Source organism: Pseudarthrobacter phenanthrenivorans, from assembly GCF_036455295.1.
In the GTDB taxonomy this organism is placed as follows: domain Bacteria; phylum Actinomycetota; class Actinomycetes; order Actinomycetales; family Micrococcaceae; genus Arthrobacter; species Arthrobacter phenanthrenivorans_C.
Map to the genome: position 1 here is coordinate 1 of NZ_JAYXNX010000018.1, position 57003 is coordinate 57003.

Annotated in this window: 52 protein-coding genes and 1 pseudogene (1 of these 53 only partly in view); 28 read left to right on the forward strand and 25 right to left on the reverse strand. The window is 66.7% G+C overall.

What is annotated here, in order from left to right; genetic code table 11:
- Window positions 1-81 precede the first annotated feature (81 nt).
- From VXJ37_RS18035 to VXJ37_RS18045, 3 genes are all read right to left on the reverse strand, one after another.
- Window positions 82-2427 (reverse strand): glycoside hydrolase family 65 protein, encoded by a 2346-nt coding sequence (locus VXJ37_RS18035; protein ID WP_331324416.1) that lies wholly within the window; start codon window positions 2425-2427, stop codon window positions 82-84.
- A 143-nt stretch (window positions 2428-2570) separates the two neighbouring features.
- Window positions 2571-3308, reverse strand: a complete 738-nt coding sequence (locus VXJ37_RS18040) for an HAD family hydrolase (protein WP_331324417.1) — start codon at window positions 3306-3308, stop codon at window positions 2571-2573.
- Window positions 3309-3487: 179 nt separating this feature from the next.
- Window positions 3488-4123 (reverse strand): alpha/beta hydrolase, encoded by a 636-nt coding sequence (locus VXJ37_RS18045; RefSeq protein ID WP_331324418.1) that lies wholly within the window; start codon window positions 4121-4123, stop codon window positions 3488-3490.
- Between the two features lie 171 nt (window positions 4124-4294).
- Here VXJ37_RS18045 and VXJ37_RS18050 point away from each other — a divergent pair, with 171 nt between their 5' ends.
- The 5 genes from VXJ37_RS18050 (at window position 4295) to VXJ37_RS18070 (ending at window position 9058) form a co-directional block, all read left to right on the forward strand.
- Window positions 4295-4552, forward strand: coding sequence for a DUF6458 family protein (locus VXJ37_RS18050; protein ID WP_331324419.1), 258 nt, complete (start codon window positions 4295-4297; stop codon window positions 4550-4552).
- Window positions 4553-4781: 229 nt separating this feature from the next.
- Entirely contained in the window at window positions 4782-5588 is an 807-nt protein-coding gene (locus VXJ37_RS18055) for a DeoR/GlpR family DNA-binding transcription regulator (RefSeq protein ID WP_331324420.1), read from the forward strand.
- Window positions 5585-6607, forward strand: a complete 1023-nt coding sequence (locus VXJ37_RS18060) for a 1-phosphofructokinase family hexose kinase (RefSeq protein ID WP_331324421.1) — start codon at window positions 5585-5587, stop codon at window positions 6605-6607. Before VXJ37_RS18055 ends, VXJ37_RS18060 begins: the two co-directional genes overlap by 4 nt.
- Window positions 6608-6609: 2 nt before the next feature.
- Complete coding sequence (locus VXJ37_RS18065) at window positions 6610-8712, forward strand: PTS fructose transporter subunit IIABC (protein ID WP_331324422.1); 2103 nt, start codon at window positions 6610-6612, stop codon at window positions 8710-8712.
- Window positions 8713-8779: 67 nt separating this feature from the next.
- Complete coding sequence (locus VXJ37_RS18070) at window positions 8780-9058, forward strand: HPr family phosphocarrier protein (protein ID WP_015935750.1); 279 nt, start codon at window positions 8780-8782, stop codon at window positions 9056-9058.
- An 85-nt stretch (window positions 9059-9143) separates the two neighbouring features.
- Here the strand turns inward: VXJ37_RS18070 and VXJ37_RS18075 are convergent, their stop codons facing one another.
- From VXJ37_RS18075 to ku, 3 genes are all read right to left on the reverse strand, one after another.
- Window positions 9144-9584: an SRPBCC domain-containing protein gene (locus VXJ37_RS18075; protein ID WP_331324423.1), complete on the reverse strand. Its 441-nt coding sequence runs from the start codon at window positions 9582-9584 to the stop codon at window positions 9144-9146.
- 3 nt (window positions 9585-9587) lie between these two features.
- A complete protein-coding gene (locus tag VXJ37_RS18080) occupies window positions 9588-10436 on the reverse strand; it encodes a class I SAM-dependent methyltransferase (protein ID WP_331324424.1) in 849 nt (282 codons plus the stop codon).
- Between the two features lie 143 nt (window positions 10437-10579).
- Window positions 10580-11698, reverse strand: coding sequence for a non-homologous end joining protein Ku (gene ku / locus VXJ37_RS18085; RefSeq protein ID WP_331324425.1), 1119 nt, complete (start codon window positions 11696-11698; stop codon window positions 10580-10582).
- Window positions 11699-11738: 40 nt separating this feature from the next.
- On the opposite strand from ku, the gene VXJ37_RS18090 reads away from it, so the two are divergent.
- Window positions 11739-14282 carry an ATP-dependent DNA ligase gene (locus VXJ37_RS18090; RefSeq protein WP_331324426.1) on the forward strand — a complete coding sequence of 848 codons (2544 nt, stop codon included), beginning with the start codon at window positions 11739-11741 and terminating at the stop codon, window positions 14280-14282.
- 147 nt (window positions 14283-14429) lie between these two features.
- Here the strand turns inward: VXJ37_RS18090 and VXJ37_RS18095 are convergent, their stop codons facing one another.
- Entirely contained in the window at window positions 14430-14687 is a 258-nt protein-coding gene (locus VXJ37_RS18095; protein WP_331324427.1) for a hypothetical protein, read from the reverse strand.
- Window positions 14688-15121: 434 nt separating this feature from the next.
- On the opposite strand from VXJ37_RS18095, the gene VXJ37_RS18100 reads away from it, so the two are divergent.
- Window positions 15122-16711 (forward strand): MFS transporter, encoded by a 1590-nt coding sequence (locus tag VXJ37_RS18100; protein ID WP_331324428.1) that lies wholly within the window; start codon window positions 15122-15124, stop codon window positions 16709-16711.
- A gap of 259 nt (window positions 16712-16970) precedes the next feature.
- Window positions 16971-18095 carry an FUSC family protein gene (locus tag VXJ37_RS18105; RefSeq protein ID WP_331324429.1) on the forward strand — a complete coding sequence of 375 codons (1125 nt, stop codon included), beginning with the start codon at window positions 16971-16973 and terminating at the stop codon, window positions 18093-18095.
- Here the strand turns inward: VXJ37_RS18105 and VXJ37_RS18110 are convergent.
- Entirely contained in the window at window positions 18063-18836 is a 774-nt protein-coding gene (locus VXJ37_RS18110; RefSeq protein ID WP_331324430.1) for an SDR family NAD(P)-dependent oxidoreductase, read from the reverse strand. The genes VXJ37_RS18105 and VXJ37_RS18110 overlap by 33 nt on opposite strands.
- A 247-nt stretch (window positions 18837-19083) precedes the next feature.
- On the opposite strand from VXJ37_RS18110, the gene VXJ37_RS18115 reads away from it, so the two are divergent.
- Window positions 19084-19407 carry a hypothetical protein gene (locus VXJ37_RS18115; protein ID WP_331324431.1) on the forward strand — a complete coding sequence of 108 codons (324 nt, stop codon included), beginning with the start codon at window positions 19084-19086 and terminating at the stop codon, window positions 19405-19407.
- Window positions 19408-19449: 42 nt separating this feature from the next.
- Here the strand turns inward: VXJ37_RS18115 and VXJ37_RS18120 are convergent, their stop codons facing one another.
- The 7 genes from VXJ37_RS18120 to VXJ37_RS18150 form a co-directional block, all read right to left on the reverse strand.
- Window positions 19450-19779: a GNAT family N-acetyltransferase gene (locus VXJ37_RS18120; protein ID WP_331324432.1), complete on the reverse strand. Its 330-nt coding sequence runs from the start codon at window positions 19777-19779 to the stop codon at window positions 19450-19452.
- 15 nt (window positions 19780-19794) lie between these two features.
- Entirely contained in the window at window positions 19795-21153 is a 1359-nt protein-coding gene (locus VXJ37_RS18125) for an acyltransferase family protein (RefSeq protein WP_331324433.1), read from the reverse strand.
- Window positions 21154-21241: 88 nt separating this feature from the next.
- Complete coding sequence (locus VXJ37_RS18130) at window positions 21242-21646, reverse strand: DUF1304 domain-containing protein (protein ID WP_331324434.1); 405 nt, start codon at window positions 21644-21646, stop codon at window positions 21242-21244.
- A gap of 145 nt (window positions 21647-21791) precedes the next feature.
- Window positions 21792-22643 (reverse strand): class II fructose-bisphosphate aldolase, encoded by an 852-nt coding sequence (locus VXJ37_RS18135; RefSeq protein WP_331324435.1) that lies wholly within the window; start codon window positions 22641-22643, stop codon window positions 21792-21794.
- A complete protein-coding gene (locus VXJ37_RS18140) occupies window positions 22643-24109 on the reverse strand; it encodes a GntP family transporter (RefSeq protein WP_331324436.1) in 1467 nt (488 codons plus the stop codon). Before VXJ37_RS18140 ends, VXJ37_RS18135 begins: the two co-directional genes overlap by 1 nt.
- Before the next feature lie 185 nt (window positions 24110-24294).
- Window positions 24295-25194 carry an NAD(P)-dependent oxidoreductase gene (locus VXJ37_RS18145; RefSeq protein WP_331324437.1) on the reverse strand — a complete coding sequence of 300 codons (900 nt, stop codon included), beginning with the start codon at window positions 25192-25194 and terminating at the stop codon, window positions 24295-24297.
- Between the two features lie 47 nt (window positions 25195-25241).
- Window positions 25242-26726 carry a four-carbon acid sugar kinase family protein gene (locus VXJ37_RS18150; RefSeq protein ID WP_331324438.1) on the reverse strand — a complete coding sequence of 495 codons (1485 nt, stop codon included), beginning with the start codon at window positions 26724-26726 and terminating at the stop codon, window positions 25242-25244.
- Window positions 26727-26896: 170 nt separating this feature from the next.
- Between VXJ37_RS18150 and VXJ37_RS18155 the strand changes: the two genes are divergently transcribed.
- Together VXJ37_RS18155 and VXJ37_RS18160 are read left to right on the forward strand one after the other, a co-directional pair.
- Complete coding sequence (locus VXJ37_RS18155; RefSeq protein ID WP_141944223.1) at window positions 26897-27601, forward strand: FadR/GntR family transcriptional regulator; 705 nt, start codon at window positions 26897-26899, stop codon at window positions 27599-27601.
- A 114-nt stretch (window positions 27602-27715) separates the two neighbouring features.
- The gene (locus tag VXJ37_RS18160) at window positions 27716-27928 is read left to right on the forward strand and encodes a dodecin (protein ID WP_141944225.1); all 213 of its coding nucleotides are present in this window, start codon (window positions 27716-27718) and stop codon (window positions 27926-27928) included.
- An 87-nt stretch (window positions 27929-28015) separates the two neighbouring features.
- Here the strand turns inward: VXJ37_RS18160 and VXJ37_RS18165 are convergent, their stop codons facing one another.
- Both VXJ37_RS18165 and VXJ37_RS18170 read right to left on the reverse strand, forming a co-directional pair.
- Window positions 28016-28222, reverse strand: a complete 207-nt coding sequence (locus VXJ37_RS18165) for a hypothetical protein (RefSeq protein ID WP_331324439.1) — start codon at window positions 28220-28222, stop codon at window positions 28016-28018.
- A gap of 151 nt (window positions 28223-28373) precedes the next feature.
- The gene (locus VXJ37_RS18170; protein WP_331324440.1) at window positions 28374-29270 is read right to left on the reverse strand and encodes a helix-turn-helix domain-containing protein; all 897 of its coding nucleotides are present in this window, start codon (window positions 29268-29270) and stop codon (window positions 28374-28376) included.
- Window positions 29271-29474: 204 nt separating this feature from the next.
- On the opposite strand from VXJ37_RS18170, the gene VXJ37_RS18175 reads away from it, so the two are divergent.
- From VXJ37_RS18175 to VXJ37_RS18225, 11 genes are all read left to right on the forward strand, one after another.
- Window positions 29475-30296: an aldo/keto reductase gene (locus tag VXJ37_RS18175; protein ID WP_331324441.1), complete on the forward strand. Its 822-nt coding sequence runs from the start codon at window positions 29475-29477 to the stop codon at window positions 30294-30296.
- Window positions 30297-30336: 40 nt separating this feature from the next.
- Window positions 30337-31308, forward strand: coding sequence for an aldo/keto reductase (locus VXJ37_RS18180; protein WP_141944232.1), 972 nt, complete (start codon window positions 30337-30339; stop codon window positions 31306-31308).
- A complete protein-coding gene (locus tag VXJ37_RS18185) occupies window positions 31302-32324 on the forward strand; it encodes an SDR family oxidoreductase (protein WP_331324442.1) in 1023 nt (340 codons plus the stop codon). Before VXJ37_RS18180 ends, VXJ37_RS18185 begins: the two co-directional genes overlap by 7 nt.
- An 82-nt stretch (window positions 32325-32406) precedes the next feature.
- A complete protein-coding gene (locus tag VXJ37_RS18190) occupies window positions 32407-33132 on the forward strand; it encodes a TetR/AcrR family transcriptional regulator (protein WP_331324443.1) in 726 nt (241 codons plus the stop codon).
- A gap of 128 nt (window positions 33133-33260) precedes the next feature.
- Window positions 33261-34517 (forward strand): acyl-CoA dehydrogenase family protein, encoded by a 1257-nt coding sequence (locus VXJ37_RS18195; protein WP_331324444.1) that lies wholly within the window; start codon window positions 33261-33263, stop codon window positions 34515-34517.
- Window positions 34518-34563: 46 nt separating this feature from the next.
- Entirely contained in the window at window positions 34564-35760 is a 1197-nt protein-coding gene (locus tag VXJ37_RS18200; protein ID WP_331324445.1) for an acetyl-CoA C-acetyltransferase, read from the forward strand.
- A 24-nt stretch (window positions 35761-35784) separates the two neighbouring features.
- Entirely contained in the window at window positions 35785-37341 is a 1557-nt protein-coding gene (locus VXJ37_RS18205) for a long-chain-fatty-acid--CoA ligase (protein ID WP_331324446.1), read from the forward strand.
- A 66-nt stretch (window positions 37342-37407) separates the two neighbouring features.
- Window positions 37408-38325 carry an alpha/beta hydrolase gene (locus tag VXJ37_RS18210; protein ID WP_331324447.1) on the forward strand — a complete coding sequence of 306 codons (918 nt, stop codon included), beginning with the start codon at window positions 37408-37410 and terminating at the stop codon, window positions 38323-38325.
- A 73-nt stretch (window positions 38326-38398) separates the two neighbouring features.
- Window positions 38399-39232: an aldo/keto reductase gene (locus VXJ37_RS18215; protein WP_331324448.1), complete on the forward strand. Its 834-nt coding sequence runs from the start codon at window positions 38399-38401 to the stop codon at window positions 39230-39232.
- Window positions 39233-39364: 132 nt separating this feature from the next.
- On the forward strand, window positions 39365-39631 hold the full coding sequence (locus VXJ37_RS18220) for a GlsB/YeaQ/YmgE family stress response membrane protein (RefSeq protein WP_043451908.1): 267 nt from the start codon (window positions 39365-39367) through the stop codon (window positions 39629-39631).
- Window positions 39632-39757: 126 nt separating this feature from the next.
- Window positions 39758-40165, forward strand: a complete 408-nt coding sequence (locus VXJ37_RS18225) for a YtxH domain-containing protein (protein WP_331324449.1) — start codon at window positions 39758-39760, stop codon at window positions 40163-40165.
- Between the two features lie 144 nt (window positions 40166-40309).
- On the opposite strand, the gene VXJ37_RS18230 is transcribed toward VXJ37_RS18225, so the two are convergent.
- Complete coding sequence (locus tag VXJ37_RS18230; protein WP_331324450.1) at window positions 40310-41080, reverse strand: putative protein N(5)-glutamine methyltransferase; 771 nt, start codon at window positions 41078-41080, stop codon at window positions 40310-40312.
- 265 nt (window positions 41081-41345) lie between these two features.
- On the opposite strand from VXJ37_RS18230, the gene VXJ37_RS18235 reads away from it, so the two are divergent.
- Together VXJ37_RS18235 and VXJ37_RS18240 are read left to right on the forward strand one after the other, a co-directional pair.
- Window positions 41346-42407 carry a lactonase family protein gene (locus VXJ37_RS18235; RefSeq protein WP_331324451.1) on the forward strand — a complete coding sequence of 354 codons (1062 nt, stop codon included), beginning with the start codon at window positions 41346-41348 and terminating at the stop codon, window positions 42405-42407.
- 324 nt (window positions 42408-42731) lie between these two features.
- On the forward strand, window positions 42732-45731 hold the full coding sequence (locus VXJ37_RS18240; RefSeq protein ID WP_440589834.1) for an alpha-amylase family glycosyl hydrolase: 3000 nt from the start codon (window positions 42732-42734) through the stop codon (window positions 45729-45731).
- Window positions 45732-45803: 72 nt separating this feature from the next.
- On the opposite strand, the gene malQ is transcribed toward VXJ37_RS18240, so the two are convergent.
- Both malQ and VXJ37_RS18250 read right to left on the reverse strand, forming a co-directional pair.
- On the reverse strand, window positions 45804-48026 hold the full coding sequence (malQ, locus tag VXJ37_RS18245) for a 4-alpha-glucanotransferase (protein WP_331324453.1): 2223 nt from the start codon (window positions 48024-48026) through the stop codon (window positions 45804-45806).
- Between the two features lie 173 nt (window positions 48027-48199).
- Window positions 48200-48934, reverse strand: a complete 735-nt coding sequence (locus VXJ37_RS18250) for a GAF and ANTAR domain-containing protein (protein ID WP_331324454.1) — start codon at window positions 48932-48934, stop codon at window positions 48200-48202.
- 178 nt (window positions 48935-49112) lie between these two features.
- On the opposite strand from VXJ37_RS18250, the pseudogene VXJ37_RS18255 reads away from it, so the two are divergent.
- The 3 genes and pseudogenes from VXJ37_RS18255 to VXJ37_RS18265 all read left to right on the forward strand — a co-directional run bounded on the left by VXJ37_RS18255 (window position 49113) and on the right by VXJ37_RS18265 (window position 51118).
- A pseudogene (locus VXJ37_RS18255) lies at window positions 49113-50160 on the forward strand (aldo/keto reductase).
- Window positions 50161-50204: 44 nt separating this feature from the next.
- Window positions 50205-50729 (forward strand): DUF488 domain-containing protein, encoded by a 525-nt coding sequence (locus tag VXJ37_RS18260; RefSeq protein ID WP_331324455.1) that lies wholly within the window; start codon window positions 50205-50207, stop codon window positions 50727-50729.
- A 92-nt stretch (window positions 50730-50821) separates the two neighbouring features.
- On the forward strand, window positions 50822-51118 hold the full coding sequence (locus VXJ37_RS18265; protein WP_331324456.1) for a DUF3040 domain-containing protein: 297 nt from the start codon (window positions 50822-50824) through the stop codon (window positions 51116-51118).
- Here the strand turns inward: VXJ37_RS18265 and VXJ37_RS18270 are convergent.
- Both VXJ37_RS18270 and VXJ37_RS18275 read right to left on the reverse strand, forming a co-directional pair.
- Window positions 51029-52084, reverse strand: a complete 1056-nt coding sequence (locus tag VXJ37_RS18270; RefSeq protein WP_331324457.1) for a DMT family transporter — start codon at window positions 52082-52084, stop codon at window positions 51029-51031. The two genes, VXJ37_RS18265 and VXJ37_RS18270, sit on opposite strands and share 90 nt — an antisense overlap.
- Window positions 52081-52677, reverse strand: coding sequence for a TetR/AcrR family transcriptional regulator (locus tag VXJ37_RS18275; protein WP_331324458.1), 597 nt, complete (start codon window positions 52675-52677; stop codon window positions 52081-52083). Before VXJ37_RS18275 ends, VXJ37_RS18270 begins: the two co-directional genes overlap by 4 nt.
- 242 nt (window positions 52678-52919) lie before the next feature.
- Between VXJ37_RS18275 and VXJ37_RS18280 the strand changes: the two genes are divergently transcribed.
- Window positions 52920-53219, forward strand: a complete 300-nt coding sequence (locus tag VXJ37_RS18280; protein ID WP_018772148.1) for a DUF4193 domain-containing protein — start codon at window positions 52920-52922, stop codon at window positions 53217-53219.
- Window positions 53220-53303: 84 nt separating this feature from the next.
- Here the strand turns inward: VXJ37_RS18280 and VXJ37_RS18285 are convergent, their stop codons facing one another.
- The 3 genes from VXJ37_RS18285 to VXJ37_RS18295 all read right to left on the reverse strand — a co-directional run.
- On the reverse strand, window positions 53304-53786 hold the full coding sequence (locus VXJ37_RS18285) for a hypothetical protein (RefSeq protein ID WP_331324459.1): 483 nt from the start codon (window positions 53784-53786) through the stop codon (window positions 53304-53306).
- The gene (locus VXJ37_RS18290; protein WP_331324460.1) at window positions 53783-56248 is read right to left on the reverse strand and encodes a molybdopterin oxidoreductase family protein; all 2466 of its coding nucleotides are present in this window, start codon (window positions 56246-56248) and stop codon (window positions 53783-53785) included. The genes VXJ37_RS18285 and VXJ37_RS18290 overlap by 4 nt, the downstream gene beginning before the upstream one ends.
- A gap of 91 nt (window positions 56249-56339) precedes the next feature.
- A protein-coding gene (locus VXJ37_RS18295; protein ID WP_331324461.1) for a bile acid:sodium symporter family protein crosses the window boundary here: on the reverse strand, window positions 56340-57003 show its 3' portion. 338 nt of this gene lie beyond the right edge of the window; the window shows 664 of its 1002 coding nt (coding positions 339-1002); its start codon lies beyond the right edge, outside the window — the gene reads right to left on this strand; its stop codon occupies window positions 56340-56342.

Sequence of the window (57003 nt, forward strand, 5' to 3'; positions counted from 1 at the left end):
CCAGGACTCCGGCACCACCCGCCAGGAAGCAGCCACCCTCCTGGCGGGGTAATCCGGGACGGGGTTTCGCTCCCCCACCGGTCAGCTGTTGCCGCGCACCACCGGGATGCTTGCCGTTGGCAGGCCGCTGGGGAATACGGTGGGCTCCGGCTGCGGGACCGGCGCCAGCGGCACCTGGACGGGGTCGCCGCCCACCACCAGCCGGTGGCCGCGGACGTCCACTTCCAGCGGCCCGCCCTCCTGCACGGCGAGCGTTATGGAACCGGGGGCAAGGCGGACCAGCAGCAGGCGTCCGCGGATCTTCAGGTGGAAGGCCAGCCCAGTCCATTCGGCAGGGAGGCGCGGGTCGAAGAACGGCACCTCCCCCTGGTCGCGCAGGCCGGCGAACCCGCTGACCAGCGAGCTCCACACTCCCCCGGTCGAGGCAATGTGGACGCCGTCGATGGTGTTGCCGTGGGTGTCATCGAGGTCGATGAAGGCCGCGTTGGTGAAGTGGTCCAGCGCTTCCTTCGAGTAACCCACCTCGGCCGCCATGATTCCCTGCACGCAGGCGGACAGGGTTGAGTCACCGGTGGTCAGCGGATCATAGAAATCGAAGGCACGGTGTTTCTCCTCGGCGGTGAAGTCCTGCCACTGCAGGAACATGGCCAGGACAGTGTCCGCCTGTTTGAGGACCTGGTGGCGGTAGATCACCAGCGGGTGGAAATGCAGGAGCAGCGGGTACTTGGACCGGGGCGTGGTCCAGTCCCAGGGCTCCAGCGTCATGAAATCGTTGTCCTGTGAGTGCACCTGCATGCGGTCATCGAACGGCAGCTGCATCCGGCTGGCGGCGGCTTCCCAGAGTTGGCGCTCCTCCGGCGTGATTTCGGCGTGCTCCAGGGCGGCAGCGGCCCGGAGATTGAAGCGGGCCATCACGTTCGTGTACAGGTTGTCGTTGACCACGGCGGTGTATTCATCGGGACCGGTGACGCCGTGGATGTGGAAGAGCCCGTCCTTGCCGAAGAAGCCCAGGGAAATCCACATCCGGGCAGTTTCGATCAGCAGTTCGGCGCCCATGCCCTCTCCGAAGGCGGCATCGCCGGTAGCCCAGAGGTACCTGTTGGTGGCGAACGCAATGGCGGCGGCAATGTGAAACTGGGCCGTGCCCGCAGCATAGTAGGCGCTGGCCTCGAGTCCGTTAATGGTGCGCCACGGGAACAAGGCTCCATCCACGCTCAGTTCCTTGGCCCGGATCTTGGCCTCGGGGAGCATCCCGTGCCGGAACTCCAGGACCTGCCGGGCGCCGTCAGGATTGGTATAGGTGAGGTACGGCAGCAGGTACACCTCCTGGTCCCAGAAGTAGTGACCCTCATAGCCTGATCCCGTAACGCCCTTGGCGGGGATGCCTGCAACGTCGGCACGGGCGGTGGCCTGGGCCAGCTGGAAGAGGTTCCAGCGGATGGCCTGCTGCAACCCGGGCTGGCCGCCGTCGACCACAATGTCGGAGGTGGCCCAGTAACGGCGGAAGTGCGCATCACTTTCAGCAAAGACCTCATTGACGGGCCGGAGCGCTTCTTCTGCCACTGCGGCTGCGTCGATCTCCGGGTCTTGGATAGCGGGGCCCGCGGCGTAGCTGACGCTTTTCTCCAGGCGGAACGGTTCATCGGCGTCAACCGCAAGGACGTAACGGACGCTGCTGTCGTCCTGGTCCACCAGGGTCTCGAACGGCTGGTACCCGGGGGAGGTCCAGTGGTCAACGGCGATGCCCACCCGCTGCTTGGACTCCGCCGCCTCCCAGGACAGACGCAGGGAGCCGTCGCCGCCGTCGAGCCTCACGGGCAGCAGCACCCGGCCGGCGTGGCGGCCGGCACGGCGGGGATCGTGCACGGAGTGGTCTTCCACCGGCTGGTCCTGGCGGTTGATCACGGATGAGGTGACGTCCAGGGAAACCTGCCGGTCCGTGGCCACTTCCAGCGAAATGCCAAGGCTGCCGCGGGACGCGAAGCCCACGGCCCGCCGCTCGGTGGTGGTTACCGTTGCGCCGGACCGGCACTGCCAGGTGATGCGGCATTCATAGATCCCCGTGCAGAAATCCACGGTCCGCCGGTAGTCCAGGACTTCGGTTTCGGCCAGGCTGAGGCTTTCCCCATCCACCATGATGGTGAAGTTGTTGGCGTCCGGAATGTACAGGATGCGCTGTCCCGTCCGGGCAAATCCGAAGGCGTTTTCGGCGTGCTTGATGTCCCAGATTTCGTGCAGCCCGTTGATGAAGCTGCCCGGCAGTTCTGCGTCCACCGCAGCCCAGTGTGCGCCGCGGATACCCAGGTGTCCGTTGCCAAGGGCGAACAGGGTCTCGAGTGTGCCCGCGTTGTCGGCTTCGTAGCGGGTCTCAACGAGTTGCCAGGGGGTGTCGGGGAACCGTTCGCGGTCCGCGCTGATCAATGCCATGGTCGGGGTCCTTTTGGCCTTGCTGGTGCTGCCGGCTGGCCGGCATGGAGTATTCGGGGGAAGTGCTGTACCCGGATGGGGCGCTGCCGGGGGAAGCAGCAGTGTTGCCGCGGGGAAAGGCAACACCGGTTCCGGGAGTGGGATCAGGGGATGAGTTCCTGAAGGTCGCTGACCACCAGGGTGGCACCGGCATCAAGCAGCGTTTGCCGCCCGGCTCCGCGGTCCACGCCGATGACGGAGTGGAAAGATCCCGCCTGTCCGGCCTGCACACCGGACACGGCGTCCTCCACCACCACGCACTCGGAGCTGGACAGGTCCAGCAGCTTCGCGGCGTACTCGTAGGTGGCCGGGCTTGGCTTGCCGGGCAGGCCCTGCTCCGCAGCCACGACCCCATCCACCACCACGTCGAAGTGCCGGCTGAGCCCGGCTGCCTTCAATACGGCGGGTGCGTTGCGGGAGGAGGAGACGACGGCGACCTTGAGTCCGCGGTCAAGGGCGGCTTGGAGGAAGCGCACCGAGCCTTCGAACGGTTCGACGCCGGCACTCACAATGTCATTGAAGACCGCGTTCTTCCGGTTGCCCAGGCCTTGGACTGTGTCGTGGGCAGGGTCGTCATCCAGCGGGCCTTCGGGCAGGGTGATCCCGCGTGAGGCAAGGAAGTCGCGGACGCCGTCGAAGCGGGGTTTACCGTCGATGTGGTCGAAGTAGTCGCTCTCGCGGTATGGGGACGCGCCGGGCTGTGAGGCCAGGTAGCCGTCGAACAGTTCCTGCCAGGCCCGTTCGTGCACGGTGGCCGTGGGCGTCAGCACTCCATCCAGGTCAAACAGGATTGCTGCGGCGCCGGTCCAGGCGGCGGTATCAGCTGCAGTTTCTTGCGTCATCGGCAGTGCGATGTCCTCTCGGGTTGTGGACAGTAGCCCTGCCGGGCAGCCGAAAGGAAGCTCCACTGCGCCAGAGACGCGCAGTATCACTTCCTTGTCCGCCCACTGCAGGACCGATCATGGCCGTAGACGAGTGTAAGCGCTTGCAAATTTGACTTGCAACTGTTTTTTATCGCTGTCTAGGCAATTTCCGGCCGCGTCCGCAGCACGTAGTGGCGCAGGAAAGCGCTGACGTCCACCATCTCGGTTTTGGACATCGCATGCCCCATCCCCGGGTAGGTCCGCGCCGTCAGGAGCGTGTTCTTTTCCAGCCATTCGGCGGTGTAGGCGACCGCGTCCTCGTTAATGACCAGATCCGCCTTGTCCCGCCCCCAGAAGAAGGGCGGCCTGGCCTCGAAGGTATCCATTACGGAGAGGAGCTCATTGTTGAGCACGAAGCCGGACAGCCCCACCACGGCCTTATAGTCGCCCGGGTGCAGCCGAAGCAGCGTGCTGGCCATGGCCATCCCCTGCGAGTATCCCATCAGGCTCACGCTGCTGTGCTGGTCCTCCACGGATTTGATCCACGCCCGCACGGCATTGGCCGCCGAGATCACGTCCGCAAAGTCGTTGGCCAGGAAGTAATCGAGCAGGAACCAGCCCCAGTGGTCGCCGATGGGCATTGGGGCGCGCAGGGCCGCATAGGTGAACTCCTGCGGCAGGTGCTCAAACAGGCGCACCATCCTCGACTCGTCCGTGCCGTACCCGTGCATCATCACCATCAAGGGAGTGCCCGCGCGTTGGCCTTCCGGCCTGGACCACACAACTGTTTCCACTGGTCAAGACTAGCGACGCAGATGAGCTGCCCGGCCGGGTCATTGAATCCGGAACCCGCGGACGGTAGCGTGACGCCTGACAGACAGCAGGCTTAGCTTTTTGCAGTACGCACCACCCTTCCGTAACGCCATACCAGCGCCGCACATGGAAGCGGCCGTAAGGAGCAGGTCATGAGAATCGGTTCGTCAATCTTCCTTATCGCCCTCGGCGCTATTCTCGCCTGGGCAGTGACTCCCGGACTGATTCCCTTTGTGGACCAGCAGCTGGTGGGCTACATCCTGATGGCCGTCGGCGTGATCGGGCTGATTGCATCACTTATCCTCGCCTCGCCCGGCCGCAGCCGGCGGGTGAGCGAGTCCCGGTCCGTGATCGACCCCAACACCGGTGAGCGCATCACCCGGCAGGAAACCCGCGACGGCGGCATCTGACCTCATGCGGAAACGGGGGCCATTTCCCCGGATAAGTAACGCCAGGCCGAAGAGCCGGGCTGGACCACAGGCGTCCAGCCCGGCTTTTTTGCGCCCCGACAGGGCAAATGACAAGGAATCTTGTTTCATGTTGGTTTCCATTGACAAACCAACAGAAGCAAAGATAAAGTCAAGTAACTCAACACGAGAGTGACGCAGGTCACGAGAGCAGCTACGCAACGGAGGGTAAGTGTTCGCCGAAGAGCGCCAGCAAAAGATTGCCGAGCTTGTCGCCGGCAGCGGCCGGGTCAGCGTGACCCTGCTGGCTGAGCGCTTCAGCATCACCACCGAAACCGTGCGCCGGGACCTGGCAGCCCTGGAAAACGCCGGAACCGTACGGCGCGTCCACGGTGGCGCAGTGGCGGCAGACCGCTTCAGCACCACCGAGGAAAGCGTCACCGAACGGGCCATCCAGCGGCCGGACCAAAAAATCCGGATCGCCGAAGCCGCCCTCGCACTGATTCCCCGCAACTCGACCGCCAGTGTCCTGCTGGACGGCGGCACCACCACCGAAGTGCTGGCAGACATGCTGGCCCGGCGCACCGCCGCCGAACCTTCCGATGGAAACGGGCCGCAGCACGAACTGGTGGTCATCACCCACGCAGTACCCATCGCCAGCAAACTCTCCCATGTTCCCGGTGTAGCCCTGCAGATCCTGGGCGGTCGGGTACGCGGCATCACCCAGGTGGCCGTGGGCCAGGCCACCGTGGACGCCGCCGCCAGGCTGCGCCCGGACATCGCGTTCATCGGCACCAACGGCATCCACGCCACCTTTGGCATCAGCACTCCCGATCCTGAAGAAGCAGCCGTCAAGGCAGCCTTCGTCCAGTCGGCACGCCGCATTGTGGTGCTGGCCGACTCCTCCAAGCTGGACACGGAAACCCTGGTCCAGTTCGCCTCCCTGAAAGATCTGGATACCTTGATCACAGACAGTGAACCCGGACCTGAACTCGCAGCCGCCCTGGAAGATGCCGGCGTAGACGTGGTGGTCGCATGATCGTCACGTTCACGGCCAACCCCAGCCTCGACCGGACGGTGGCCCTCCCCGGCCCGCTGGCCCGCGGTGAGGTGCAGCGCGCCGTCTCCGTCCGCCAGGAGTCCGGCGGCAAGGGTGTCAACGTTTCCCGCGCCCTGGTGGCCTCCGGGCTGGAATCCCTTGCCGTCCTTCCCGGCGCAGACGGTGACCCCGTCCTGGCCGGGCTGCGGGAGAGCGCCGTTCCCTTCGTGTCCCTTCCCATCGATGAGCCGCTGCGCACCAACGTGGCGCTCACCGAGCCCGGCGGCGTGACCACCAAGATCAACGAACCCGGGCCCGTCCTGGCTGCTGACCAGCAGGAAGCCCTCATCAAGCTGCTGCTGGAAAGCTCCCGCGGCGCCAGCTGGGTGGTTCTGGCCGGTTCGCTGCCACCGGGATTCCCGGACAACTTCTACGCCACGGTGGCGCGGCGGATCCGGGAGGCGGGCAACGGCACAGCGCCGCTGATCGCCGTCGACTCCTCCGGGGCGCCCCTCGCCGCTGCCCTCACCGACAGCGGAACGTCCGGGGACAGCACCGTCTCCGGAGGAACAACCACAGGTTCCGGGAAACCGGACCTCCTCAAACCCAACGCCGAGGAACTGGCGGAACTGGCCGCAGCCGCCGGTTTCACCCCGGCCTCCGGTGACGAGCTGGAAGCGGATCCCGCTGCTGCGGCAGCCGCCGCAGCCGCCGTCGTACGTTCCGGTGTGGGTGCTGTGCTGGCAACTCTCGGTTCCAAGGGAGCTGTCCTCGTAACGGCCGACGGCGCGTGGCTGGCCACGCACCCGCCGGTCGCCGCGGTCAGCACGGTGGGTGCGGGCGACTCCGCACTTGCCGGCTACCTGCTCGCCCACGGCCGGGGCGCCGCCCCCGCCGACTGCCTTCGTCAGGCGGTGGCCCACGGTGCCGCCGCTGCCTCGCTGCCGGGCTCCACAGTTCCGGCAGTAAACCAAACCACCCCGGATGCCGTAACCATCACGGCCCTTCGAAAGGATTGACAGTGACCCAGCTCATCACCACGGATCTGGTCGAGCTCGACCAGAACCTGGGCAACGCCCCCGAGACGGTGATCCGGCATCTGGCAAGCAAGGTAGCTGCCACCGGACGCGCATCAGAAGTTGAAGGCCTCTTCGCCGACGCCTTTGCCCGCGAACAGAAGACCGCCACGGGCATCCCGGGTGGCATCGCCATCCCGCACTGCCGCTCCGCAGCAGTCACCGTGCCCACCCTGGCCATGGCACGCCTGAACCCGAAGGTTGACTTCGGCGCCAAGGACGGCCCGGCTGACCTGGTGTTCTTCATTGCCGCTCCGGACGGGGCGGACCAGGAGCACCTGAAGCTGCTCTCCAAGCTGGCGCGGTCCCTGATCAAGAAGGACTTCACCGCAGCCCTCCGCAACGCCTCCTCGCAGGCTGAAATCGTGGAACTCGTTGACGGCGCGCTGGCGGACAAGCCGGCAGCGCACGCTGCAGCCGCCCCGGTGGATGCAGTCCCGGTAGGGGCCAGCGTCGGCGCAGCCGGTGCCGCAGGTGCCAGCGCCGTCGGTGCCCCCGCAGGTGCTTCGGCAGGCAGCGCGGCCCGCGGGCCCAAGCGCCTGGTGGCCGTGACCGCGTGCCCCACCGGCATTGCCCACACGTACATGGCAGCCGATTCCCTCGTGGCAGCCGCCAAGGAGGTGGGCGTTGACCTGCAGGTGGAGACCCAGGGTTCCTCCGGCGCCAAGGCACTGGACCCCGCCGTCATCGCCGCAGCGGACGCCGTGATCTTCGCCGTGGACGTGGACGTGCGCGGCAAGGAGCGCTTTGCCGGCAAGCCCGTCATCAATGCCCCCGTAAAGCGCGGCATCGACGAACCGGAAAAGATGGTCCAGGAAGCACTTGCTGCGGCGGACAACCCCAATGCCCACCGGGTCCCGCACTTCGGCGCGGAGGAACAGGCTGAGCTGGAGGCCGCTGAAAAGGGCGAGCACATCGGACAGAAGCTCAAGAAAGCCCTGCTCACCGGTGTCTCCTACATGATTCCGTTCGTGGCCGGCGGTGGCCTGCTGATCGCCCTTGGCTTCCTCATGGGCGGTTACCTGATCACCAAGTACGCGGACACGATCGTGGTCCAGAACAGCATCTTCAACCTTCCCACCCAGTTCCCGGAGAACGCGTGGGGTCCGCTGGGGGCCTACCTCGGTGCGGTCCTGTTCAAGATCGGCGCCCTCTCGCTCGGATTCCTGGTTCCGGCCCTGGCCGGGTACATCGCCTACGCCATCGCCGACCGTCCGGGCATCGCGCCGGGCTTCGTGGCCGGTGCCGTAGCCGGGTTCATGGGCGCCGGCTTCCTCGGCGGCATCGTAGGCGGCCTGCTGGCCGGTTACATCGCCCACGTTATCGGCGGCCTCCAGGTGGCACGCTGGCTGCGCGGCCTGATGCCTGTGGTCATCATCCCGCTGCTGGCTTCGCTGGTGGCATCTGGCCTCATGTTCCTCATCCTCGGCGCCCCGATCGTGGCCATCACCACCGGCCTGAACAACTGGCTGTCCGGACTCACCGGTGCCGGAGCCATCGCCCTCGGCGTGATCCTCGGACTCATGATGTGCTTCGACCTGGGCGGTCCGGTCAACAAGGTGGCTTACTCCTTCGCCGTCGCCGGCCTGGGAGCCGCAAGCATCGACAACCAGGCCCCGTGGCAGATCATGGCAGCAGTCATGGCTTCGGGCATGGTCCCGCCGCTGGCCATGGCGCTGGCTTCCACCGTCCTGAACAAGAAGCTCTTCAGCCTCGCTGAGCAGGAAAACGGCAAGGCAGCCTGGCTGCTGGGCGCGTCCTTCATCTCCGAAGGCGCCATCCCGTTCGCCGCTGCCGATCCCCTGCGCGTCATCCCCGCCAGCATGCTGGGCGGCGCAGTGACCGGTGCCATTTCCATGGCGGCGGGCGTCGGATCAAAGGCACCCCACGGCGGCCTGTTCGTCTTCTTCGCCATCGACAACTTCCTGATGTTCGTCATCTCGATCATCGTCGGCACGGTAATCACGGCACTTTCCGTCATCGCGCTCAAGCGCTGGGCAGTCAAGAAGAGCGTTGATACGGTTGAACCGGTTCCCGCAACCGTCTGAGCCGGCTTAGCCACAAACTTCACCGGCCGCTGAACCCTCAGCACGCCGAAAGACAAAAGGAGCAAAAATGCCAGAACGCACCGCAACCGTTGCCAGCCGCGTGGGCTTGCACGCCCGCCCGGCCGCTATCTTTGCCGAGGCAGCCGGCGAGTTCGACCTGGACATCACCATCGCCCGTGAAGGCGAGCCGGCCGACGAAGCCATGGATGCAGCCAGCATCCTGTCCTTGATGAGCCTGGGTGCTTCGCACGGCGACGTGGTGGTCCTCCGCGCCGAAGGTGCCGGTGCGGACGATGCGCTGGAGCGCCTGGTGCAGATCCTGGAAACAGATCACGACGCCGAGTAGCAGCTTCGCCGCTTAGCGGCACTGCCCCAGTCGGCCGCCGTCGCGCTTTCCCTTTATGGAGAAGCCCGACGGCGGCCGCTTGGCTTTAAGCGCCTGGCCCGCCTTCCGCAATCCGTTTCACGTCCGCCAGGAGCATGTCCCACATGCCCTTGGAATGCTTCGCGGCTTCTTCGCTGGGATTGTTGTCCTGCGCCAGGGTCAGCCGGGTGGCGCCGTCACGGTCCTCAAGCGACCAGTCAAGCGTGTGGTAATTCTCCGGCTTGTCTTCCTGCCCGGACAGGGGGCTGTAGTGGGTGTGGACCAGTTTCCGCCCCGGTTCGACCGCCAGGATCCGGCCCTTGTCCTGGTAGGCCTTCCCTTCCCACTCACCCCGCCAGGTGATGGGGCTCCCCACCTTCCAGTCCGTCTCCAGCATGGTTCCAAACATGAACTCCTTCACGGCGGCGGGGTCGGTCATCACTTCCCACACGCGCTCCGGCGGGGCGTCGATGGTGGTGACGGAGGTGGCCACGTAGTTTTCCGCCATGGTTCAGGCCTTTTTCGCGGTGAAGAGCAGGTACTCCCATTCCATCTGGAACGGGGTATCGCCGTGCGCGTCGCCAAAGGAATCGGCAAGACCGGTAAGGGCCTCGTCCAGGGCCTTGACCTTGTCATGGTCCTCGCCGAGGGATTTGTACACGGAGATGATGGGGCCGTAGTGGGACTTGAAATAGCGGACGAAGTCCGCGGGCTGGTGGAAGCTCCTCACCGTGAGGTGCTTCTTCCGGCTGTGGACATCGGTGATTTTTTCGCCCATCAGTTCGCGGATGTGGTCCTCGCTCCCCCACAACGTCGCAGGCTGGCTGCCGGGCGGGGGCGGCGGAGCGAAGGGCTTCAGGGCGGCAAACATCTGCCCGGTAAATCCTTCGGGGGTCCAGCACAGCAGCCCGATGGAACCGCCGGGTTTACAGACCCTGAGCAGTTCGTCCGCAGCTGCCTGGTGGTGGGGTGCGAACATCACGCCAATGCAGGACATCACCGTGTCGAACTCCGCCTCTCCGAATGGGAGGGCTTCTGCGTCGCCTTCCTGCCACTCAAGGCTGACGCCCCGGTTCGCGGCTTCCTTGCGCCCCGCTTCGAAGAGCTCGGGGGTGAGGTCGCTGGCCACCACCTTGGCGCCCATCATCGCCGCCGGAATGGCGGCGTTTCCGGTTCCCGCCGCTACGTCCAGGACCCGCTGGCGGGACTTGATGCCACAGGCCTCCACCAGGACGGCACCCAGCTCCAGGAGCATCTCGTCGGCAAGGGCCGGGTAATCCCCTGAGGCCCACATGGCCCGGTGCTTCCTCTTGAGCTCCCGGTCCGCCTCCGCCCCCGCCACGCCTGTCTGATCGCTCATGTCCGCGCCCCTTTACATGTCCGCCGAAGATGGTGACAGCGCCGCTGGCACAGCGGAGGCTGTGATGCGACTCATTGTGGGCGCGTTGCAGCCACCTGTAAAGGGTGGCGCCGGGCAAAGACTGGGCGGCTGCCCGCCGCACGTCAGGCCGGTTTGCGCGCCCTGGTGGTCTTGGCGGCCGGCTTGGCTGCGGTCTTGGAGCCGGTGGATTTGGTTTCTGCCGCTTTGCTTCCCGTGGACTTGGAGGCTGAAGACTTTGCGGACGTGGATTTCGTGGCGGCGGATCTCGTGGCCGATTTGGCGGCAGGCCCGGAATCATCCGTGCCGGTCTTCGCGGCAGCCCTGGTCCCCGAAGACTTGGCCGCCGCGGCCTTGGTGCCTGACGACTTGCGGGCCGGTTTGGCTTCCTCCTCAGCGTCCCCCTTCCCGCCGTCCGCTTCGTCATCAGTTCCGGTGGCCGATGCGGGCTCCCCGCCGCCGCGTTTCCGGTCCAGGCTCCGTTTCAAGGCCTCCATGAGGTCGATGACCTCGCCCTTGCCGCCCTCGCCGGCTTCCACGCCGAAGGTTTCCTCGGTGTCCAGCGATTCACCCTGCTCGAGCTTCGCGTCGATCAGCTGGCGGAGCTGCACCTGGTACTCGTCCGTGAAGGAGTCGGGCTCGAAGTCAGCGGCCATGGACTCCACCAGCGCCGCTGACATGTCGCGTTCCTGCGCGGAAATCCTGATGTCCGCTTCCAGGGACGGGAAATTCGCCTCCCGCACCTCATCCGGCCAGAGCAGGGACTGCAGGACCAGGACGTCGTCCTTGATCCGCAGGGCACCCAGCCGCGTCTTCTCCCGCAGCGCGAACTGGACAATGGCCACCCGGTCCGTATCCTCCAGCGCCCGGCGCAGCAGCACGTAGGCCTTGGGCGACTTGGAATCAGGCTCCAGGTAGTAGCTTTTCTCGAACATCATGGGCTCGAGCTGCTCGGACGGGACGAACTGCACCACTTCGATCTCGTGGCTGTTCTCGGCGGGAATGGACTTGAGCTCATCCTTGGACAGGACCACAGTGCGGCCGTCCTCGTCGAAGGCCTTCTCGATGTCCGAGTAGTCCACCACCTCCCCGCATACCTCGCACCGGCGCTGGTAACGGATCCTGCCGCCGTCGGCGTTGTGAACCTGGTGCAGACTGATGTCATGATCCTCTGTGGCGCTGTAGACCTTCACGGGCACGTTGACCAGGCCGAACGCGATGGCACCTTTCCAGATGGCTCTCATTCATACAGTCAACATCAGAGCAGGCCGGAGGTGAAGCCCCGTGGCAGGTAGCAGGGAACGTGTCCGGGTTGCGGGACGCGAGCTGACACTGACCAACCTGGACAAAATCATCTATCCGGAGACCGGAACCACCAAAGCCGACGTCCTGGCCTACTACGCCGCGGTGGCGCACGTCCTGGTCCCGGCGGCCGCCAACCGTCCGGCGACGCGCAAGCGGTGGGTCAATGGTGTGGGTACGGCGGACAAGCCCGGTGAGGTCTTCTTCCAGAAGGAGTTGGAGGACTCCGCTCCCGGCTGGCTGCCGCGGGCCGCCATCACGCACAAGGACCGGACCATCCACTATCCCTTGGTCAACGACGCCGCGACGCTGACGTGGTTCGGCCAGATCAACTCGCTGGAGATCCACGTGCCGCAGTGGCGGGTGGACCCGCACGGCAACCAGCTGAACCCGGACCGGCTGGTGCTGGACCTGGACCCGGGCGAGGGTGCGGGCCTGCCCGAGTGCCGCGAAGTGGCGCTCCTGGCGCGGGCCATCCTGCAGGACGTGGGCCTGGATCCGGTCCCGGTAACCAGCGGCAGCAAGGGCATCCACCTCTACGCGGCGCTGGACGGGGGCCAGACCTCCGAGCAAATCTCCGCCTTCGCGCGGGAGTTGGCCCGCGCGCTGGAGGCAGACCACCCGGACCTGGCTGTCAGCGACATGAAGAAGTCCCTGCGCCGCGGCAAGGTGCTGGTGGACTGGAGCCAGAACAACGCGGCAAAAACCACGGTGGTCCCCTATTCGCTTCGCGGCCGGCCCACGCCCTTGGTGGCCGCACCCCGGACCTGGCAGGAAATCGAGTCGCCCAGGCTGGCGCATCTTGACTACCAGGAGGTGCTGAAAAGGGTGCGGGACGGCAACGACCCGTTCGCCGCCGTCGTCAACGCCACAGTTGGCGGGTCAAGCGGGGCGGCCGCCCAAGAGGAAGCGCACGACGGCGACGCCCGCCTGGGCAAGTACCGCTCCATGCGTGACCCCAACGCCACGCCCGAGCCGTTCGCAGGCATCCCCTCCGGCGGCAACAGCTTTGTCATCCAGGAGCACCACGCCAGCCGCCTGCACTGGGACCTCCGGCTGGAACACGAAGGGGTCCTGGCATCCTGGGCGCTCCCCAAGGGCGTCCCCGAGTCCGGCGGCAGGAACCACCTCGCCGTCCAGACGGAGGACCACCCCATGGACTACCTCACGTTCCACGGCACCATCCCCAAGGGGCAATACGGGGCCGGTGAAATGACCATCTGGGACACCGGCACCTATGAACTGCATAAGTGGATCAACGGGAGGGAGGTGATCGTCACCCTGGCCGGGTCCGACGACGGAGGGCTGGGCGGCAGCAAAAAGATCGCGCTCATCCACACCGGGCGAGGCCAGGGCAAGGACGCCGAAAGCCAGTGGCTGATCCACCTCATGGACCAGGAGGAGCCGGGCGCACGACGGCGGCAGCCGGCCCGGGCGGGAACAGAGCCTTCGCGGGATGGCGGCGGGATGGACCCTGCCCCGGCTGCTGCGCCGGCCAAGGCTGCCGGCCCCGCCGAGGCCGCGGAGCCGGCCACCACTGCGGACCCCGCCGGCAGTGCTCCCGCCGACGCCCTGGAATACCAGCCCATGATGGCTACGGCGGGGACCAGCGCGGATCTGCAGGGCAGTTCGTGGCAGTACGAGCTCAAGTGGGACGGCGTGAGGGCCATCCTGGTAGCGGACGCGGACAGGGTCAGGATATTTTCGCGCAACGGCAATGACGTCAGCCGGACCTACCCCGAGTTCACCGACCGGGCCTGCTGGCCGGCGCAGCCGTTCGTGGCGGACGGGGAGATCATCGCCGTCGGACCGGGCGGAAAGCCTGACTTTGGCCTGCTGCAGGGCCGGATGAAACTGACCCGGGCCGCGGACGTTGCCCGCGCCCGGACCGCGATCCCAGTACAGCTGATGCTGTTCGACTTGCTCTACGAGAACGGGAAGGACCTCCGGCGCCTGCCGCTGGGTAAACGGCGGCAGCGGCTGGAGGATTTCTTCCGCCCCTCGGAATGCCCGGTGGACCTGTCCGTGGTCCTGCAAGAACCAGTGGAGCTCCTCCTGGAAAGCGCCCAGGAACTGGGACTCGAAGGAATCATGGCCAAGAGGGCGGACAGCCGCTACGTCAGCGGCCAGCGCACCCGGACCTGGATCAAACTCAAGACGGAGCAGACCCAGGAAGTGGTGGTGGGCGGCTGGCGGCCGGGCAAGGGCGGCCGCCAGGACACCGTGGGCTCGCTGCTGGTGGGGATTCCCGACGGCGACAAGCTGCAGTACGTGGGCCGCGTGGGTTCCGGATTCAGCACCCGCGAACTCACCGAACTGCGGCAGACCGTGGAACGGCTGGGACGGAAGACCTCGCCGTTCCACGAAGTTCCCCGTCCTGATGCCGCGGACGCCCACTGGGTGGCGCCGGAGCTTGTGGGTGAAGTGACCTACAGCGAGTGGACCGGGCCCGGCAGGCTGCGGCATCCGCGGTGGCGGGGATGGCGCGTGGACAAGGACCCGTCGGAAGTGGTCCGCGAAAGCTGAGCCACGTTCGGTGGGCGCAGGTTCGACGCGCATTCCGGGAAATGACGCGGACACTACTTGGCGCCCACCGAATTTGGTGGGCGCCAAGTAGCGTGCGAATCGATATTGAAGGTGCGGGTGGCCGTCGAGGGGTCTTCCCCGAAGTGGCTACGAGGAGTGTGGCATCTGCGGCCGGCCGGTGCGGTGAACCGCCGTCACGGCTGCCTCATGGCCCACCCGCCCGTGGACGGCAGCCTCGTCTTTCGGATGCCGGCGCTTCCCGTAGCCGTCGGGCCACCCGCTTTGCTGGGACAGCGGGACGCCGCCGATCGCCGCGGGGCCGGGTGCCACCGGCACATCCATTGCCGCGGCCAGGTGGTCCGCCACCTCAGGCTTGAGGTGGAACTGGTTGGACTGTTCACCCATGTGTTTCTTCCCTTCTTTCTTTCGTTCTTCCTTGAAACGAACCGCTAACGAAAAGCGCCCGGGCGCGCAGGCTACAGCCCGGAAAGAAGTGTGTTCATCGCTCTACCATAGGCACCTCCGCTCCTGCTGGGAAGCCCCTCAAAGGACGGTGGCCGCGGTCACTTTTGCGGCCCGTTTCCCGGAAATCGGCGGGTTGAAACGGGGCAACTTGGAAAATTTTTGGTAACAGTGCGGTTCATCAGCCTGCTTCCCAGTGATGGCGCGGGAAACGGCGGGGCAAAAAGGCCCCGGAACAGCGCGGGAAGGGGCCTAAAAATGCGCACTCTACGCCATAAGACTGCCCGGACGCCAGAGGAATCCAGTAAAATTGAAGGCCTGCCCGGAGCGGGGCAGCTACAAGTCGCAAGCAAATGACCTCCACAGGAGTTGCCCAAATGCCCACAGACCGAAGCACGACCGACTCTTCAGCAGGCGCCAGGAACGCCCGCGGAACCGACCCGTCAGCCGCTGCGGCTGCCAAGAAGCCCAGGCTGCTGCCACGCCGCCGCCTGAAGGAATCCGATGTCAACGTGGTTGACCAGCCGATGCTTAAAAAGGCGCTCGGCGGAACCATCGTGGGGAACACGATGGAATGGTACGACGTAGGTGTCTTCGGGTACCTCATCACCACCATGGGCCCGGTATTCCTTCCCGAGTCCGACCCCACAACGCAGACGCTGTTCCTCCTCGGAACCTTTGCCGCCACCTTCATCGCCCGCCCCCTCGGCGGCGTGATCTTCGGCTGGCTGGGCGACAAGATGGGGCGCCAGAAGATCCTGGCCACCACGCTGATGATCATGGCCGCCAGCACCTTCCTCGTCGGCGTCCTGCCGGGCTATGCCCAGATCGGACTCTGGGCAGCCGCGCTGCTGGTGCTCCTCAAGGTCATCCAGGGCTTCTCCACGGGTGGTGAGTACGCCGGCGCCACCACGTTCGTCAGCGAATATGCCGCTGACAAGCGCCGCGGCTTCTTTGCCAGCTTCCTGGACCTCGGCAGTTACCTGGGCTTCGCCATCGGCGCCGCCCTGGTCTCCGTACTGCAGCTGACCCTCGGGCAGAGCACCATGGAGGACTGGGGATGGCGCATCCCGTTCCTGGTGGCGGGTCCGCTGGGCCTCATCGCTGTTTACTTCCGGAGCAAGATCGAGGAATCGCCGCAGTTCCAGGCCACCCTTGACGCCCAGGAGGAAAACGCCCGGAATGCCTCCGCGGATGACACTTCCGCGGCCAAGGGTCCCGTGGGGATCGTCAAGGCCTACTGGCGGCCCATCATCGTCGCCATGGTTGTGGTGGCCGCTGCGAACACGGCCGGCTACGCGCTGACGTCCTACATGCCGACCTACCTGACCGATTCCAAGGGCTACGACGAAGTGCACGGCACGTTGCTGACGATTCCCGTCCTGGTGGTCATGAGCCTCTGCATCCCGCTGACCGGCAAGCTCTCCGACCGCATCGGCCGCCGTCCCGTGCTCTGGATCGGTGCCATCAGCACGATCGTCCTGGCCATCCCGGCCTTCATGCTGATTGGTATTGGACAGATCTGGTCCACCCTTGCGGGCCTTGCCCTAGTCGCCTTCCCCGTTACCTTCTACGTGGCCAACCTTGCCTCGGCCCTCCCTGCCCAGTTCCCCACGTCCAGCCGGTACGGCGCCATGGGCATCGCGTACAACTTCGCCGTGGCCATCTTCGGCGGCACCACGCCCTTCATCGTGGCCGCGCTGATCAGCGCCACCGGCAACGACATGATGCCTGCCTACTACCTGATGGGCACTTCCCTGGTGGGTGCGATCGCCATCTACTTCCTGAAGGAATCCGCCAATCGCCCCCTCCCGGGATCCATGCCCAGCGTTGACACCCAGGCAGAGGCGAAGGAACTGGTGGCCACCCAGGACGAGAACCCGCTGATCAACCTGGACGAGTTGCCGTTCGAAACGCAGGACGGCACGGACCCGCAGGCACAGCGCGGGGTCCCGGCCGGGGCCTGACTCCGGCCTTCGGGGCACGCTTGTAGCCCACGCTCGCAGGCCCGCCCCGCGTGCTTCCTTGGGGGAAGCACGCGGGGCGGGCCTTTGCGCTGGTGGGAAGAAGTCCCGGCCCCGGATGCCAAACCGGCTGCCGGAGCCGAAGGTCCACGCGAGATGTCCCTGTGTGACTGCAGCTATATGACTCGGTCCGGCGCCCGGTGATAGCTTCCAAGGGGCCGCAGAGGCGGGCCGCAGCAGGCATTGGGGGACAGGTCGGGATATGGAGCGCGTAGTGGAGCAGGTACGTGCGCTCCACCGTTTGGAACCTGCCACTAATGACCACCTCGCGGCGGTCCGGGTAGCCCTCAGCGTCGCAGTCCCCTCCCTGTTCCTGCTCGCCCTTGGCCGCACGGACCTGATCATCTACGCCGTCTTCGGTGCACTGACGGGCATGTATGGCCGTTCCGAGCCGCATCAGCTCCGGCTCCGCCACCAGGGCCAGGGTGCCCTGGTGCTGCTCACTGGCGTGGCGGTGGGGGTGGTGCTGTCCGTCAACCACGTCCACTCGTGGTGGCTGGTTGCCGTGGAGGCAACTCTGGCCGGAGTGGGCTCGATCTACTCCGACCGGGTGCGGCTGAAGCCGAACGGGCCCTTCTTCGGCATCCTTGCGCTGGGCGCGTGCGCTTCCGCGCCTGCCGCTGTCCCCTGGTACGTGGCCGTGGCCATTGCGGCGGCATCATCAGTGTTCTCCATCCTGGTCGGATTCAGCGGCTGGGTGCGGCGGAGGGCATGGGAGCCCGGAGCCACCCGGAAGGTACCCCGCCGGTCGGCGGCCAGGCGGCGTGAACTCATGCTCCATGCAGCCCGGTATGTACTGGCCGTGGGCGCTGCCGGGACGGTGGGCGTGATCAGCGGCAGCGGCCATCCGCACTGGGCAATGGCATCCGCTGCAGTACCGCTGGCAGGCGCAGACCTGCCCAGCAGCGTCCGGCGGGGTGTCCACCGCATCGTGGGCACGCTGATCGGCCTGGCGGTTACCGCCGTCGTACTCCTCCCCGGGCCCTGGAGCCTGCCGGCCCTCTACCCCGCGTGGCAGGAACCGGGGAACCATGCCGTGGTGCTGGCCCTTCTGGTGATCCTCTTCCAGTTCGCAACAGAGCTGTTCATGACCAGGCACTATGGCCTGGCGATGGTCTGGTTCACTCCTGTCATCCTGCTGATGACCCAGCTTGCCGCACCCATCGAGCCGCGGGTCCTGATCCTGGAGCGTGCCGTGGAGACCCTGGTAGGGGCGTTGTTGGGAATCCTGGTGGTGGTGGCTGTCCGCCGGCCCGGTTCGCGGAGGCGTCCGGCCTTCCCGGGCCAGGCGCCGCTACTTCGGCTTCCGCGCCGGCCCCGCCATTAGCCGCGCCGGGGCCACCTTGGCGACCGCGGCCACCGCCTTGTAGCGCTTGGACGGAATGGACACGGCCTTGCCGCGTTCGTTGTCCGCCAGGCCTTCCCGCACCACCCGCTCGGCGCGCAGCCATGTCCAGGACGGCGCCACCGACTTGTCCATCCCCATCCGGTCATGGAACTCGGTATGGGTGAAGCCAGGGCAGACAGCGGTCACCTTGATCCCGCGCTTGCGGTAAGCCATGTTGGCCCACCGGCTGAAGCTCACCAGCCAGGCCTTCGCCGCGGAATAGGTGCCTCGGGGCAGGAACGCGGCCACGCTGGCAACATTGATAATCCGGCCCTCCCCGCGCTCCAGCATTCCCCGGAGCGCCGCATGGGTAAGCATCATGGAGGTCTCGGCGTGCAGCTTCAGGTGCCTCTTCTCGTCGTCCGCGTGGTTGTCCTCAAAGTTGTGCAGCAGCCCGATCCCCGCATTGTTCACCAGGATCCGCACCGGCCGCGTGGCGTCCTCAAGGCGTTCGACGACGGCGGCGACGTCCTCGTCCTGCGTCAGGTCGGAGGGGAGCACCTCAACCGTGATTCCGTACTGCCGCCGAAGCGCCTCCGCCGTTTCCGCGAGCCGCGCCGCGTTGCGCGCCACCAGGACCAGATCGTGCCCCTGCGCGGCGAGCTGCTTGGCGAATTCGCGTCCGAGCCCGGCGCTGGCGCCGGTGACGAGTGCTGTGGTCCGTGAGCTGGAGGGAGTCATGCTGCAAGCCTAGCCACAGGGGCCAGAGTTGGCTCCGGCACGTGCGCCAAGCAAGCTCTCCAGGGTGCCCTGGCGTGACGGCGCCAAGCCTTTGGCAGACCGGGCTTTGGGCAGGTTTCCCCAAGTGCAACTTGTGCAACATTTAGTAAGCATGCTTTGCTTGTGGGGATAGATGAACCTCCGCAAGCAGTTCGCGGCGGGGTTGCCAACGCTGGCGGTCCCGTGAAGAAGCCCAAGGAAGAACATAATGACCACCGCAATGGAACACCAGCCGGCCGCGTTTGGGGAGCGCAATGAGGCAGCTGGACAGCTTTTGGCCACGACAGTACCCGTCGACGCAGGGCTGCTTTTGACCCTCAACTCCCGCATGCATTGCCGCACGCCCATGGAGCGCGTCGACCCCGCGGAGATGCCGCTCCGGCAGCCCGTGTACGTCGACGGAAACTCCGTCGTTGCCCTGCGGCCCGGATCAGTGCCGGAAAGCATCGTCACGTACCGCTGCGCCTGCGGGTTCACCATTGATGACCCTGGAACCGCCATGGCAGTCAGCGACCAGGCGCTGGCCAGCTAAGGGGCCTTCCGCCGCGCGGCGGAAGGCCGCCGCAGCCAACTGTCAGCCCTGGGGCCAGTCGACGAACTGTTCGTAGCCTTCGTGCTTCCGCAGATAGCTGGAAATGAACGGGCAATGCGGGATGATGCGCTTGCCCGTGGCCACCACGTCGTCCAAGGCGAAGTGGGCCAGGACTTTGCCGAGCCCCTGGCCCTCGAAGTCCTGCCCGGTCTCCGTGTGGGTGAAATCGATGTGCCCGGGAAGGTCGCGGAAGAAGGCCTGCACGGCAATCCTGTCATCCACCAGGAGTTCGTACCGGTGCTGTGCATCGTTGCGCCGCAGCGAGACGTTTGCGGTGAATTTGTCCTCCGCGGACGCGGTGTTCTCGGTCATGGTCTGACACTGGCACTACTTCACCCCGCTGGCAATGCCCCTTCTCCCCTTCTTGCCCCGGGTTCTGCCCCGGGCCTTCCCTTTGCGGGGACCGAGGGAAACAGCCGCCCTCCGGTGCCCTGGCGAGAAGCCGCCCAGCAGAAGCACCGCCACGTAAAAGCAAACCGCGCCGGCTGCCAGCAGACCCAGCGACAGTCCACTGAGGGCCGCGTCGGCCACCGGGATAAAGACCACGACGACGGCGGCGCCCGCTGCGGCGGCCCGGCAGCGGAGGGTGTGCATCGCCGTCGTCCGTTCCTCCAGGTGTCCAAAGGCCGCTGCCACCGGCAGGAGCAGCAGGACCAGCGCAAAAACCACCAGGGGCCGCGACCACCACCAGGCGGCGGTGCCGGGTCCAGGCTTGGGGATGGGCGCGAGGAGCAGCAGCCCGGACATGGCCACCAGCAGCGGCAGGTGCCACAGGTATACAGTGAGGGACCTGGACCCGGCCATCGTCAGCAGCCGGCTGACCCAGCGCACACGGGCCAGGGGCGCCAGGACCGGCCGGGCGAGCTCCAGGGCGGCCAATTGCGCAACGCCCAGGATTACGAGGGTCAGGTTGGGCGGATTGAGGTTCACCAGCATGTTCCCCCGGTACAGCCCCAGCCCGGTCACCACGCCCAGCAGCAGGTGCGCCGCAACGGCCATGCCCAGCAGGCCGGAGCGCGAGAGCCGGGAAAAATGGCCGTCCACGGCCAGGAAGCCCAATTGCTGGACGGCGCACCACACAAACACCAGGTTGATATTGGCCAGGTCCGGCAGTGCGCCGCGGAGGCAGTCCACGGCAACCACCAGCGCGGTGAGCAGGCCGATGGTCAGCCAGGGGGCGCGGGCATGCAGCGCGGCCAGCACCGGAATGTTCAGCTGTGCGGCGAGGTAGGCGGCCAGGAACCACAGCGGCATGGCGGCGCCGGTTGCCATGAGCTGGACCACCTCCTGGTCCACGCCGAGTACGCCGGCCACGGCCAGGCCCAACGCCATCGTGGCCAACAGGGCAGTGGCGGGCCGGACCAGCCGCAGGAGCCGGCCGCGGATGAACTGGGCAGCTGTGCCGCCGGCCTCCTTGAGCCGCCGCCAGGACTGCAGCCCCGTCACCCCTCCGGTAACGAAGAACAGCGGCATCACCATGAAGATCCAGATGATGGGCTCGAACCAGTTCTGGATCGCCAGCGTGTTTTCCGTGGTCACGGTACCGTCAGGGTGCAGAACAGGGCTGACCATCATCGAATGCCCCACCAACACCAGCACCAGGCAGACGAAACGGACAAGGTCGATGACCGGATCACGGTTTGCCGTGTCCGGCCCGGTTTCTGTCCCCTGCCTGCCGGTGCGCACTTGGGGCCTACAACGACTCGACGCTGCCCACGGCACTATTGTGCACCCCGTTGCAGGCGGGTTTAAGGACCATAGGCCCTGGGAGTCCCTACTGCAGGACTGCAGGCAGGGCCAGGACGACGGCGAGCAGGGGCGTGCTGCCCTGCGTCACCGCGGCGCGGAGGTACTTGCGCCCGGTGAGGGCGAGGACGGCGGCCGCCAGCAGCATGGAGCCGCAGCAGCTGAAGACGAGGGTCCAGCCTGCCACGGATGGGACTGATCCGCTCCTGCCGTACGCCACGAGCCCGACGCCGACGAAGGCCCCCACAGCCAGGAACAGGTTGTAGAAGCCCTGGTTGTAGGCCAGGGACCGGGTGGTTTCGGCATCGGCCTGGGAGTCGATCCCGAAGCGCTTCCAGGTGGCAGGCCGGGTCCAGGTAAGCGACTCCATGGTGAAGATGAAGACGTGCAGTGCGGCGGCAAGGAAGGCAAAGAGAAGGGAGGCCAGGATCATTGCTCGATCCTAGCCTCCCGGTGGAAGCCTGTATCCGCTGCCGGCACTCTCCATCCGGAGCCGCGAATCACCCGCGGACAGGCACAGAGGAGGCCAGGACCGGCTGCTTGATCCTGGCCTCCCGTCTGTGGCGGGTTCGGTGCCGCTACCGCGCCAGGGTGGCCAGGGTGGTGGCGGCAAAGCCCTTGGCCGAGGCGTTCCACAGGGACAGCAGGCCCTGCAGGTTCTCGCCGTCGGCGCGGTGGCCGGCAACCTGATCCTGGAGAGTGGCCAGCACGCCGGTCCGCAGTTCCGTGTTGAAGTTGACCTTGCCAACGTTCATGGCGGCGGCTTTGACCAGCTCCTGGGCAGGAATCCCGGAAGCACCGTGCAGCACCAGCGGAATGTGGACCCGCGCTGCGATGTCCTGCAGCACGTCCCAGCGCAGCCGGGGCTCACCCTTGTACTTGCCGTGGACATTGCCCACGGCAACGGCCAGGAGCTGCGCGCCGGTGCGGGACACGAAGTCCTCCACCTGCGCGGAGTCCGTCAGGCCTGCCGCGTCGGTGCCGGACTGGCCTGCAGAGAAGGCACGGTCCTCGTCGCCGGCCAGGCCCCCGAGTTCCGCTTCGAGGACCACGTCGGGGCCCACCAGCGCCCGGGCGTCCCGGACCAGCGCAATGTTCTCCTCGTAAGGAAGGGACGAACCGTCGGCGAGGACCGAATCCGCCCCTGCCGCAACGGCGTCGGCCATCACGTTGAGGTCCGACGCGTGGTCAAGCTGCACCGCGACCGGTACGGCGGCAGCATCCGCCAGTCCGCGCAGCGCCGCGATGAGCCGGAGGCCGTTGGCGGTGGCGGCCGTCTTCGGGGCCACCAGCAGGATCACTCCCCTGCCGGAGTCCTCGGCGGCGGCCACCACGGCCAGCGCGGTAGTGAAGTCGTAGCAGGTGAAGGCCGGCACTGCGGAACCCTGCTGCAGGGCGGAGGTGACCAGGTGGTCCAGTCGGGTACGCATCAGACCCCCAGGCCTCCCACCAGGATCCAGGCAATAAAGGTCAGCACGAAGCCGGCCACGCCCAGGATGGTGGTGAGGACCGTCCAGGTCTTCAGGCCGTCGGAAACGGTGAGGCCGTAGTAGCGGACCACCACCCAGAAGCCGGCGTCCGTGACATGGGACAGGCCCAGGGCGCCGAAACCGATGGCGATCACGATCACGGCGATCTGCGCCGGGCTGTACCCGCCGCCGCTGACGGCCGCGGACAGCAGGCCGGTGGTGGTCACGATGGCCACGGTTGCCGAGCCCTGGGCGGCGCGCAGGGCCAGCGAGACGATGAAGCCGAGCAGCAGCAGCGGGACGCCGAGGGTGTCCAGGGTCTTGGACAGCGCCGACCCAATGCCAGAGACCTGCAGCACGTTGCCGAACACGCCGCCGGCGGCCACCACCATCAGGATGGAGGCAATGGGAGGCAGCGAGCCCTCGAAGATTTCACCGGTTTCCTTGAAGGACCAGCCGCGGCGGACGGCCAGCAGGAAGAAGGAGAGCGCCACGGCGACCAGCAGGGCGAGGAAGGGGTTGCCGATGAAGGCTGCGAGGCCATACAGCGGATCGGACTTGGGGAGCACCAGCGTGCCGACGGTGCCGAGCAGGATCTGCACGATGGGTGCTGCGATGAGGAAGATGATCAGGCCCGGCCGCGGCGGAGCGATGGCGGCGGCACCGGGGCCGTCGTGGCCCACCTTGACCAGGGAATCGGAGCCGAATTCCTCCACCTGCGCCTTCACGGCGGGCAGCAGTTCGTAGTCCTTGCGGTTCATGATGGAGGCCACCCAGTAGGACAGGAAGCCCAGCGGGATGCAGATGAGCAGCGAGATCAGGGCGATGAGCCCGATGTCGGCGCCGAGCACGCCGGCGCCGGCCACGATTCCCGGGTGCGGCGGAACGGCCACGTGGATGGCAAGCATGATGCCGGCCATGGGCAGGCCGAACTTTACGGGGTGCACCTTGGCGATCTTGGCGAAGGCGTACACGATGGGCACCAGTACGATGATGCCCACCTCGAAGAAAACGGGGATGGCTACCAGGAAGCCGACGGCGGTCAGCGCCACGGCCACGCGGCGCGCGCCGAGCTTGCGGGTGAAGTGGTCGGCCAGGGACTGGACACCGCCGGACACTTCGATCATCCGGCCCAGCACGGCGCCGAGCGCGATCAGGATGGCAACCTTGCCCATGGTGCTGCCCACACCGCTGGAGACCACCGTGAAGATGTCCTGCAGCGGGATGGTTGCCGCCACGGCCACCAGGATGCTGACGGTGAGCAGGGCCACGAAGGCCTGGATCTTGAAGCGGATGATCATCACCAGCAGGATGGCGATGCCCACCGCTGCAATGGTGAGCAGTACCGGCGTACCCAGCTCCACGGCGGGCTTGATGGCCGGAGCGTCGGCCGCCCGCTGTATCAGCGGACTCATGAGGTGGTTCACGGGGGATTGTCTCCTTTGGCGTGCCGGCCCCGGGCAGGGCGGCATCACGGAATGGCGGGATGGGGATGAACGTTGCCGGACCTGGCCGGCAACGCTGGAAGGTACGACGACGGCGGAGGGGGGACCGCCGTCGTCGTACCTTTTAGTGCCGCAAGGGCAGGAGGGTGGCTTACTTGGTGCGCGGGTTACTTGGTGCGCTTGGCGGGGGCGACAACCTTGATCACGGCGGAGTCGTCGGCGGCGGCAAGGCCCTGGGCCTGGCCCAGCAGGTAGAGCTGCTCGGCAGCGGCGGCAACGGGGGCGGCCAGGCCGGCGGCCCGGGTGGCCTTGCCAACGATGCCCATGTCCTTGACGAAGATGTCCAGGCGGGAGAGGACCTCGGCGCCCTCCTCGTTGTAGGCCTCCAGGATGCGGGGGCCGCGGTTGGAGAGCATGAAGGAGCCTGCCGCGCCTGCTTCGAGTGCGGCGAGGGTCTTGGCCTGGTCCAGTCCGAGCGCGTCGGCGAGGGCCAGGGCTTCAGCGGCGGCGGCGATGTGGACGCCGCACAGGAGCTGGTTAACGGTCTTCAAGGCCTGGCCGTCACCGGGGTTGTCGCCCACCACGGTGAGCGTGGAGGCCAGCAGGTCCAGTGCCGGGGCTGCCTTTGCGCGGGCTTCGGGGGATGCGCCGACGACGATCAGCAGGTCGCCTTCGCCGGCGCGCTTGGGGCCGCCGGACAGCGGGGCGTCCACCAGGTCCACGCCGTATTCGGCGAGTTTGGCGACGGTGGCGGGGATGGCGTCGGTGCCCACCGTGCTGCCCAGAATCACGACGGCGCCGGGCTCCAGGACGGAGGCCACGCCGTTCTCCCCGAAGAGGACATCGTTGAGCTGTTCGCCGTTGCGGACGGCGAGAAGCACTGCGTCGGCGCCCTTGGCGGCTTCGCGTGCCGTGCTGAAGGTGGCGATGCCGGCTTCGCGGGCGAGTTCCAGGCGGGGCTCGGCAATGTCGAAGCCGTGGACGGTCAGCTGGGAGGCCAGGCGGGTGGCCATGGGCAGGCCCATGGCGCCGAGGCCCAGGACGGTGACGGTGTAGTTGCTGGTCATGGTGTTTCTCCGTTGAATGTTTGGGGTGTTGTGGGGAGCCGGCGGGCTTAGAAAGTGCTGCTGAGCTTGCGGGTGACCTGGGCCAGGGAGTCGTCGTCGCCCACGTTGCCGGCGAACACGATGTACGGAATGCCCTTGGCGGGCCCATCCACCGGTTCCCACAGGCTGACGATGCCCGGCAGCATGGGGCCGCGGACAATGGCGTGGCGGATTTCCAGGCCGTGGGCGGCGACGTCCGAGGAGGTGATGCCGCCCTTGGCAATGACGAACCGTGGCGGGAAGGTCTTCAGCGTGCGGTTGACCACGTCCACGACGGCGGCGGAGACGGTGCGCGCGATCCGCAGGCTTTCGGCGGGGTCCTCGGTCTTGATGAGCAGGCGGCTGGTGTGGACGATGACGTCGCCGGCGCGGAGGGCCTCGACGACGGCGGCAACGGTCTGGTCCAGATGGGCCTTGGCTTCGTCTTCGTCGCCGAGGAGCTTCTCGACGTCGATCTCGATGATGCGGGCGGAGCTGTGTTCGGCGGTGAGGACGTTGAGCTGGCGCGTGGTGACGCCAACGTGCGAGCCCACCACGATCAGGCCGCCAGCCTCTGAGGGAGTGTTGCCCGCGTAGGCCTCTTCGGCGGTCAGCGCCGCGCGGACTTCCTGGCCGATGCGGCCGCGGACAAACGGCGGACCCACGCGGTACAGGAGCTTCTTGCCGCGGCGTTCAGCTTCCTCCAGGCCCAGGGCCAGGGCGCGGAAGTCGTTCTCAGTGACGATGTCCGCCACGATGGGCGTGGAGTCGGCGGCCGGCTCGATGGCGTCGGCGATGGCCTTGGCGGAGATGGCAGGGTCCTGGGCGGCGGCCCCGGCCCGGATGATGTTGAGGTCCAGCACGATCACGGAGTCTGCAGGGAACCGGCCCTGCGACTTCTCTGCGATGTAGTCCGCCATGACCGAGGTGCTGAAGCCGAAGGTGGCGTCCTTGGCGAACTCGGTTTCAGACACCGGGACCAGGGTCCCCGCGGCGTCACCGGTGCCGCGCATGTAGTGGACGCCGCCAATGGTGAGGCGGCCGGCGTCGGGGAATGCCGGAACCAGGACAACGCCATCGGTCTTTTCCCCGCCGGCCTGGGCAACAGTGGCGGCGATGACGTCAGGCTCCAGGGGGAAGTGGCCGCGGAGGGTTGAGTCGCTGCGGCTGACGAAGCCCAGGCGCAGCGTGTCCGGCGATCCTGCTGCCGCCAGGGCGTTGCGGACCACTTCCTCATTCCGGGCCGCCGCTTCTGCGGGGTCCAGGCTGCGCGTGTTGGTGAGGACGTAGACTGCGGGCTTGCCCTGGCCGAAGGCCCAGGTGAAGTCCTCCACGTCCCAGCGGGTGAGCACCGGCAGGTCCGCCACGGACTGCGTACCGGTGGGGTCGTCGTCGAGGACCACCAGGACGCGGGGAACTGCCGCGTTGGACGCGGCCAGCGCGCCGGCAACCAGGCCGGCCGGGATCTCGAGGTCTGCCGGATAGGCGGCCAGAACGTCTGCTTCAAGCGTCACAGTGCACTCCGTTGTGTAGCGATCCGGGCTGGCGGATCCAAATGTAAAGGTAACTGTAAGATGTCTGACATCTTGCATTTGATGTTAGTGTGGCACACGGCATACGGACGCGCAAGTACACTTGTCTGACATATCCGCCGCGGAAGCCGGAAGCAGGAATCGGGGGCAACATGGCAAGAAAGTCGCTGGTAGGCGTAGTGGCCGATGAGCTGCTTGACCGCATCATCGACGGCGAGTTCCCGCCAGGGTCCACCGTCCCCGGGGAACACGAGCTCAGCGCCCGGCATGAAGTCAGCCGCATGACGGTCCGCGAGGCCATGAAGACGCTGCAGGCCCAGCGCATCCTGAGCGTGGAGCGCGGCCGCGGCACCTTCGTCAACCCACTCAGCCGCTGGGCCTCGCTCGAAGCCGTCCTGCGCGCGGCAGCGGAGGGCAAGAACGACGCCGATGCCTCCATCCAGCTGATCGAGCTCCGCCGGATGCTCGAAACGGGAGCGTGCGAGCTCGCGGCCGGACGGATTGCGGAAGAGGACATCACCGCGCTCTTCAACTACGTCTCAGCGATGAAGGCCGCCAACAGCATCAACGACGTCGCAGCCTTCGTCGAAGCGGACCTTGCTTTCCACGACGTCATCCTGCGGGCATCCGGGAACGTCTTCGTGTCGGTCCTGTTCGAGCCGCTGCACCGCGTCCTGGAAAAGCGCCGGACGGAGACCTCTGCCGTTCCCCAGATCCAGGAACACGCCATCGGCCACCACCAGAACATTGCCGAGGCACTGCGGTCCCGCGATTCCGTCAGGTCCCGCGAGGCCATGGACGCCCACATGCAGCAGACCCTGGACGACCTGAAGCAGCTGGTACTGGAAGCCAAATAGCGGCTATCTGCCGGCTGCAACGCTTTCCGCGTTCCTCTTTCAACGGTCCCGGAGTCCTACTAGGCTTCAGGGACGGCCCGCAACCGGGAGCATCGACGACCACGAGGAGCGAAGTTGTCCAACCACACGTACAGCATTTCTGAAATTGTCGGCACCTCCACCCAGGGCGTGGACGACGCCGTCCGCAACGGTATCGCCAAGGCATCCCAGACCCTGCGGAACCTGGACTGGTTCGAAGTCAAGGAGGTCCGCGGCCACCTTGAGGACGGGAAGGTCGCGGACTGGCAGGTCACCATCAAGATCGGCTTCCGCCTGGAAGAGCACTGATCTAAACGCAGCTGACCCGCAGCCGGCGTCGCGGAACATGGTTCCGGCGACCGTTGGCTGCGGGTCAGCTGTGCGTCTAAGCGGGGATCAGTTTGCCGTGCCCGGGCTGCGCCGCCGCCAGACCGTGGGGACGCCGTCGAACGCAGGGAATACGTGGCCCTCAAAGAAGGACAGGACCGTCTGGGGGTCCACGTCGGGGCTCCAGAGCCCGGACGCCGGGCAGTGCGAACCGGTAGCGGTGGAAGCGGCGCCGGCGGACGCCTGGCGCTCCTTCAGCAGGGCGATGCGTTTCATCGTTGAGACCATCCTGGGTGGTAAAAATCCGGGCAGTGAAAGCTGGTACTCCCACCCTACGGAACCGCCGCCCCCGCACCAATGGGCGGCTGGCCAGAAAAGCCCCCTTCCACTGGACGAATGTACAGTGGCTCACACCCCTGGCTAACGTTTACCCGGCGTCGCTCCGGTCCGCCGCCGCCGCATCCCGCTCCCGGGTGGCCTCCAAAGCGGCGCCCAGGCTGCCCAGGAGGGCCAGGGCGTCCGACGACGGCGATCCCGGGCGGGCGGAGTACACCCGGAGCGTCTGGTCCGGATCCTCCGGCAGGACAAGGTTTTCAAAGTTCAGTTCCAGGTCCCCCACCGAAGGGTGGTGCAGCCGGACAGTCCCGGCGGCGCGGGTGGCAACCCGGTGTCCGGCCCACCACTGGCGGAAATGTTCACTGTGGACGGCCAATTCGCCCACCAGATGGTTGGCTTGGGGATCGTTGGGGTGCCTCCCCACATCCAGGCGCAGGGATCCGGCGGCTTCAGCAGCCACCGTCTTCCAGTCCCTGAACAGTTCCCTGGCGGCCGGATCCAGGATGGTCCAGCGGGTAAGGTTCCGCTCGGCGGGCGGCAGCGCCGGAAAATCGGCGAACAGCAGGAACGCCATCCTGTTCCCCGCCAGGACATCATTGCGCCGCCCCAGCACCAGGGCCGGCACATCCCCCACCGCGTCGAGCAGCTGGCGAAGCGCCGGCCGGACGCCCTGGGCCGCATTGGCGCCGGGCTCCCGCGGAGCGCCCGCGCAGTTTTCGAGCAGGTCCAGCATGTGCGCGTGTTCGCTGCTGTCCAGGCGCAGCGCCCGGGCCACCGCATCCAGTACGGTGCGCGACGGGTGGATGTTGCGGCCCTGCTCCAGCCGTACGTAATAGTCCGTGCTGACTCCCGCGAGCCGCGCCACTTCCTCCCGCCGGAGACCGGGGACCCGGCGGGCACCCGTGCTGGGGCCGGTACCGGCGACCTCCGGGCTCAACCGGGACCGCATGGCTTTGAGGAATTTTCCGAACTCGGCGCTTTGACCCATGCAGACCATTGTGCCTGCGACAGGTGCCCGGTTCTACAACGAAGGTAGGACTGGCGGTCCTAGGAAAAACAGGAACAGCCTTCGCTGCTGACTTGGCCGGGAAAAGTACATAGGCTCGGGAGTGAGCCGGTGGAAACCGCTTTCTTCTTCGTCGGGCAGTCGGCAACGAATCCCAGCACCATACGTTCCAAGGAGCACACACCCATGTCAGAGCTGACACTCAACAATGGCGTCACCATCCCCCAGCTTGGCTTCGGCGTTTTCCAGGTCCCGCCGGAAGACACGCAGCGCACCGTGGAGGATGCCCTCGAGGCGGGGTACCGCCACATCGATACTGCAGCGGCGTACCGCAACGAAGCCGGGGTAGGGGCAGCCCTCGCGGCCACCGGCATCCCGCGAGAGGAAATTTTCGTCACCACCAAGCTCCGCAACGGCGAGCAGGGCCGTGCCCAGGAGGCGTTCCAGAACAGCCGCAAGGCACTGGGGCTGGACTTCATCGACCTCTACCTCATCCACTGGCCGGTTCCTTCGCAGGGCCTCTTCGTCCAGGCGTGGAAGGAGATGGAGCGGCTGTATGAGAACAAGGAGATCCGCGCCATTGGCGTCTCCAACTTCCTCTCCGGCCATCTGGACACCCTGCTGGAGTCGGCAGAAACCGTGCCCGCCGTCAACCAGATCGAACTCCACCCCAGCTACCAGCAGGCGGACCTTGCCGCCAAGTGCCGGAGCCTGGGAGTCGCCGTCGAGGCGTACAGCCCGCTGGGGCAGGGCGGCGACCTCAACGGAAACGCCGTCACCTCAATCGCCGGCGCGCACAACGCCACCACGGCCCAGGTGGTGCTCGCCTGGCACCTTGCCAATGGCAACATCGTGATTCCCAAGTCGGCAAACCCGGACCGCATCCGGGAGAACTTCGCGGCGTCGTCCCTGACCCTGTCCCAGGACGAACTGGACGCCATTACCGCACTGGAATCGGGGGCCCGCATCGGTTCCGATCCCGCCGTCGCCGCCTTCACCCAAATGTAGGTTCCGGCACTCGCTGCCACCGAAACCGAAAGGATTTTCCATGCAGTACACCCATTTGGGCCGATCCGGCCTGAAAGTCTCCCGCCTCTGCCTGGGCACCATGAACTTTGGGCCCCAGACGGAGGAGGCGGACGCGCACAGCATCATGGATTCCGCGCACGAAGCCGGCATCAACTTCTTTGATACTGCCAACGTCTACGGCGGGGCGGAGCACCGGGGCTGGACCGAAGAAATCATCGGGCGGTGGTTCGCCAAGGGCGGCGAGCGCCGCGAGCACACGGTCCTGGCCACCAAGCTCTACGGCACCATGACGGACCGGCCGAATGAATCGAAGCTGTCCGCGCTGAACATCCGCCGGGCCCTGGATGCCAGCCTCAAGCGCCTGCAGACCGACTACATCGACGTGTACCAGTTCCACCACATTGACCGTGACACCCCGTGGGACGAGATCTGGCAGGCCATCGAGGTTGCCGTGCAGCAGGGGAAAATCCTCTACTCGGGCAGCAGCAACTTTGCCGGCTGGCACATCGCCCAGGCCCAGGAAGCAGCCCGGCGCCGGAACTACACCGGCCTGGTCAGCGAGCAGTCCATCTACAACCTGTTCATGCGCCAGGTGGAACTGGAAGTCATTCCGGCTGCGCAGCAGTACGGCCTGGGACTGATCCCCTGGTCGCCGCTGCAGGGCGGACTGCTGGGCGGCGTGCTGAAGAAAGAACGCCAGGGAGTCCGCCGCACCGAGGGCCGGGCCGCCGAAACGCTGAAGAAGCATGAAGACCAGATCCGCCAGTATGAGGACTTCGCCGACGAGCTGGGCCACGAACCCGGCGACGTTGCCCTGGCCTGGCTCCTGCACCAGCCTGCGGTGACCGCACCGATCGTTGGCCCCAGGACCCAGGAACAACTGGACGCCGCCATCCGCGCCCTGGACGTCACACTCGACGCAGACGCGCTCAAGCGGCTGGACGACATCTTCCCCGGCCACCGCACGGCACCGGAGGACTACGCGTGGTAACCACGCTTCCGTCCCGTACGGTGTCGCCGGCGAACATCCTGTTCATCGGCGGCACCGGCGTCATCAGCACGGCTGCGGCGGAACGCGCCGTCGCACTGGGCCACCGGCTGACCATCCTCAACCGGGGCCAGTCCACGAGGCCGGTCCCGGAAGGGACCGAGGTGCTGCATGCCGACGTCCGTGACGCGGCGGCCGTCCGGGAGGTACTGGGCGGCAGGGAGTTCGACGCCGTGGCGGACTTCATCTCCTACACCCCGGACCAGGCGCAAACCAGCATGGACCTGTTCCGGGACCGGGTTGGGCAGTACGTCTTCATCAGCTCCGCCTCCGCGTACCAGAAGCCGCCCACCAGGCTTCCCATCCGCGAGTCCACGCCGCTGAAGAATCCGTTCTGGCAGTATTCGCGCGACAAGATTGCCTGTGAGGAACTGCTCTTCCAGGCGTACCGGGAGGAGGACTTCCCGGTGACGGTGGTCCGGCCGTCACATACCTATGACCGCACCAAGATCGCGATGGTGGGCGGCTGGACGGACATCCACCGCATGCGCAGCGGCCTGCCGGTCATGGTCCACGGCGATGGCACCTCGCTGTGGACCCTGACGCACAGCAAAGACTTCGCCAAGGCGTTTGTCGGGCTGCTCGGACGCCCCCAGGCCGTGGGCGAGAGCTACACGATCACCTCGGACGAATACCTGCCGTGGAACCAGATCTACCAGATCTTCGCCCGGGCGGCCGGCGTCCGCGAACCCGAACTGGTGCATGTGGCGTCCGAAAGCATCGCCGCCCATGACCAGGACCTGGGTTCCAACCTCCTTGGCGACCGGTCCCATTCGGTGGTGTTCGACAACACCAAGATCAAATCCCTGGTCCCGGACTACACCGCCACCATCCCGTTCGCGGACGGCGCCCGCGAGATCGTCGAGTGGCACGACAACCACCCGGAGCTGCAGCAGGTAAACGGGGCCTACATGCAGCTTTCGGACAAACTCACCGCCTGGTCCCGCCAGGGCGCCTGAACCCCGGCCACGGACTGGAAACTGGCCTGCCGTATCCAGCGGCAGGCCAGACGCGTTTAACCGCTGTGCTACATTTCGGCGCATGACCTCGTCCCCTTCGAACCATCCTGCCGACGGGCATCCCGCCGACGGCCCCGTCGCGGCGGCCATTGGGCTCCTGGCAAACAAGGGTTTCGATGCGACATCCGTAGAGGAGCTGGCAGAAGCCTCCGGCATGAGCCGCAGCACGTTCTTCCGCAGGTTCGGGTCCAAGGAAGACGTCGTCTTCGCCGACCACGAGCGGATCCTGGGCCAAGTTAACCAGCGGCTCGCCGAATCACGGCTGGAACCGCTGGCCGCCGTTGCAGACGCAGCCATGCTGGTCTTTGAGCACCACCTGCAAAACCCCGCAACGTCCCGGGCCAGGCATGGGCTGCTCCAGGCTGTTCCGGCACTGCGGGACCGGGAACTGGTGACATCCCACCGGTACGAGCGCGCATTCCTGCACTACCTCAGTGACAAGCTGCCCCGCGATGGCGGCCGTGAGTACAAGGCCGTGGCCTTCGCGGCAGCGGTGGTGGCCGTGCACAACGCATTCCTTCGGGACTGGCTTCGTGCGGCGCCTGCCGCCGGACAAAGCCAGTCCGCGGACCGGAAGCGGGCCGCGGCCCTCGCCGCCGAGCTTCAGGCACTCTCGGAAACGTTCAAGCCCGCACTCCTTGGCACCGGGCCCGCCGCTCCTCCCGCCCCGACCGTCGTCGTCACCGTTCTTTCCGGTGCCGCGGACAAGGACGCGGTGGCCCAGGCCGTACGCGACGCCCTCCCCTGACCCTACCCACAGCCTTTGAAACTGAGTTTCTTGACGTGGAACTGCGTTTCAATGCATCCTTAGAGCGTGTGGTGCAGGCCACATGGCCCCCGCCTCCCCGCCGCCGCTGATTCGAAGGATGCATATTCATGACGACGACGTCACCCGGCCCCGCGACCACCCTCACCGGAGGTTCGCCAGAGTTTCCCGCCGGAACGGTGGAGTCCGAGTACCTCCTCACCGAGGCCCTCGGCACCGATCCCGCCTCCGTCTTCACCGGCATCAACGCCGAAGACCGCGCCTACTGGGACCGCGCCCGCCGCTTTGTCCAGGACGAGGTCCTTCCTGTCATCGACGGCTATTGGGAGCGGGGCGAGTACCCGCTGCACCTCCTCCGGCGCCTCGGTGAACTGGACCTGCTGCGCGACGGCGTACCGGTGGACGGTTCTGCACCGATGAGCAGCATGGCCGCTGGCCTGGTGAACATGGAAATCAGCCGCGGCGACGGCTCGGTGGCAACCATGGTGGCGGTCCAGGGCGGCCTGGCATTGCGGTCCGTGGCTGAATGCGGCTCCGGCCCCCAGAAGGAGCGCTGGCTTCCGGCAATAGCCGGCGGCACGGAATACGCGGCTTTCGCCCTGACCGAGCCCACCCACGGTTCGGACTCGGTGGCCCTGGAAACCACGGCCACCCGCACCGACGGTGGCTTCCTGCTCAACGGGGAAAAGAAGTGGATCGGCAACGGCTCCGTCGGAGGCCTTACGGTCGTCTGGGCCCGGGGCGATGACGGCCAGGTCCATGGGTACCTGGTTCCACAGGACTCCCCCGGCTACAGCGCCACCAAGATCGAAGGCAAGCTCGCCCTCCGTGCCATCTGGCAGGCGCACATCCGGTTGGAGAACGTCTTCGTCCCGGAGGAAAACGTCCTGCCCGGCGCCCGCACCTTCAAGGACACGGCCCGGGTCCTGCTGGCCACCCGACTGGGCGTGGCCTGGTCCGCCGTGGGGCATGCCACCGCCTGCTACGAAACCGCTGTCCAGTATGCCAAGCAGCGCAAGCAGTTCGGCCGCCCGCTGGCCGCCTCCCAGATCGTCCAGGAGCGCCTCGCGCGGATGCTCAGCGAACTGGCCACCATGCAACTCATGGTGGTGCAGATGACGCGGCTCGATGAAGCCGGAGCGCTGACCCCCGAGCAGGCCTCGCTGGTCAAGTACACCTGCACCCGGACGGCGCGCGGCATAGCCTCCAATGCCCGTGACCTTTTGGGCGGCAACGGCATCCTGCTGGAAAACCGCGTAGCGCGGCACCTGGCGGACATCGAAGCCATCCACACCTACGAAGGCACCGAGACCATGCAGGCCCTCATTATCGGCCGCGGCATCACCGGCACCTCCGCCTTCGCCTGACCTCCCCCGCCTGGCCTTGGCCGGGCCTCCCCCGAAAGGACCGTTCTTGAACCAGAACGCCAACATCCCCGTCATCCTGGGCGGCGCCCGCACTCCGTTCGGCAGGTTCCGCGGCGGCCTCACGCCCTTCTCCTCAAGCGACCTGGGCGCCCATGCCATCCGCGCCGCGCTGGAACGCACCGGCGTGGCACCGGAGCAGATCGGCGCCGTCATCGTCGGCCAGGTCATCCAGGCCGGCGCCGGGCAGGGCCCCGCACGCCAGGCCAGCCTGGCCGCCGGAATCGGCTGGGACGTCCCCACCATCACCATCAACAAGCTCTGCCTGTCCGGGCTCACTGCAGTCATCGACGCCGCCAGGATGATCCGCACCGGGGAAGCCGACTTCATCGTCGCCGCAGGCCAGGAGTCAATGACCAATGCACCCCATCTGGTCCCCGGACTCCGCGCCGGCGTCGTCATCGGCGACGCCCCCATGCTCGACTCCCTGAACCACGACGGGCTGCAGGACCCTGCCAGCGGCAAGCTGATGGGCGAGGCCACTGACGCCGGCAACACCGAACGCGGCATCACCCGCGAGGAGCAGGATGCCGTGGCCGCGCGCTCGCACCAGCGCGCCGAGGCCGCCCGCGCCGCAGGAGTGCTGGCCGAGGAGATCGCGCCAATCGAGGTGCCGCAGCGCAAGGGAGCCTCCGTGGTCCTTGAGCACGACGAGGGCATCCGCCCGGAAACAACGGCCGAATCCCTGGCCCAGCTCCGTCCGGCGTTTTCGAAGGATGCGGCCGCCACCATCACCGCCGGATCATCCTCTCCGCTTTCCGACGGCGCGGCGGCACTGGTCATTGCCAGCAAGGCGGCGGCAGAGGCCGCGGGGCTGGAGTGGATTGCGGAGATCGGGGCGCACGGGCAGACAGCCGGGCCCGACGGGTCCCTGCACTCACAGCCTGCCCGGGCCATTGAGCGCGCCCTCAAGGACGAGGGTCTCACCGCGCAGGAACTGGACCTGGTGGAAATCAACGAGGCGTTCGCCTCGGTCCTCATCCAGTCCGCCAACGATCTCGGGATCGAAACGGAGACCGTGAACGCGGAAGGCGGTGCCATTGCCCTGGGCCATCCCGTCGGCGCCTCGGGCGCACGCCTGGTGCTGCACCAGGCGCTGGCGCTGAAGCGCCGCGGTGGAGGCACCGGCGTCGTGGCCCTTTGCGGTGGCGGCGGCCAGGGCGACGCCCTGATCCTCAAAGCATGACCCATCCCAACGAAGAAGCAGGCCATGACCAACACCAACTCCGCTGACGGCTTCGCCACCATCTCCGTCGCTGCCGTCCTGGCAGAATCAGCAAAGAGGACCCCTGACAGCATCGCCCTGGTGGTCGGCGAGGACCAGGTGAGCTACGGCGATCTCTGGCGCCAGACCCGCTCGTACGCCGGCGCACTGCGGGCCCGCGGGATCGGCCCGGGGGACGCCGTCGCCGTCCTGATTCCCAACGTCCCGGACTTCGCCAGGGTGTACTACGCCATCCTGTCGCTTGGCGCCATCGTGGTTCCGGTGCACGCCCTGCTCAAGGCCCGCGAGATCGAATACGTCCTGCAGGACAGTGGCGCCAAGCTGCTGATTTGCGCCGCTCCGCTGCTCGGCGAGGGCGCCGCAGGTGCCCAGGCCAGCGGAATCGACGTGCTGACGGTGATGGCGGCCGACGACGGCGGGTTCCCACGGCTCGAAACGGAAGCTGCGGCCGCGGAGCCGATCCGGACGTATGAGCCCTGCCGCCCGTCCGACACGGCAACCATCCTGTACACCTCCGGGACAACGGGCAAGCCGAAGGGCGCACTGGGCACCCACTTCGCGCTGGTGGAACAGACCAGCACCCTGCTGACCAGTGTCATGGACTTCCGCCCCGGGGACGTCCTCTTTGGCGGCCTGCCGCTGTTCCATACCTTCGGCCAGACGGTGGTGCTCAACACGGGCCTGCGCGCCGGCGCCACGATCGTCCTGATGCCGCGGTTCACCGGCCCGGACGCCCTGAAGCTCCTGGCGCGGCACAACGTCAACATCTTCATTGGAGTGCCCACCATGTATGTGGCACTCCTGGAAGCAGCCAAGACCGTGCCGGACCGGCCGGCAGCCCTGCGGTACGGCGTTTCCGGCGGTGCGTCACTTCCGCTGGCCGTCATGGACAAGTTCCGCGACGTCTACGGTGTGGAAATCCATGAAGGCTACGGCCTGACCGAGACCTCCCCGGTGGCAGCCTTCAACCACGTTGGCACACCGCCGCGGCCGGGCACCATCGGAGTCCCCATCTGGGGAGTGGATATTGAAATCGCCCGGCCGGAGGTGGTGGAAAGAATCGAACTGGTGCCCAACGGTGAGCTCGGCGAACTGGTCGTCCGCGGGCACCTGCTGATGAAGGGCTACCTCAACCGGCCCGAAGCAACGGCTGAAGCCGTGGTGGACGGCTGGTTCCGTTCGGGGGACCTTGGCACCAAGGACGACGACGGGTACCTCACCATTGTGGACCGCAAGAAGGACATGATCATCCGCAACGGCTATAACGTCTACCCGCGGGAGGTCGAGGAAGTCCTGCTGACCCACCCGGCGGTGGTCAGCGCTGCCGTCTACGGCATTCCGGACGACGTGCACGGACAGGAGATCGCCGCGGCCATCGTGCTGGATGCCGGGGCAAAGGTCAGCGAGTCCGAGCTGATCGACTTCGCGAGCGCCCAGCTGGCGGCCTACAAGTACCCGCGGGTGGTCCGCATCCTCTCCGAACTGCCGCTGGGTCCCAGCGGCAAGATCCTCAAGCGGAAGCTGGCGGAGGACCCGGCCTAGGACAGCGGTGCCCCGTCAGCGCGCCTCACTCGAAGATCACCTTCGTTCTGCCGAAAGGACCCGGCTTTGACCGCCACCAGCCGTACTGACTACACCACCCTCGACGTTCCAGTGCGCGGCGGGGTCCTCCGAACCGCCGTCTGGGGGCCTGCGGACCCAGCGGCACCCACGGTCCTCGCGGTGCACGGCGTGACATCGTCGCACATGCAGTGGGCCGTCCTGGCCGACGCCCTTCCGGGCGTCCGCATCATCGCTCCGGACCTGCGCGGCCGGGGCCGCAGCAGCGGACTGCCGGGCCCCTACGGGATGGCCACGCACGCACAGGACCTCGCAGATCTCCTGGACGCTCTTGATGTGCCGCAGGTGCTGGTACTGGGACACTCCATGGGCGCTTTCGTGGCAGAGGTCTTCGCGGACCTGCACCCGGACAGGGTCAGCGCGCTCGTCCTGGTCGACGGCGGCCTGCCGCTCCCCATTCCGCCCGGCATCACCGTCCCCCAGGCCATCCAGGCCATCCTCGGACCCGCCGCCGCCCGGCTATCCATGACCTTCCCCGATCACGAAACGTACCTGGAATTCTGGCGCCGCCACCCAGCTTTCCTGGACGGCTGGAACGACGCGGTCGAGGCCTATGCCCGATATGACCTTCTGGGTGACCCGCCGGAACTTCGCCCCTCCACCGCCGTCGAGGCCATGAGCGAGGACTCCGCGGACCTCCTGGCCGGGGAAGCAGTTCGCCGCGCCCTGGAACAGCTGCGGCATCCCGCGGTGCTGTTGTGGGCGCCACGCGGCCTCCGGGACGAAGCCCCCGGCCTGTACACGCAGGAGCTCGTGGACAGCCACCTGGATGGCCGTTCCTGCCTGCGGGCTGAACTGGTGCCGGACGTCAACCACTACACGATTGCCATGGGCGGGCCCGGCGCGGAAAGGATCGCTGCGGTCATCAGCGGGCTGCTGAACCCGGAGAGCGCCATTTCCCGTTAATGTCCGGGCCGTTCCCGCAAGATTGTTCCAGCGTCCCTGGGCCGGGACGGCCGGCAGAGGGCAGACTGATGGCATGACACTTGCACCGCTCATCGAACTCAATGACGGCAACAGAATTCCGCAGCTGGGGCTCGGCACCTGGCCACTGGACGACGAACAGGTGGCTGCCGCCGTCGTCCAGGCCGTGGAAGCCGGCTACCGGCACATCGATACCGCTGTGAAATACGGCAACGAACGCGGCGTGGGCAACGGCATCCGGGCCAGCGGCGCGGACCGGAGCGAGCTGTTCATCACCACGAAGCTGGACGGTGAATTCCAAGGCCATGACCGGGCGGTGGCTGGCCTGGAGGGGTCGCTGAACCGATTGGGGCTGGATTATGTGGACCTGCTGCTGATCCACTGGCCGCTGCCCGGGAGGGACCAGTATGTGTCCACCTGGCAGACCTTCGAGCGGCTGCAGGCGGAGGGGAAGGTCAGGTCCATCGGCGTGTCCAACTTCAAGCCTGCCCACCTTGAAAGGCTCATGGCCGAAACCGATGTGGTCCCTGCTGTGAACCAGATCCAGCTCAGCCCCGCCATAACCCGGACGGCAGAGCGTGAATTCCACTCCCGGCACGGAATTGTCACGGAATCCTACAGCCCTCTTGGCGGCTCAGGCGCTGGTTTGCTCAGCGCCCCCGTCCTTTCCCAATTGGCGGAAAAACATGGAAAAACCCCCTCCCAGCTGGTCCTGCGGTGGCACGTACAAAACGGATTGATAACGATTCCCAAGACCTCCTCACCGGGCCGGATGGCAGAGAACCTGGACGTCTTCGATTTCGCCCTGGACCCGCAGGATCTAGCGGAACTTTCGGTCCTGGACGAGGGGCCCGGGGCAGGCAACGATTCCGACCGGACCGGGCACTGAACCCGCCCGGAAGTGCACTTTTTTCCAAAAACGGGGTTGGCAAAAAGATAGTAAGCATGATTACTATTGAGCCAGAAGGACGAAGTGCCTCCGGAACATGGGGGCCTCCTTTACTTAGGAAGAGAGCGACAAATGGGATTTATTGCATTTCTGATTCTCGGACTTATTGCCGGTGCGATCGCTAAGGCGATCCTCCCGGGCAGGCAGGGTGGCGGCTGGGTCATCACCCTGATCCTGGGCGTCGTTGGCGCATTGCTCGGCGGCTGGCTGGGCGGGATGATCTTCGGCAGTGGACTGCAGGAGTTCTTCTCGATCCAGACGTGGCTGCTGGCGATCGTCGGTTCGCTGATCGTCCTTGCCATCTATGGCATGGTCACCAAGCGCAGCGCCCGCGGATAACTGCACGGGCAAGCCAGGAGGCCGGCCTGGGGACACCATCCCCAGGCCGGCCTTCATTTTCTCCGGCGCGGGGCGCCCGCCGCCCCAGCCGGGACTGACAACCTTCTCGCAGAGCAGGAGTTCATCGTGAAAAACAAGCTTCTTTTGGGTGTAGGCGTTGCCGTCGGCTACGTCCTTGGCTCGCGGTCGGGCCGTGCTGCTTATGACAAGCTGAAGGCCCGCGCGGCCGGCATCTGGGACAGCAAGCCGGTCCAGGACAAGGTTTCCGTGGCCACGGAAACCTTGAAGGAAAAGGCTCCTGACGTGGCAGACCAGCTGGGTGAAGCTGCGCGCAGGGCCGGGACGGTGATCGGTTCTGCCATGCATCGCGACAGCACCTCCGCCGCCAAGGGAGCCGCCGGCACGTCACCGGCGCCCACCCAGGGAACCGACGTTGGCGCCGGGAGCCTGGGCGAAGACCATATCCCTGCCCACAGCACCCATCCCGAAACCACCAACCTTGGCACGGCGGACGGAACGGGAACCCACTCCTGATAACGCCCCATCCCGTTTCATGACGGAGCACGGCCGTATGACTTCGGCCTGATCCGGCGTTGTGTTACAACTGAACAGCCTTGCCGGCCGACGCGATCCTTGGGGGACGCGGCGGCCGGCAACGTTTAACGGCCGTTGGGCACCCTAGCGCTGCGGGCTTGCCGGCGCACGCCCCAGGGCCACAGTCCCATCCAGGTCCCCTGAGTGGACCGCCTTCACGGCGAACCCGGCCGCGGCAAGGAGTGCGGAGGTGCCGCCCACCTGCCGCTGGCTGGTTTCGATAAGCAGAGAACCGCCGGGGGCCAGCCATGCCCGCGCTTCTGCGGCAACCCGTCGATGAAAGTCCAAACCATCGCGGCCGCCATCGAGGGAGCCGGGAGGTTCGAACAACCGCGCCTCCGGCGGCATGGTGGGAATGGCCCCGGTCGGCACATAGGGGGCGTTGACGGCAAGGACCCCTACCCGGCCTCGGAGTGCGGGCGGAAGGGCCCTGAACAGGTCACCCTCATGGACGTGTGCGCCCAGGGGTTCAAGGTTCCGGCGGGCGCACCGCACTGCTGCAGGTTCCACGTCCGCCGCATGCAGTTCCACCCGCGGGACGTGTTGAACGATTGCTGCTCCCACGGCCCCGGATCCGCAGCAGAGGTCAACCACCACCGGAGATTCCGGCAGCGAATGGTTCTGCAACACGGCAACGGCCTCGTTGACCAGCAGCTCGGTGCGGCGCCGGGGCACGAAGACGCCGGGCTCAACCAGAACACGCAACCCGGAAAACTCCGCCCACCCCAGGATGTGCTCCAGAGGAACACCCTCCATCCGGCGCCGGACAGCGCGGGAAAGTTCTGCGGGACCCGACCCTTCCGCCAGCAGGAGCCGGGCTTCCTCTTCGGCGAAAACACAACCCGCAGACCTCAACAGGGGGACGATCTTCCCGAAGTCCAGCGGCGGAGGCTGGCCCTGGACACCGGTCAGTCCAGGTGGACGCGGACCAGCGCCTCGCGGGTGGCCGACGGGCATCTCCACGCCGGCTACGCCCGGCTCCCGGAAGGGCGGAGGGAAGGGTCAGTCAAAACCAGTGCAGCAATAATCCCACCCGCCTCCTTCAGCCTTGGCCGGAATTCCATGCTAATCGGTGGCCTGACGCACCGGAATAGGGACAGGATGTTGGCAGGATGGGACCATGACCACCCGCGCAGCCCACAACAACGCAGGCCCCACCATCCTTTGGATCGGCACCTATACTGCCGACGGCGGGGGCCACGCGGACGGCATCGGTGCTGTCCGCGAGCACGAGGACGGCAGCCTCGAATGGCTGGGGACCGCGGCCGAGGCGCCATCACCGTCGTTCCTGGCTGTCCACCCGCGGCTGCCCTTGGTGTATGCGGTGGAAGAGCAACGAAAGAAGGTCCACGCGTACCGGCGCCTGGGGGATTTTGGCCTGGAAAAATCCGGGCAACCGCAGCCGGCGGGCGGGGCGACCTGCCACGTGGCCGTTGATCCTGCCGGCCGGTTCGTCACCGCGGCATGCTGGGGTGACGGGCAGGTCTTCCTCTACGAGTTGGATGCCGACGGCGGCATGGCACGGCAGTACACCGCTGCGGCGTCGGTTGATCCACACGCCGCCGCTTCTCCGGGCAGCCCGAGGCAAAGCCGCGCCCATGCCAGCCTGATGCTGCAGGATGGCCGCGTCATGACCACCGATCTGGGCCACGACACGCTCAGGATCTGGGACTACAAGCCGGGCGCCGGACTGGTCCTCGACCACGAGGTGGTCCTCCCCTGCGGCAGCGGCCCACGGCACCTTGTGGAGCATCCGAACGGAAATGTCTTCATCATTTCCGAGTACTCCGTGGAAGTCTTCGTGGTCCGCCCCGAGGCAGGCCCCTACGAACTGGTCTTCTGTGGACCTGCCACCGCGGGCGGCAGCCGGGAAGGCGACTCGGCCGCTGAGATCTGCCTGGGCCCGCAGGGACGCTTCGCCTACGCCGGCGTCCGCGGCTCCAACCTCATCAGCGTCCTGAAAGTTGCCGCGGACGGCACCGAGCTCATCCCCGTCAAGGACTTTGACAGCGGCGGAAATTGGCCGCGGCACCACCTGGTCCGGGGACCATGGCTGCACGTGGCCAATGAACGGTCGCACTCCATTGCCACTTTCGAACTGGACCCTGCCACCGGCCTTCCCGGCCCGGTGCTGCACAACCTGTCCACGCCGTCCCCCACCGTCCTCGTCGCGGCCCCCTGAACGTCACTGGGGGCCTCACTCCGGACATTCCCCAAACACTGGAGTAATTCAGTGCAAGCGCTTACAGTTGTGGCTTGGTTCACAAGGAAAGCGTGCTGTCCTTGTGAACCCTCCTGCCGCATCCCACGTCTACGGCAAGCCTGTCCAGCAGCGCTGCTTCCCAGGAAGGTCTCACCCTTGTTATTTCGCACCCGTCCCGGCGCGCCCCCACGCGCCCACCTGCCGGCAAGCCCGGCAGGAACAACCCAGCCATCCGCCGCCCCGCCGACCCGGAAACGCATTGTCAACCGGTCCGCGGCCAGCCTCCTGGCAGCCGCGGTGGCCATGTCCGCCGCAGTCCTCCCGGCCTACGCCGCCCCGGGCACAAATGATCCCAAAGACCCCGGCGGCAAGAGCCATGGGTCTGCATCCGCCCTTCATTCGCTCCGCGGTCCCGTGACGGACGAGAACTTCTACTTCGTCATGGCGGATCGGTTCAGCAACGGCAGTACCGCGAACGATCAAGGTGGCCTGGGCCCGGATCCCATGGTGTCCGGCTTCGATCCCACGAAGAAAGGTTTCTACAACGGGGGTGACCTGGCCGGCCTCCGCAACAAGATCGACTACATCCAGGGCCTGGGGACCACATCCATCTGGCTGACCCCCAGCTTCAAGAACAAGGCAGTCCAGCCCGAGGACAAGTCGGCCGGTTACCACGGCTACTGGGTTACCGACTTCACCCAGATCGATCCGCACCTGGGCACCAACGCCGAACTCAAGGCCCTCATCGATGAGGCGCACGCGCGCGGCATGAAGGTGTACTTCGACATCATCACCAACCACACAGCGGACGTCATCGGCTACCAGGAGGGCGACCGCAAAGGCTACGTCTCCAAGGACGCCGTCCCCTACAAAACCGCCTCCGGCGAAGCCTTCGATGACCGGGACTACGCAGGCACCGGGACCTTCCCCCAGCTGGACGCCAACACCTCCTTTCCCTACAAACCCGTCCTGGCCCCCGGCGAAGAGAACCTCAAAGTTCCCGCCTGGCTGAACGACCCCACGCTCTACCACAACCGCGGCGACACCACCTTTAGCGGCGAAGACTCCATGTACGGTGACTTCTTCGGCCTCGATGACCTGTTCACTGAAAACCCCAAAGTGGTGCACGGGATGGAGGACATCTACAAGTCCTGGATCGGCGACTTCGGCGTGGACGGCTTCCGGATCGACACCATGAAGCACGTGAACAACGAGTTCTGGCAGGAATTCGGCCCCAACGTCCTCAGCTACGCCAAGGAGCACGGCAAGGACAAGTTCTTCATGTTCGGCGAGGTCTTCGACACCACCAAGAGCTTCACGTCGCAATTCACCACCCGCAACAAGATGCAGGCAGTCCTGGACTTCCCGTTCCAGGACGCGGCCCGCAACTTCGCCTCCAAGAGCCAGGACGCCCAAGCGCTGCAGGCCTTCTTTGCCGGTGATGACTGGTACACCGACGCCGACTCCAACGTCTACGAACTGCCCACCTTCCTGGGCAACCACGACATGGGCCGCATCGGCAGCTTCATCAGCCAGGACAACCCCGCCGCCACCGATGCCGAGAAGGTGGCCCGCGACGAACTTGCCCACGAGCTGATGTATTTCTCCCGCGGCAACCCCGTGGTGTACTACGGCGACGAGCAGGGCTTCACCGGCCCGGGCGGCGACCAGGACGCCCGCCAGACATTGTTCGCCAGCAAGGTCCCCGAGTACCTCGACGACGACCTGCTGGGCACGGACGCCACCCACGCCACGGACAACTTCAACCAGGGCCACCCGCTCTACGCCAAGATCCAGGAACTCGCTGCCCTCACCAAGGAGCACCCGGCACTGCGGAACGGCGCGCACCAGCACCGCTACGCCTCCGATGGGCCCGGCATCTACGCCTTCTCCCGGACGGACGCGCAGGACCAGCGCGAATACGTGGTGGCGCTGAACAACAGCACCCAGCCGCAGACGGCCGAAATCCCCACCTACATTGCCAAGCGCAGCTACACGCGCATCTACGGCGAAGGGGCAGAGGAGGCCACAACCTCCCAGGACGCCAAGCTGACGGTCACCGTGCCGCCCCTCTCCGCCGTAGTCTACGAATCCTCGGGCCGCATTCCGCACTCAAAGTCCGCTCCCGCCGTCGTCCTTCAGCAGCCCGCCGCGGCCCCCGCTGACAACGGACGCGTTAACGTGACGGCCGACGTCGACGGTTCCTCGTTCTACGAGGTCACCTTTGAGGCGCGCACGGCAGGCGGCGGCTGGCAGCCGATCGGCACCGATGACACCGCGCCGTACCAGGTGTTCCACGACGTCGCTGCCCTCGACGCCGGCACCCCGCTGGACTACCGGGCCACCGTGCTGGACAACGGCGGCCACACTGCCACCAGCCAGAGCCGCTCAGCAAGCGTCCCGGCCCCTATCCTGACCCTGCAGAAACCCGCCGAGGGCAGCAGCGTGGAGGGCAAGGTTGAACTCAGCGCCACCGCCGATCCCGAGAAGGCCAGCCACGTGGTGTCTTTCGAACGGAGCGTGAACGGCGGCGGGTGGACCGCCGTGGGCACCGATTCGTCGTCGCCCGTGTACTCGGCAACCGATGATGCCTCGGGCCTGGCTGACGGCACCAAAGTCCAATACCGGGCCACCATGGCCGGCACGGGCTTTAACGTCACCAGCGACACCCGGACGGTCACCGTCGGCCAGGCACCGCAGCCCGACTCTGTTACGGTTGCCGGATCGCTCAACCAGGCGATGGGATGCAGCGCCCAGTGGGATCCGGCCTGCCCGCAGGCAAAAATGGTGCTGGATCCTGCGGACCGGATCTGGCGGCTGACCGTGGACCTGCCCGCCGGGAAATACGAGTACAAGGCTGCGCTCAACGGCGGCTGGGACGAAAATTACGGCGCCGACGGGCAGCTGAACGGACAGAACATCGTGCTCAACCATCCCGGCGGCCGGGTCACCTTCCGCTACGACAACAGCACGCACCTGCTCAGCGCCGTCTACGCCTCCCAGCAGCCTGCCGCGGTTGCCGCAGCCGGAAGCATGGACAGCGAGCTGGGCTGCGCCTCGGACTGGGAGCCCTCCTGCGGGCAGACGCAGCTGGTGCTGGACCCGGCTGACCTCGTCTGGAAGCTGACCGTTCCGGACCTGCCGGCGGGAAGCTATGAATTCAAGGCGGCGCTCAACAAGTCGTGGGATGTCAGCTACGGGGCAGGAGGCGCCTCGCCGGGAGCCAACATCGCCTTTGGGCACAACGGCGGGCCGGTCACCTTCCGGTACGACCACTTCACGCATGTGATCACTGCCGGCTAGGTTAGCCGCCCGACAAGCATCGTGGCCCCGCCGCTTCCAGGAGCGGCGGGGCCACGGCGCTTAAGCCGTTACTCAAGACCCGTGCAGGGATCCTTCCACCGCCGCGAGCAGCGCGTTGAACCGCTTGTTGCCGGGGAGGTCATCCAGATAGACGGGTTTGCCGTCCGGTCCGCCCAGCGGAACCTGCCAATTGGGATACAGCGCCTCGGTGGTACCTGGCTGGTTTTGCACCCGCCGCTCCCCCACGGCGTCCACCAGGGCCACACCAAGCAGCACGGACGGCGCCTGGGCCAGGAGCAGGTGCAGCGCCTCGATGGTGTGCTCCTCGGCCGCCTGGGCCGTACCGGCACCGGCAGTCCCCTCGGAGAGGTAACCGCGCTCCCGCAGCAGGGCAAACATCTTCTCAAGGGATGCGTTGTGCTCGGCGCGTTCCTCCTGCTCGGACCGCTCCAGCAGGCCCAGCCTGCTCCGCAGCGCCACGTGGTCCCCTGCCAGGTAGCCGGCCGTGGGCGGAAGGTCGTGGGTGTTCACGCTGGCGAGCGCCTGCATCCGGTACTTTTCCGGCGCAAGGGGCGAATCGCCGTCGTACTCAAACCACAGGATGGACGTGCCCAGGATGCCGCGCGCCGCAAGGTAGTCGCGCACCCACGGCTCGAAGGTGCCCAGGTCCTCCCCGATCACCACTGCCCCGGCACGGTGCGCCTCGAGGGCGAGGATGCCGATGAGTGCCTCGTGGTCGTAGCGGACATAGGCGCCGTCTCCCGGTGCGTTCCCCATGGGGATCCACCACAGCCGGAACAGGCCCAGGATGTGGTCCACGCGGATGCCGCCGGCGTGGCGGAGGACGTTGGCCAGCATGTTGCGGAACGGCTCGTAACCCGCCTCTGCAAGCCGGCCGGGGTGCCATGGCGGCTGGCCCCAGTCCTGGCCCTGCTGGTTGTACATGTCCGGCGGCGCGCCCACGCTGGTGTTCGGGGCCAGGACTCCCCGCAGTGTCCAGGCGTCGGCACTGCTGTGATCCACGCCGACGGCGAGGTCGTGCACAACTCCCAGCCGCATCCCGGACCGCAGGGCAGCCCGCTGGGCGTTCTCCAGCTGCTCGTCGCAGATCCACTGCAGCCAGCGGTGGAAGCCAATCCGGTCAGCCAGCTTCTCCCGGAGCGCCTCCACCTCCGGTGTCCCAATAGCATAGGCCGGGTCCTTCCACAGCGGATCGCCGGGGGCCAGGTCCTCGCGGATGGCGGACCAGAGCGCAAAATCCTCCAGCCCCTTGCCGGAGATGCGGCAGAACTCTTCGAAGGCGGCCTGCCGGGCGGGCGACCGGCGCGTGTGGTACAGCATCTCCAGGGCCTGCAGCTTGGCGGCATACACGGCGTCCCGGTCCAGGTGTCCGCCTTCCTTGTTGAGGACGGCAGCTTCTTCATGCAGCTTTTCCAGTGCCGCCCGTTTGCGCGGCCGGAGGTAGGCCAGTTCCGGGATGGCCTCGATGCGGATGTACAGCGGGTTGAAGAACCGGCGGGTGGACGGCGAGTAGGGCGACGGCTGGACCGGCGGAACAGGCTCCGCCGCGTGCAGCGGGTTCACCAGCACGTAATCGGCGCCGCGGTCCCCGCTGATGGCTGCCAGGTCGGCCAGGTCGGCAAAGTCCCCGATGCCCCATGACCTCTTTGACCGGACCGAATACAGCTGGGTAGCCAGCCCCCAGCCGCGGCGCTCTTCCAGCGGCTTGGCTGTGGCAAGCCGTGCCGGCGTCACCACCAGGGTGGCAGTGGCCGCGCGGCCCTCCGTCTCCGCGTGCAGGGTATGCCAGCCCAGCGGCAGGTCAGCGGGAAGGGAGAACGTGGCACGGCCGGTGGAGATACCGTCCACCTCCCGGGGCTGGACCCAGACGTCCTGCTGGACGGCCTCCCGGGTTGCGGCTCCCCCCTCAAGGGCAATGGTCAGGCGGGCAGTGGCACCATCCCGGACATGGACCGGCACCTGGGCGGGCTCGCCCTGTTTGATGACGACGGCTGGCGGCAGCACCTGCCGCCAGGGCGCCAGTTCCGCCTCTGCCAATGCAGCTTCAATGTCCTGGTTGGTGCGTGCGTCCACGCCCAGGGCGGCGAGCACCTTGACCAGGGTCTCCTGGGCAACGGAGTGCGGCAGCCCGTCCCAGCCCTGGAAAGAGGTCCCGACGCCGTGCGCGCCGGCAAGCTGGTGCAGGAGGTGGGAATTCACCGGCTCAGGGGCAGCGGCGGGAGGGTCTGCGGGCAAAGCTGGCCGTGGTGCGTGCTGCTGGTCTGAAGCCGTCATGGGTGTCCGCCTCGTCTGTGATGGTCCCGGAACTTACAGTGCTGCTGTTGTTGTACCCGGGCGCTGACACCCCCGTGCACATCCGTTGGTTCAGATTATTGCAGGGCGGCGCGGGGACGAAACCGGCGCGGCATATAACCGGGGCAGGTCCGGACTGGAGGCGGCGGCCCTTTCTAGGGGTCGAAGTGGGTGGTCACCGGCCCGTCGCTGACCCGGCCGATGATCTCCCCTGCCAGTTCCCGCAGCTTCTGGTTGCGGTGGCTTGACGCCTTGGTGAGCAGGGCCATGGCCTCATCCTGCGTGCAGCGGTTCTGAGCCATGATCACCCCGCAGGCCACGTCGATGGCGGTTCGGTTGGCCATGGCCGCTTTGAGGTCATCCGCCAGGTTCTGGGCGTCCGCGATCCGCAGTGCCAGCCGCAGGGCACGGCCCGCCAGATCCGCGAATCCCTCCGCCCTGTGGATCACTCCGGCGGAAAAGACATCCGCTTGGGAGGCGAAGAAGTTCAGGGCCGCCGCCTGGTTTTCGTCCAGGGCGAGGGGAACGCCGAGTACGCTGCGGCAGTCATTCTCTGCCAGCACCTTTTGGTAGGCGGGCCACCGGGTATCAGTCCCTACATTGGAAAGGACCACGGGCTTCATGGCTTCCAGTGATGCGATGCAGGGCCCGTCCCCCAACTCCTGTTCCAGCTTGTCCAGCATGGCGGCGCGCCCGCTGCTCCCGGCGATGGTGGCGTTGCGTTTATGGCGGCGCAGCGTCACCCCGCATTCGATGAAGACGCCGGCGGCATCGCCGAGCGTGGAGGCGGCAACCGTGGACAACTCGGTGAGGAAGTCAGCCACGTTGGTGCTGCCGATGATGAGGTCATGCAATTGAACGAAATCGCCGTCATTGCTGGGGGTGCCCATGCCTCAATATAAGCGCTGTTGCCCGCCCTGCGCGCGCCATAAAACGTCATGCCCGACGCCGGGGTTTACTCCATGCGACGAAAAGCGAAGGACTAAGGCGGGAATCTGTGGCTCGCTGCCAAATCTGTGTAGCGTCGTGACGATCCCGGGCACGGCAACTGGATGGAGGAGACCGGAGATGAGCCTCAGCGAACTGCGGGTGTTCGGACGGTCGGGAACCCCCATCAGTCCCCTCACCCTTGGCACAATGAATTTCGGCGAGGGAAACGGCGGTCCGCAGGGCGCCCCCACCGGAGCCGACGAAAGCATCCGCATCATCCACGCGGCACTGGACTCCGGCATCACCGCGATCGATACCGCGGACGTCTACTCCCAGGGAGAATCCGAGCAGGTGGTGGGCCGTGCGCTGCGAGGCCCGCAGGGACGACGTCTTCCTGGCCACCAAGTTCCACGGCCAAATGAGCCCCAATCCGGCACACTCCGGGAATTCCCGGCGCTGGATCACCCAGGCGGTGGAGGGCAGCCTCCGCCGGCTGCAGACCGACCGCATCGACCTGTACCAGGCGCACCGGCCGGACTACAACACCGACCTCCTGGAAACCATCACCACCCTCAACGACCTGATCCGCCAGGGCAAGATCCTGTATTACGGCACCTCCGTATTCACCCCGGCGCAGCTGGTGGAGGCGCAGTGGGTTGCCACCACCAACCACCTCATCCCGCCGGTGGGCAACCAGGTCCCGTACTCCATGCTGGTCCGCGGCAACGAACGCGACGTCCTGCCCATCGCCCAGCAATACGGCCTGGGCGTCCTGGCCTATGGTCCGCTGGCGGGCGGCTGGCTCTCCGGCAGTTTCGTCCTGGAGTCCGGCAGGCCACCCACACGGGTCCACTCCCTGCCAGGGCGCTATGACATCTCCGGGCCTTCCAGTGAGCGGAAGCTGCTGGCCGCGGATGCACTGGCCCGCTTAGCAGACAAGCTGGAGCTGTCACTCGTGGACCTGGCGGTGGGCTTTGCCCTGACCCACCCGGCCATCAGCAGCGTGATCATCGGGCCCCGCAGCGGCGAACACCTCCAGGCCTACCTACGGGCGGCGGACGTCCGGTTGGGCGAAACGGTCCTCGACGCCATCGACGACCTGGTGCCGCCGGGCACCAACTTCGTGGAGCGGGACGCGGGCGCCATCGTGCCGTCCATCGAGTTCGCGGAATTGCGACGGCGGTAGCCGGCGTCGGCAGGCCTGCCCGTCCGGTGCTTATGATGGCTGGGATGCAAACCCTGTTCACGGTCGGTCACGGCACCGCCTCCCAGGAGGACTTCACGTCGCTGCTGCAGAGCGCGGGCGTGACATCCCTGGTGGACGTGCGGATCGGGCCGGGCAGCCGCAAACATCCGCATTTCGGCAAGGACCGGATGGCAGAATGGCTGCCCCAGGCGGGTGTCGACTACCGCTGGGAGAAACAGCTGGGCGGGTTCCGGAAACTGCCTCCGGACTCGCCGGACACGGCCCTTCGCAACGAATCGTTCCGCGCCTATGCCGCGTACATGCGCAGCGAAGACTTTACGGCGGCAGTTACGGACCTCGTTGCCGGATCCCAGGCGGTCCGGACGGCCATCATGTGCAGCGAAACCCTCTGGTGGCGTTGCCACCGCAGGCTGATCTCGGACCACTGCCTCCTGCTGGCCGACCTGCCGGTTGAACACCTGATGCCGCCGGACAAAGCGGTCCCCCACACTCCCACCAAGGGTGTGCGGGTGCTGGGGAATGAGCTGCGCTACGACGTTGTGGAGTGACCGCCGGTGGGTGGCCGCGCTATTGACTAACCGGTAGAACACTCCTACGGTCTTTACCTAACACCGCCTCCCAGGGAAAACAGGGGCCCGCCATGCCGATGTCCGATGAGGAACGACGCCTGCTCAAGGAGCTGGAACTGGGGCTCATTGCGGACGACCCCCACTTGGCCATGGAGCTGCTGTCCGGGTATCCGGCGCGCCGCTTCCCCGCAGGCATGTTTCCCGGGATGGCTGCGGCGCTGATCGGCCTGGTGCTCGTCGTCGCAGGCGCTGGACTCCCCGCCCCGGGCGCTGTGGTACTAGGAATTTTGCTGCTGGGGCTGGGCGCCTGCCTGTTGCTGGGCTCCACTGTGCTGGCCCGGAGCGCGGGACGGCAGCCTACCGGCTGACCGCTGTTGCGCCCTGGCTCGTCCGGGCACGGTGCGCAGCCGCCGCGGTCCGGGCGTCAGGATGAAAAGGCTGGCCAGCACGACGGCGGCGCCAAGCCAGCCAAGTGCGGGGAGCCGCTCGCCCACCACAAGCACGGCCAGAACGGCAGCTATCACTGTTTCCAGCAGGGAGATGCCCGTGGCCGTACTCGCTCCCACCCGGGCCAGGCCCCAGCCAAACAGGAGATACCCGGCGAACATGGGCACCGCAGCCATGTACGCGCCCACGGCGGCATTGCCCCAGGACTCCAGCAGCGGGCCGCCCGTCAGGGCAAGGACCGGCATGAGGATGAGCCCGCCCACGCCGAAGACGGCGCCCATGGCAGCCCTGGAAGAGAGGCCCTGCCCGCTGAGGCGGTGAGCAGCCCAGGAATACAGGGCATAGGTGGTGCCCGCCAGCAGCCCAAGGAGGATTCCCGCCGTCGAACTCCAGCCATCGGCTGGCAGACCGCCGGTTTGCGTCCCGGCGGCCGGGGCGTGCCCGGCGAAGGACAGCAGGGCGGCCCCGCCCACTCCCAGGAGTGCCCCGAGCATCCACCGGCGGCCCAGGGGTTTCCTGTCCGCGAAGCGTTCGATGAGGGCAGCCGCCACGGGGGCGGACCCGATGGAGACCACGGTTCCCACGGCCACGCCGGAGAAATGCATCGAGCTGTAGAAGGCCAGCGGGTAGACGGCGACGGCCATGGCGCCGAGCGAGACCAGGCGCCACCGTTCGAGCAGGCTGCCCCTCTGGATGGCGATGTGCCGCGCAGCGTACAGCGCCTGGAACAACCCGCCCAGGCCCATCGCGGCGGCGCCGATGGCCAGGGGGCTCACGGCGGCGGCGAAGGTGGCGGCGGTTCCGGTGGTCCCCCAGAGGACGGAGGCCGCCACAACGGCGAGCGCTCCCCGCAGTTGCGCGTTCCGGTGGGTTAGGGCGGGGTTCACAAGGCGTCCAGGATTTCAGCTGCGATGACCCGGGCCTCCTGGAGCGGGGCGTCGTTCCCTTCCAGGCCCGCCCTGGCCATGGCGCCCTCGAGCAGGAACGCCAGGTGCGCTGCGATACCGCGGGCGCGCTCGTCCTTGCCTTGCAGCCGCTCTGCCACGTGGATGCCAAGGAGCTCCTGCACCTCTTCCTTGTGGCGGCGCACTGCGGCCCTGCCGGGATCCCCCGCAGGCAGTTCGGCGGCGGCGTTAAGCAGGCCGCAGCCGCGGAACCCGTGCTCGTACGCGGAATTGGCATGGTCGAGGTAGGCGTCGAAAACCGCCAGGACCCGGTCCCGGGGAGTGCGGGCCGATTCCAGCCGCTTCCGGTAAAGCCCCAGCCATTCCTGGTGCCTGGCTTCCAGGTAAGCCGCCACCAACTCGGCCTTGGAGCTGAAGTTGTTGTAGAGGCTCTTCTTGGCCACCCCCGCGCTGGCTGTAATCGTGTCGATTCCGGTGGCAGCAACGCCGTTGGCATAGAAAAGACGCGCAGCAGCCTCGAGCAGCAGCTCGCGGGCCGGGCGGCGGACGGAAGCTTTGGTGTTCCCAGCTGGCACGCTAAACCCCTGACGCGGTAGTAGGTAGACCATTCTACCTACTACCGTGTCGGGAGGAAATCCAAGCACCTCCAAAGCGTGCGGCGCATAGGTCCAGGCTGACAGTCAGGCACCTGGTCCAGGCGGGGCCGCCCTGCGCGGCAACAACTCTGCCCGGCGCGGGAATTTGTTGTCCGCGTCCGGCGTTGTCGATCTGTCCGGAACAATCCGGGCACCAGCAGCTGGACAGGAGAACACACCACATGTCAGTTGACTACGACGCTCCGCGGGTGACTCCCGAGGAAGAGCCGAATGTCGCCCTGGAAGAGCTGAAGTCCGACAAGTCCGGCCGCCGGGAAGCTGCTCCCGACATGGACGAAACGGACCTCGCGGACAGCTTTGAGCTGCCCGGCGCAGACCTCTCGAATGAGGAACTGCTCATCCAGGTGGTCCCCGTGCAGGCGGACGAATTTACCTGCATGTCCTGCTTCCTGGTCCACCACCGCAGCCAGTTGGCCCGGGAAAAGGATGGGAAGAAGTACTGCAAGGAATGTGAGGGATAGCAGGGGTTACGGGCCGGCGGGGTTTGGATTCCACCTCTTGGACTCCGCACCCCCGGCCGGGGCAACCCACCCTTCAGGGAGGTTCTAACTGACCAGGACCTGGGTAGCTGACTCCTTCAACTTGCCGTTCGCCCACTTCATCTGGCGGATGGTCTGCGGATGGCATCTCTCGGCCAGGGCCAGCAGGTTCTTGTCCTTCATACCCTGCGCGGCCTGGGCCAGGAGTTCCCAGTCGGCAGAGACTCCGCAGGCCTTCAGGTAGAGCTCGCGCAGGTCACGGAGCAGCAGCATGCCGGTTTCGGGGCGCCGCCCCACCATCTCGCTGCCTTTCTCCCTGACAGTTTCCATCAGCCCTGTTTCGCCCCGGGGTTCCGGATCCAGGTCCTGCCCGTAGTTCCCGGCGATGTCCGCGATCTCCCGCACATGCTGCTGGGACCAGCGCGCCAGGTCCCGGGCCAGGTGGTAGATCTCGTGGTCCACCTTGTGCCGCTCGGAGATGACCAGCAGATGGTGCGCCAGGTCGTTTTCGGAACGGTGCATTTCCTCCAGTACCAGCCCGAATTTCATCGTTCCCCTCCTGCCGTTCCGGTGGCTTCATCGGCCAAGGCGGTGGCTATGCCCGTGGTCCTGGCATCCTCCGGGAAGCCGCCCACCGGAGCGGATGCTGTGGTGGTAGGCGCCGGGGACGGCCCATCGCCGCTGGAAACCCTGGTAATTTTGGCCGCAGCCGTCTTGAAAATGGGCTGCTTGGACGCGGCATCCCAATCGGTGATGGTCAGCTCATTCGCCGCCCTGCCTGCACCGTCCGGCTGGTGTCCGCCGTCCGTGTCCCAGTAACCATAATGGAACGGCAGGAACAGCACACCGTTCCGGATGCCGCTGATCCGCACCCTGGCGCGGACGGAACCGCGGGGCGTCTCCACCTCCGCCAGGTCGCCCTCGGCAATCCCATACGCCCCGGCGTCGTCCGCCGACAACTCAACCCAGACGTCAGGCGCGGCTGCCTGCAGTTCGGGCGCCCGGCCGGTCTTGGTGCGCGTGTGGAACTGGTAGAGCGTGCGCCCGGTGATGAGCTGAAGTGGGAAGTCCTGGCTGGGCAGCTCGTGCGGGGGCATGTACTCGGCGGCCTTGATGATGGCTCTGCCCTCGGGGTTCAGCGCCTTGTACTCCTTGGGCTCCACGGGCGCGCCGGTGATGAGGTCGCGGCCGTAGGTTTCGCAGTACTCCGGGTGGGCCCAGAACTTTCCGTCGGCGTAGATCCGTTCGGTGCCGTCCGGGTTCTCCTCGTTGCACGGCCACTGGATGCCGGAACCGCCGCGCAGTTTGTCGTAGGTGATCCCGGTGTAGTCGCAAGGGCGTCCCCGGGTGCATTCCTTCCAGGCTTCGAAGGCGGACTCGGGATCGTGCCACTTGATCAGCGGCTGCCCGTCCTTGTCCTGCAGGCCCATCCGGTGCGCGTAGTCGATGAAGATTTCCAGGTCCGGCTTGGCTTCGCCGGGCGGGTCCACGGCCTTCTCCGAAAGATGGACGGTGCGGTCCACATTCGTGAAGGTGCCCGTCTTTTCGCCCCAGGTCGCGGCGGGAAGGACGACGTCGGCCAGCTGCGCGGTCTCGGACAGGAAGATGTCCTGCACCACCAAAAACAGGCGGTCCTGTTCGAGGATGCCCCGGATGCGTGCCAATTCGGGCAGCGATACGGTGGGATTCGTTCCGCTGACCCACAGCATCCGGATGGAGCCGTCCTCCGCGTAGCGCATCATCTGCATCACGTGGGTGGGCGGGGAGTAGTGCGGGATGGACATGGGGTCGATGTTCCAGACCTTCGCCAGGTCCTGGATGTGTTCGTCGTTGGACCAGTTCCGGAAGGCGGCCAGGTCGCCGTCGGCCCCACACTCGCGGGTGTTTTCCGCCGTGGGCTGGCCGTTCATCTGCAGGATGCCGCAGCCGGGTTTGCCCAGCATGCCGCGGATGATGTTGACGTTGTTGACCTGCACGGCGGCGGCAGTGGCCTGGTTGGACTGGTAGAAGCCTTGCAGCACCGTGGACAGCAGCCGCTCGGCGTGGCCGATAATGCTGGCGGCTTCCTGGATTTGCTCCGCAGGGACGCCGCAGATCTGCGCCACCAGGGCCGGCGGATAGTTCTTGACCTCTTTTTCCAGCTCGGAGAACCCCACCGTGTGCTCCTGGATGTACTCCTGGTCCACCCAGCCGTTGGTGATGATCTCGTGCAGGATGCCGTTCATGAGGGCCACGTTGGTGCCTGGCCGCGGAGCGAGGTGAACGGTGGCCGCCTTGGCCACGGGCGTCATGCGCGGGTCCACGCAGATGATTTGGGGCGGGTTGGGGCCGGCCAGCCGGTCCAGCATCCTGGTCCAGAGGACGGTTTGGGTTTCCGCCACGTTGTGCCCGTACAGGGCGATCACATCAGCGTGGTCCACGTCCGTGTACGAGCCGGGCTGGCCGTCGCACCCGAACGATTCCTTCAGCGCCTCGCCCGCCGTTGCCGTGCATAGGCGGGTGTTGCCGTCCACGTGGTTGGTGCCGATGCCGCCGTGCGCCAGCGTGCCCAGGGTGTAGTACTCCTCGGAGAAGAGCTGCCCCGTGGTGTAGAAGCCGAGCGCGCTGGGGCCCTGCTCCGCGAGCAGCGCCCTGGACCGGTCCACAATGCGCTGCATGGCGGTGTCCCAGTCGGTTTCCACCAGCTTCCCGCCCTCCCGGATGAGGGGCTTGGTGAGCCGGTCGGGGGAGGCGTTCGCCTGCCAGCCGAAGAGGTCCTTGGGGCCGAGGCGGCCGTGGTTGACGCGGTCCACGGCCCGTCCCCGCACGCCAACGATCCTGTTGTCCTTGACGGCGATGTCCATGGCGTCACCGTTGGAATGCAGGAGTGACGCCGTCTGGACCCACCGGTCCACGTCCTCCGCGGCCACCCCCTCGGCCAGGTGGGTATCCACCCTGACCGGCCACTGGCCGCCGCTCTCATACGGCGTCCGTGTCCCCCATGGTTCAGCTATTCGGTCAATCCGAGTCATCCGTCCACTCCTTACAGGAACCGGCGGGCAGCGTCGACGGCGCTGTCCCTACCGGAACCTTTACCCGGAATGGAGGGCTGGAAACGGGAGCTTAGGCCCCCCTGTCCTCCAGCGGACGGCGCGCCAGCCACGCAGCCACGATGGCGCCGGAGATGTTGTGCCACAGGGAGAAGACGGCGGACGGCAGTGCGGCCAGCGGCGTGAAGTGGGCAATGGCGAGCGTCGATGCGAGGCCGGAGTTCTGCATGCCCACTTCAAACGCGAGGGCGCGGCGGGCCTTGTCGTCCAGGCGGCCCAGTTTGCCGGCAAGGTACCCCAGGCCCAGGCCGAAGCCGTTGTGCAGCACCACGGCGAGGAACACGATGGCGCCTGCGTCGATGATCTTGCTGGCGCTGCCGGCCACCACGATGGCCACAATCAGGGAAATCACGACGGCGGACGCCCACGGCAGTGCCGGGAGCACCTTGGCCACGAGCTTCTTGAGGAAGAGCCGGGCGAGCAGGCCGGCAACCACCGGCAGCAGCACGGTCTTGACGATGTCCTGGACCATTCCGGCGGCATCGATTTGCAGGTACGAACCGGCAAGGAACAGGACCAGCAGCGGGGTGACGACCGGGGCGATCAGGGTGGAGACGGAGGCGACCGCCACGGACAGGGCAACGTCGCCCTTGGCCAGGAAGGCCATCACGTTCGAGGCCGTGCCGGAAGGGGCGCAGCCCACCAGGATTACGCCGACGGCCAGTTCCGGCGGGAGG

Bases quoted from the DNA above. Each gene is read 5' to 3' on its own strand.
- VXJ37_RS18035 (WP_331324416.1), bottom strand. From the start codon at position 2,427: ATGGCATTGATCAGCGCGGACCGCGAACGGTTCCCCGACACCCCCTGG.
- VXJ37_RS18040 (WP_331324417.1), bottom strand. From the start codon at position 3,308: ATGACGCAAGAAACTGCAGCTGATACCGCCGCCTGGACCGGCGCCGCA.
- VXJ37_RS18050 (WP_331324419.1), top strand. From the start codon at position 4,295: ATGAGAATCGGTTCGTCAATCTTCCTTATCGCCCTCGGCGCTATTCTC.
- VXJ37_RS18060 (WP_331324421.1), top strand. From the start codon at position 5,585: ATGATCGTCACGTTCACGGCCAACCCCAGCCTCGACCGGACGGTGGCC.
- VXJ37_RS18070 (WP_015935750.1), top strand. From the start codon at position 8,780: ATGCCAGAACGCACCGCAACCGTTGCCAGCCGCGTGGGCTTGCACGCC.
- VXJ37_RS18075 (WP_331324423.1), bottom strand. From the start codon at position 9,584: ATGGCGGAAAACTACGTGGCCACCTCCGTCACCACCATCGACGCCCCG.
- VXJ37_RS18080 (WP_331324424.1), bottom strand. From the start codon at position 10,436: ATGAGCGATCAGACAGGCGTGGCGGGGGCGGAGGCGGACCGGGAGCTC.
- ku (WP_331324425.1), bottom strand. From the start codon at position 11,698: ATGAGAGCCATCTGGAAAGGTGCCATCGCGTTCGGCCTGGTCAACGTG.
- VXJ37_RS18095 (WP_331324427.1), bottom strand. From the start codon at position 14,687: ATGGGTGAACAGTCCAACCAGTTCCACCTCAAGCCTGAGGTGGCGGAC.
- VXJ37_RS18100 (WP_331324428.1), top strand. From the start codon at position 15,122: ATGCCCACAGACCGAAGCACGACCGACTCTTCAGCAGGCGCCAGGAAC.
- VXJ37_RS18105 (WP_331324429.1), top strand. From the start codon at position 16,971: ATGGAGCGCGTAGTGGAGCAGGTACGTGCGCTCCACCGTTTGGAACCT.
- VXJ37_RS18110 (WP_331324430.1), bottom strand. From the start codon at position 18,836: ATGACTCCCTCCAGCTCACGGACCACAGCACTCGTCACCGGCGCCAGC.
- VXJ37_RS18115 (WP_331324431.1), top strand. From the start codon at position 19,084: ATGACCACCGCAATGGAACACCAGCCGGCCGCGTTTGGGGAGCGCAAT.
- VXJ37_RS18120 (WP_331324432.1), bottom strand. From the start codon at position 19,779: ATGACCGAGAACACCGCGTCCGCGGAGGACAAATTCACCGCAAACGTC.
- VXJ37_RS18130 (WP_331324434.1), bottom strand. From the start codon at position 21,646: ATGATCCTGGCCTCCCTTCTCTTTGCCTTCCTTGCCGCCGCACTGCAC.
- VXJ37_RS18135 (WP_331324435.1), bottom strand. From the start codon at position 22,643: ATGCGTACCCGACTGGACCACCTGGTCACCTCCGCCCTGCAGCAGGGT.
- VXJ37_RS18145 (WP_331324437.1), bottom strand. From the start codon at position 25,194: ATGACCAGCAACTACACCGTCACCGTCCTGGGCCTCGGCGCCATGGGC.
- VXJ37_RS18155 (WP_141944223.1), top strand. From the start codon at position 26,897: ATGGCAAGAAAGTCGCTGGTAGGCGTAGTGGCCGATGAGCTGCTTGAC.
- VXJ37_RS18165 (WP_331324439.1), bottom strand. From the start codon at position 28,222: ATGAAACGCATCGCCCTGCTGAAGGAGCGCCAGGCGTCCGCCGGCGCC.
- VXJ37_RS18170 (WP_331324440.1), bottom strand. From the start codon at position 29,270: ATGGGTCAAAGCGCCGAGTTCGGAAAATTCCTCAAAGCCATGCGGTCC.
- VXJ37_RS18175 (WP_331324441.1), top strand. From the start codon at position 29,475: ATGTCAGAGCTGACACTCAACAATGGCGTCACCATCCCCCAGCTTGGC.
- VXJ37_RS18180 (WP_141944232.1), top strand. From the start codon at position 30,337: ATGCAGTACACCCATTTGGGCCGATCCGGCCTGAAAGTCTCCCGCCTC.
- VXJ37_RS18190 (WP_331324443.1), top strand. From the start codon at position 32,407: ATGACCTCGTCCCCTTCGAACCATCCTGCCGACGGGCATCCCGCCGAC.
- VXJ37_RS18195 (WP_331324444.1), top strand. From the start codon at position 33,261: ATGACGACGACGTCACCCGGCCCCGCGACCACCCTCACCGGAGGTTCG.
- VXJ37_RS18205 (WP_331324446.1), top strand. From the start codon at position 35,785: ATGACCAACACCAACTCCGCTGACGGCTTCGCCACCATCTCCGTCGCT.
- VXJ37_RS18215 (WP_331324448.1), top strand. From the start codon at position 38,399: ATGACACTTGCACCGCTCATCGAACTCAATGACGGCAACAGAATTCCG.
- VXJ37_RS18220 (WP_043451908.1), top strand. From the start codon at position 39,365: ATGGGATTTATTGCATTTCTGATTCTCGGACTTATTGCCGGTGCGATC.
- VXJ37_RS18235 (WP_331324451.1), top strand. From the start codon at position 41,346: ATGACCACCCGCGCAGCCCACAACAACGCAGGCCCCACCATCCTTTGG.
- VXJ37_RS18240 (WP_440589834.1), top strand. From the start codon at position 42,732: ATGTCCGCCGCAGTCCTCCCGGCCTACGCCGCCCCGGGCACAAATGAT.
- malQ (WP_331324453.1), bottom strand. From the start codon at position 48,026: ATGACGGCTTCAGACCAGCAGCACGCACCACGGCCAGCTTTGCCCGCA.
- VXJ37_RS18250 (WP_331324454.1), bottom strand. From the start codon at position 48,934: ATGGGCACCCCCAGCAATGACGGCGATTTCGTTCAATTGCATGACCTC.
- VXJ37_RS18260 (WP_331324455.1), top strand. From the start codon at position 50,205: ATGCAAACCCTGTTCACGGTCGGTCACGGCACCGCCTCCCAGGAGGAC.
- VXJ37_RS18265 (WP_331324456.1), top strand. From the start codon at position 50,822: ATGCCGATGTCCGATGAGGAACGACGCCTGCTCAAGGAGCTGGAACTG.
- VXJ37_RS18280 (WP_018772148.1), top strand. From the start codon at position 52,920: ATGTCAGTTGACTACGACGCTCCGCGGGTGACTCCCGAGGAAGAGCCG.
- VXJ37_RS18285 (WP_331324459.1), bottom strand. From the start codon at position 53,786: ATGAAATTCGGGCTGGTACTGGAGGAAATGCACCGTTCCGAAAACGAC.
- VXJ37_RS18290 (WP_331324460.1), bottom strand. From the start codon at position 56,248: ATGACTCGGATTGACCGAATAGCTGAACCATGGGGGACACGGACGCCG.